This window comes from Albibacillus kandeliae (genome assembly GCF_003116585.1).
GTDB lineage: Bacteria > Pseudomonadota > Alphaproteobacteria > Rhodobacterales > Rhodobacteraceae > Albibacillus > Albibacillus kandeliae.
Window position 1 is genome coordinate 1 of sequence record NZ_QEHM01000017.1, and the last position, 56,117, is coordinate 56,117.

Annotated in this window: 54 protein-coding genes and 2 pseudogenes (1 of these 56 running past the window's edge); 15 read left to right on the forward strand and 41 right to left on the reverse strand. The window is 65.1% G+C overall.

Going from position 1 to position 56,117, the window contains the following annotated elements:
- From DDT93_RS25565 to rpsL, 4 genes are all read right to left on the reverse strand, one after another.
- The coding region (locus DDT93_RS25565) for a GTP-binding protein (protein WP_232825566.1) at positions 1–127 on the reverse strand (127 nt) is incomplete at its 3' end.
- Positions 128–210: 83 nt separating this feature from the next.
- Positions 211–2,334, reverse strand: a complete 2,124-nt coding sequence (gene fusA / locus DDT93_RS25570; protein WP_109468765.1) for an elongation factor G — start codon at positions 2,332–2,334, stop codon at positions 211–213.
- A 24-nt stretch (positions 2,335–2,358) separates the two neighbouring features.
- On the reverse strand, positions 2,359–2,829 hold the full coding sequence (gene rpsG, locus DDT93_RS25575) for a 30S ribosomal protein S7 (protein WP_109468766.1): 471 nt from the start codon (positions 2,827–2,829) through the stop codon (positions 2,359–2,361).
- 12 nt (positions 2,830–2,841) lie between these two features.
- Entirely contained in the window at positions 2,842–3,213 is a 372-nt protein-coding gene (rpsL, locus tag DDT93_RS25580) for a 30S ribosomal protein S12 (protein ID WP_008883423.1), read from the reverse strand.
- A 395-nt stretch (positions 3,214–3,608) separates the two neighbouring features.
- Between rpsL and DDT93_RS25585 the strand changes: the two genes are divergently transcribed.
- On the forward strand, positions 3,609–4,415 hold the full coding sequence (locus DDT93_RS25585) for a glycosyltransferase (RefSeq protein WP_109468767.1): 807 nt from the start codon (positions 3,609–3,611) through the stop codon (positions 4,413–4,415).
- Here DDT93_RS25585 and DDT93_RS25590 read toward each other — a convergent pair.
- The 7 genes from DDT93_RS25590 to rplJ all read right to left on the reverse strand — a co-directional run bounded on the left by DDT93_RS25590 (position 4,388) and on the right by rplJ (position 17,188).
- On the reverse strand, positions 4,388–5,287 hold the full coding sequence (locus DDT93_RS25590) for a DMT family transporter (protein WP_109468768.1): 900 nt from the start codon (positions 5,285–5,287) through the stop codon (positions 4,388–4,390). The two genes, DDT93_RS25585 and DDT93_RS25590, sit on opposite strands and share 28 nt — an antisense overlap.
- Positions 5,288–5,290: 3 nt before the next feature.
- Positions 5,291–6,103, reverse strand: a complete 813-nt coding sequence (locus tag DDT93_RS25595) for a glycosyltransferase (RefSeq protein ID WP_109468769.1) — start codon at positions 6,101–6,103, stop codon at positions 5,291–5,293.
- 114 nt (positions 6,104–6,217) lie between these two features.
- Positions 6,218–7,294: a cysteine synthase A gene (gene cysK / locus DDT93_RS25600; RefSeq protein WP_109468770.1), complete on the reverse strand. Its 1,077-nt coding sequence runs from the start codon at positions 7,292–7,294 to the stop codon at positions 6,218–6,220.
- A 261-nt stretch (positions 7,295–7,555) separates the two neighbouring features.
- Positions 7,556–11,797, reverse strand: a complete 4,242-nt coding sequence (rpoC, locus tag DDT93_RS25605; protein WP_109468771.1) for a DNA-directed RNA polymerase subunit beta' — start codon at positions 11,795–11,797, stop codon at positions 7,556–7,558.
- A 48-nt stretch (positions 11,798–11,845) separates the two neighbouring features.
- Complete coding sequence (gene rpoB, locus DDT93_RS25610) at positions 11,846–15,979, reverse strand: DNA-directed RNA polymerase subunit beta (RefSeq protein WP_109468772.1); 4,134 nt, start codon at positions 15,977–15,979, stop codon at positions 11,846–11,848.
- A 247-nt stretch (positions 15,980–16,226) separates the two neighbouring features.
- Entirely contained in the window at positions 16,227–16,604 is a 378-nt protein-coding gene (rplL, locus tag DDT93_RS25615; RefSeq protein ID WP_109468773.1) for a 50S ribosomal protein L7/L12, read from the reverse strand.
- 68 nt (positions 16,605–16,672) lie between these two features.
- A complete protein-coding gene (gene rplJ, locus DDT93_RS25620; protein WP_109468774.1) occupies positions 16,673–17,188 on the reverse strand; it encodes a 50S ribosomal protein L10 in 516 nt (171 codons plus the stop codon).
- A gap of 483 nt (positions 17,189–17,671) precedes the next feature.
- Between rplJ and DDT93_RS25625 the strand changes: the two genes are divergently transcribed.
- Positions 17,672–18,442, forward strand: coding sequence for a YkgJ family cysteine cluster protein (locus DDT93_RS25625; protein WP_157960302.1), 771 nt, complete (start codon positions 17,672–17,674; stop codon positions 18,440–18,442).
- 69 nt (positions 18,443–18,511) lie between these two features.
- Here the strand turns inward: DDT93_RS25625 and rplA are convergent, their stop codons facing one another.
- From rplA to DDT93_RS25655, 6 genes are all read right to left on the reverse strand, one after another.
- The gene (gene rplA / locus DDT93_RS25630) at positions 18,512–19,210 is read right to left on the reverse strand and encodes a 50S ribosomal protein L1 (protein ID WP_109468776.1); all 699 of its coding nucleotides are present in this window, start codon (positions 19,208–19,210) and stop codon (positions 18,512–18,514) included.
- Between the two features lies 1 nt (position 19,211).
- Positions 19,212–19,637, reverse strand: coding sequence for a 50S ribosomal protein L11 (gene rplK / locus DDT93_RS25635; RefSeq protein WP_109468777.1), 426 nt, complete (start codon positions 19,635–19,637; stop codon positions 19,212–19,214).
- A 278-nt stretch (positions 19,638–19,915) separates the two neighbouring features.
- Positions 19,916–20,449, reverse strand: coding sequence for a transcription termination/antitermination protein NusG (gene nusG, locus DDT93_RS25640; RefSeq protein ID WP_109468778.1), 534 nt, complete (start codon positions 20,447–20,449; stop codon positions 19,916–19,918).
- A gap of 228 nt (positions 20,450–20,677) precedes the next feature.
- Positions 20,678–20,872: a preprotein translocase subunit SecE gene (gene secE / locus DDT93_RS25645; protein WP_109468779.1), complete on the reverse strand. Its 195-nt coding sequence runs from the start codon at positions 20,870–20,872 to the stop codon at positions 20,678–20,680.
- 126 nt (positions 20,873–20,998) lie between these two features.
- Positions 20,999–22,657 (reverse strand): thiamine pyrophosphate-dependent enzyme, encoded by a 1,659-nt coding sequence (locus DDT93_RS25650; protein WP_109468780.1) that lies wholly within the window; start codon positions 22,655–22,657, stop codon positions 20,999–21,001.
- 95 nt (positions 22,658–22,752) lie between these two features.
- Complete coding sequence (locus DDT93_RS25655; protein ID WP_109468781.1) at positions 22,753–23,190, reverse strand: MaoC family dehydratase; 438 nt, start codon at positions 23,188–23,190, stop codon at positions 22,753–22,755.
- Positions 23,191–23,358: 168 nt separating this feature from the next.
- On the opposite strand from DDT93_RS25655, the gene DDT93_RS25660 reads away from it, so the two are divergent.
- Complete coding sequence (locus DDT93_RS25660; RefSeq protein WP_109468782.1) at positions 23,359–24,528, forward strand: alpha-hydroxy acid oxidase; 1,170 nt, start codon at positions 23,359–23,361, stop codon at positions 24,526–24,528.
- Here the strand turns inward: DDT93_RS25660 and DDT93_RS25665 are convergent.
- Complete coding sequence (locus DDT93_RS25665; protein WP_232825579.1) at positions 24,525–25,619, reverse strand: MFS transporter; 1,095 nt, start codon at positions 25,617–25,619, stop codon at positions 24,525–24,527. The two genes, DDT93_RS25660 and DDT93_RS25665, sit on opposite strands and share 4 nt — an antisense overlap.
- A gap of 212 nt (positions 25,620–25,831) precedes the next feature.
- Here DDT93_RS25665 and DDT93_RS25670 point away from each other — a divergent pair, with 212 nt between their 5' ends.
- From DDT93_RS25670 to DDT93_RS25690, 5 genes are all read left to right on the forward strand, one after another.
- Positions 25,832–26,458: a 50S ribosomal protein L25/general stress protein Ctc gene (locus DDT93_RS25670; protein WP_109468784.1), complete on the forward strand. Its 627-nt coding sequence runs from the start codon at positions 25,832–25,834 to the stop codon at positions 26,456–26,458.
- Positions 26,459–26,620: 162 nt separating this feature from the next.
- Complete coding sequence (gene pth, locus DDT93_RS25675) at positions 26,621–27,325, forward strand: aminoacyl-tRNA hydrolase (protein ID WP_109468785.1); 705 nt, start codon at positions 26,621–26,623, stop codon at positions 27,323–27,325.
- On the forward strand, positions 27,322–28,350 hold the full coding sequence (locus DDT93_RS25680) for a DUF2332 domain-containing protein (protein WP_109468786.1): 1,029 nt from the start codon (positions 27,322–27,324) through the stop codon (positions 28,348–28,350). Before pth ends, DDT93_RS25680 begins: the two co-directional genes overlap by 4 nt.
- A 74-nt stretch (positions 28,351–28,424) precedes the next feature.
- Complete coding sequence (locus DDT93_RS25685; protein WP_109468787.1) at positions 28,425–29,582, forward strand: serine hydrolase domain-containing protein; 1,158 nt, start codon at positions 28,425–28,427, stop codon at positions 29,580–29,582.
- A gap of 46 nt (positions 29,583–29,628) precedes the next feature.
- Positions 29,629–30,006, forward strand: coding sequence for a DUF2237 family protein (locus DDT93_RS25690; RefSeq protein ID WP_109468788.1), 378 nt, complete (start codon positions 29,629–29,631; stop codon positions 30,004–30,006).
- A 1-nt stretch (position 30,007) separates the two neighbouring features.
- Here DDT93_RS25690 and DDT93_RS25695 read toward each other — a convergent pair whose 3' ends face one another.
- Positions 30,008–30,898: a hypothetical protein gene (locus DDT93_RS25695; RefSeq protein WP_109468789.1), complete on the reverse strand. Its 891-nt coding sequence runs from the start codon at positions 30,896–30,898 to the stop codon at positions 30,008–30,010.
- Between the two features lie 191 nt (positions 30,899–31,089).
- Here DDT93_RS25695 and DDT93_RS25700 point away from each other — a divergent pair, with 191 nt between their 5' ends.
- Positions 31,090–31,410: an antibiotic biosynthesis monooxygenase family protein gene (locus tag DDT93_RS25700; RefSeq protein WP_109468790.1), complete on the forward strand. Its 321-nt coding sequence runs from the start codon at positions 31,090–31,092 to the stop codon at positions 31,408–31,410.
- Positions 31,411–31,504: 94 nt separating this feature from the next.
- Entirely contained in the window at positions 31,505–32,815 is a 1,311-nt protein-coding gene (locus DDT93_RS25705) for a sulfatase-like hydrolase/transferase (RefSeq protein ID WP_109468791.1), read from the forward strand.
- A gap of 70 nt (positions 32,816–32,885) precedes the next feature.
- Here the strand turns inward: DDT93_RS25705 and trpB are convergent, their stop codons facing one another.
- The 6 genes and pseudogenes from trpB to rpsA form a co-directional block, all read right to left on the reverse strand.
- Complete coding sequence (gene trpB / locus DDT93_RS25710; protein ID WP_109468792.1) at positions 32,886–34,115, reverse strand: tryptophan synthase subunit beta; 1,230 nt, start codon at positions 34,113–34,115, stop codon at positions 32,886–32,888.
- 26 nt (positions 34,116–34,141) lie between these two features.
- Positions 34,142–34,516: an antibiotic biosynthesis monooxygenase family protein gene (locus DDT93_RS25715; RefSeq protein ID WP_109468793.1), complete on the reverse strand. Its 375-nt coding sequence runs from the start codon at positions 34,514–34,516 to the stop codon at positions 34,142–34,144.
- 67 nt (positions 34,517–34,583) lie between these two features.
- Positions 34,584–35,219, reverse strand: a complete 636-nt coding sequence (locus tag DDT93_RS25720; protein WP_109468794.1) for a phosphoribosylanthranilate isomerase — start codon at positions 35,217–35,219, stop codon at positions 34,584–34,586.
- 46 nt (positions 35,220–35,265) lie between these two features.
- Positions 35,266–35,607 carry a lipopolysaccharide assembly protein LapA domain-containing protein gene (locus tag DDT93_RS25725; protein WP_109468795.1) on the reverse strand — a complete coding sequence of 114 codons (342 nt, stop codon included), beginning with the start codon at positions 35,605–35,607 and terminating at the stop codon, positions 35,266–35,268.
- 7 nt (positions 35,608–35,614) lie between these two features.
- Positions 35,615–35,896 carry an integration host factor subunit beta gene (gene ihfB, locus DDT93_RS25730; protein ID WP_109468819.1) on the reverse strand — a complete coding sequence of 94 codons (282 nt, stop codon included), beginning with the start codon at positions 35,894–35,896 and terminating at the stop codon, positions 35,615–35,617.
- Between the two features lie 465 nt (positions 35,897–36,361).
- Positions 36,362–38,056, reverse strand: a pseudogene (rpsA, locus tag DDT93_RS25735) (30S ribosomal protein S1); the annotation flags it as partial.
- 253 nt (positions 38,057–38,309) lie between these two features.
- Here rpsA and DDT93_RS25740 point away from each other — a divergent pair.
- Positions 38,310–39,008 (forward strand): ZIP family metal transporter, encoded by a 699-nt coding sequence (locus tag DDT93_RS25740; RefSeq protein ID WP_109468797.1) that lies wholly within the window; start codon positions 38,310–38,312, stop codon positions 39,006–39,008.
- Between the two features lie 2 nt (positions 39,009–39,010).
- Here DDT93_RS25740 and DDT93_RS25745 read toward each other — a convergent pair whose 3' ends face one another.
- The 4 genes from DDT93_RS25745 to aroA all read right to left on the reverse strand — a co-directional run bounded on the left by DDT93_RS25745 (position 39,011) and on the right by aroA (position 42,304).
- Entirely contained in the window at positions 39,011–39,640 is a 630-nt protein-coding gene (locus DDT93_RS25745; protein ID WP_269800960.1) for a nitroreductase family protein, read from the reverse strand.
- A 200-nt stretch (positions 39,641–39,840) separates the two neighbouring features.
- Positions 39,841–40,455, reverse strand: coding sequence for a (d)CMP kinase (locus DDT93_RS25750; RefSeq protein WP_109468798.1), 615 nt, complete (start codon positions 40,453–40,455; stop codon positions 39,841–39,843).
- Positions 40,452–40,955: a hypothetical protein gene (locus DDT93_RS25755; RefSeq protein ID WP_109468799.1), complete on the reverse strand. Its 504-nt coding sequence runs from the start codon at positions 40,953–40,955 to the stop codon at positions 40,452–40,454. The genes DDT93_RS25750 and DDT93_RS25755 overlap by 4 nt, the downstream gene beginning before the upstream one ends.
- A complete protein-coding gene (gene aroA / locus DDT93_RS25760) occupies positions 40,952–42,304 on the reverse strand; it encodes a 3-phosphoshikimate 1-carboxyvinyltransferase (RefSeq protein ID WP_109468800.1) in 1,353 nt (450 codons plus the stop codon). Before aroA ends, DDT93_RS25755 begins: the two co-directional genes overlap by 4 nt.
- A 244-nt stretch (positions 42,305–42,548) precedes the next feature.
- Here aroA and DDT93_RS25765 point away from each other — a divergent pair, with 244 nt between their 5' ends.
- The gene (locus DDT93_RS25765; protein WP_109468801.1) at positions 42,549–43,394 is read left to right on the forward strand and encodes a hypothetical protein; all 846 of its coding nucleotides are present in this window, start codon (positions 42,549–42,551) and stop codon (positions 43,392–43,394) included.
- Here DDT93_RS25765 and trmB read toward each other — a convergent pair whose 3' ends face one another.
- From trmB to pcaD, 9 genes and pseudogenes are all read right to left on the reverse strand, one after another.
- Complete coding sequence (trmB, locus tag DDT93_RS25770) at positions 43,395–44,096, reverse strand: tRNA (guanine(46)-N(7))-methyltransferase TrmB (protein ID WP_109468802.1); 702 nt, start codon at positions 44,094–44,096, stop codon at positions 43,395–43,397.
- 117 nt (positions 44,097–44,213) lie between these two features.
- Positions 44,214–45,302, reverse strand: a complete 1,089-nt coding sequence (locus DDT93_RS25775) for a zinc-binding dehydrogenase (RefSeq protein WP_109468803.1) — start codon at positions 45,300–45,302, stop codon at positions 44,214–44,216.
- 85 nt (positions 45,303–45,387) lie between these two features.
- A pseudogene (locus DDT93_RS25780) lies at positions 45,388–46,599 on the reverse strand (TCR/Tet family MFS transporter); the annotation flags it as partial.
- Between the two features lie 15 nt (positions 46,600–46,614).
- A complete protein-coding gene (locus tag DDT93_RS25785) occupies positions 46,615–47,958 on the reverse strand; it encodes a lyase family protein (protein WP_109468805.1) in 1,344 nt (447 codons plus the stop codon).
- Complete coding sequence (locus DDT93_RS25790; RefSeq protein WP_109468806.1) at positions 47,958–48,671, reverse strand: alpha/beta fold hydrolase; 714 nt, start codon at positions 48,669–48,671, stop codon at positions 47,958–47,960. Before DDT93_RS25790 ends, DDT93_RS25785 begins: the two co-directional genes overlap by 1 nt.
- Positions 48,672–49,238, reverse strand: a complete 567-nt coding sequence (gene pcaG, locus DDT93_RS25795; RefSeq protein WP_109468807.1) for a protocatechuate 3,4-dioxygenase subunit alpha — start codon at positions 49,236–49,238, stop codon at positions 48,672–48,674.
- A gap of 1 nt (position 49,239) precedes the next feature.
- Positions 49,240–49,950 (reverse strand): protocatechuate 3,4-dioxygenase subunit beta, encoded by a 711-nt coding sequence (pcaH, locus tag DDT93_RS25800; RefSeq protein ID WP_109468808.1) that lies wholly within the window; start codon positions 49,948–49,950, stop codon positions 49,240–49,242.
- Positions 49,947–50,327 carry a 4-carboxymuconolactone decarboxylase gene (gene pcaC / locus DDT93_RS25805; RefSeq protein WP_109468809.1) on the reverse strand — a complete coding sequence of 127 codons (381 nt, stop codon included), beginning with the start codon at positions 50,325–50,327 and terminating at the stop codon, positions 49,947–49,949. The genes pcaH and pcaC overlap by 4 nt, the downstream gene beginning before the upstream one ends.
- A complete protein-coding gene (gene pcaD, locus DDT93_RS25810) occupies positions 50,320–51,108 on the reverse strand; it encodes a 3-oxoadipate enol-lactonase (protein WP_109468810.1) in 789 nt (262 codons plus the stop codon). Before pcaD ends, pcaC begins: the two co-directional genes overlap by 8 nt.
- Before the next feature lie 324 nt (positions 51,109–51,432).
- On the opposite strand from pcaD, the gene DDT93_RS25815 reads away from it, so the two are divergent.
- Entirely contained in the window at positions 51,433–51,666 is a 234-nt protein-coding gene (locus DDT93_RS25815) for a DUF2798 domain-containing protein (protein WP_109468811.1), read from the forward strand.
- A gap of 34 nt (positions 51,667–51,700) precedes the next feature.
- Here the strand turns inward: DDT93_RS25815 and DDT93_RS25820 are convergent, their stop codons facing one another.
- From DDT93_RS25820 to DDT93_RS25830, 3 genes are read right to left on the reverse strand one after another with little or no spacing between them, the layout of a single operon-like run.
- A complete protein-coding gene (locus DDT93_RS25820; protein WP_109468812.1) occupies positions 51,701–52,678 on the reverse strand; it encodes a threonine ammonia-lyase in 978 nt (325 codons plus the stop codon).
- Positions 52,678–53,502 (reverse strand): alpha/beta fold hydrolase, encoded by an 825-nt coding sequence (locus DDT93_RS25825; protein WP_109468813.1) that lies wholly within the window; start codon positions 53,500–53,502, stop codon positions 52,678–52,680. Before DDT93_RS25825 ends, DDT93_RS25820 begins: the two co-directional genes overlap by 1 nt.
- Positions 53,502–54,188 carry a haloacid dehalogenase type II gene (locus DDT93_RS25830; protein WP_109468814.1) on the reverse strand — a complete coding sequence of 229 codons (687 nt, stop codon included), beginning with the start codon at positions 54,186–54,188 and terminating at the stop codon, positions 53,502–53,504. The genes DDT93_RS25825 and DDT93_RS25830 overlap by 1 nt, the downstream gene beginning before the upstream one ends.
- 166 nt (positions 54,189–54,354) lie before the next feature.
- On the opposite strand from DDT93_RS25830, the gene DDT93_RS25835 reads away from it, so the two are divergent.
- Together DDT93_RS25835 and DDT93_RS25840 are read left to right on the forward strand one after the other, a co-directional pair.
- Complete coding sequence (locus DDT93_RS25835; RefSeq protein ID WP_109468815.1) at positions 54,355–54,792, forward strand: FKBP-type peptidyl-prolyl cis-trans isomerase; 438 nt, start codon at positions 54,355–54,357, stop codon at positions 54,790–54,792.
- Positions 54,793–54,893: 101 nt separating this feature from the next.
- Positions 54,894–56,117, forward strand: partial view of a heavy metal translocating P-type ATPase gene (locus DDT93_RS25840; RefSeq protein WP_109468816.1) — the 5' end (the start) only. It continues 1,284 nt past the right edge of the window; the window shows 1,224 of its 2,508 coding nt (coding positions 1–1,224); it begins with the start codon at positions 54,894–54,896; the stop codon falls past the right edge of the window.

Here is a 56,117-nt window from a genome sequence, read left to right on the forward strand (position 1 = left end):
CGTAGGCTTTGAAGTCACCAAAGTACTTGGTGATCGCTGCGGTCAGCGTCGTCTTGCCGTGGTCAACGTGACCGATCGTGCCGATGTTGACGTGCGGTTTCGTCCGTTCAAACTTTGCCTTTGCCATAATGGCCTCCTTTGACTTTGGCGGTGCGTGAGAGCACGCACCCTACGGGGTGGTAGGGTGCGGGGCAGGCCCCGCACCGCTGCTTATGCGTATTTCGCCTGGATCTCGTCGCTGATGTTCTGCGGCACCGGATCGTAGTGATCGAACTGCATGGTGAACTGGGCGCGGCCCGAGCTCATCGAACGCAGGGTGTTGATGTAGCCGAACATGTTGGCGAGCGGGACCATGGCCGCGATGGCGATGGCGTTGCCGCGGGTGTCCTGCCCCTGAACCATCCCGCGACGGGAGGTCAGGTCACCAATGATGCCGCCGGTGTATTCTTCCGGGGTCACCACTTCGACCTTCATGATCGGTTCCAGCAGCTTGGCGCCGGCCTTCTTGAGACCTTCGCGCATGCACATGCGGGAGGCGATTTCGAAGGCGAGGACCGAGGAGTCGACGTCGTGGAACTTACCGTCCAGCAGCGCGACCTTGAAGTCGATCACCGGGAAGCCTGCCAGCGGACCGGAGTCCATGACCGACTTGATGCCCTTTTCGACACCGGGGATGTATTCCTTCGGAACGGCACCACCGACGATCTTGGACTCGAAGGAGTAACCTTCGCCCGCGACGGTCGGAGCGATCTCCAGTTTGACTTCTGCGAACTGACCCGAACCACCCGACTGTTTCTTGTGGGTGTACTGGTGCTCGATCTTGTGACCGATGGTCTCGCGGTAGGCCACCTGCGGCGCGCCGATGTTGGCCTCGACCTTGAATTCGCGCTTCAGACGGTCGACGAGGATGTCGAGGTGAAGTTCGCCCATGCCCTTCATGATGGTCTGACCGGACTCGAGGTCGGTTTCGACGCGGAAGGACGGGTCTTCGGCCGCCAGACGCTGCAGACCCTGAGACATCTTCTCCTGGTCGTTCTTGGTCTTCGGTTCGATGGCGATCTCGATCACCGGATCCGGGAAGGTCATCGTTTCGAGCACGACCGGCGAGTTCTGCGCGCAGAGGGTGTCACCGGTGGTGGTCTCTTTCAGACCGGCCAGCGCGATGATGTCGCCTGCGAAGGCTTCTTCGATCTCTTCACGGTTGTTGGAGTGCATCATCATCATACGACCGATGCGCTCTTTCTTGCCCTTGGTCGAGTTCAGGATCGAGTCGCCCTTCTTGATCGCACCGGAGTAGATGCGGGTGAAGGTGAGCGAGCCGACGAACGGGTCGTTCATGATCTTGAATGCGAGGGCCGAGAACGGCTGTGCGTCGTCTGCGGTACGCTCGATGTTCCGGGTTTCGGTCTCGTCGTCCGGCGAGAAGCCCATGTACGCGGGAACGTCCAGCGGGCTCGGCAGGAAGTCGATCACGGCGTTCAGCAGCGGCTGGACACCCTTGTTCTTGAACGCGGAGCCAGCGGACACCGGCACGAAGGACAGCGACAGGCAGCCCTTGCGGATCAGCTTGCGCAGGGTCGGTTCGTCCGGCTCTTCGCCTTCCAGGTAGGCTTCCATCGCGGCGTCGTCCATTTCGACGGCGTTCTCGATGAGGGTCGCGCGCCACTCGTCGGCGACGTCCTTCAGGTCGTCACGGATCGGCTGACGCACCCAGGAGGCGCCCAGGTCTTCACCCTTCCAGACCCACTCTTCCATCTTGATGAGGTCGATGATGCCTTCCAGCTTGTCCTCTGCGCCGATCGGCAGGGCGATCGGAACGGGGGTCGCACCGGTGCGGTCCTTGATCATCTGCACGCAGTTGAAGAAGTCGGCGCCGATCTTGTCCATCTTGTTGACGAACACGATACGCGGAACCTTGTAGCGGTCAGCCTGACGCCACACGGTTTCGGTCTGCGGTTCGACACCGGCGTTGCCGTCGAGCAGGCAGATCGCGCCGTCGAGAACGGCGAGCGAACGCTCGACCTCGATGGTGAAGTCCACGTGTCCGGGAGTGTCGATGATGTTGAAGCGGTACTTGGTGTCCGAGGTGCCTTCAGCGGTCGGGTCTTCCTGACGCTGCCAGAAGGTGGTCGTGGCCGCGGAAGTAATGGTGATACCCCGCTCCTGTTCCTGCTCCATCCAGTCCATGGTTGCGGCGCCGTCGTGGACTTCGCCGATTTTGTGGGACTTGCCGGTATAGTACAGGATGCGCTCGGTCGTGGTGGTCTTACCGGCGTCGATGTGCGCCATAATCCCGAAGTTGCGGTATCTCTGGAGGGGGTATTCGCGTGCCATGATAGCTTGCCTTCCTGGAATCGGTTACCAGCGGTAGTGGCTGAATGCCTTGTTGGCATCGGCCATCTTGTGGGTGTCTTCGCGCTTCTTCACGGCAGCGCCACGGGACTGGACGGCATCCAGCAGTTCACCTGCCAGGCGTTCTTCCATGGTGTTTTCGTTACGGGCGCGCGAGGCGTTGATCAGCCAGCGGATGGCCAGGGCCTGACGACGCTCGGGGCGCACTTCGACCGGAACCTGGTAGGTTGCACCACCGACGCGGCGCGAGCGGACTTCGACGGAAGGCTGGATGTTGTCCAGAGCTTCGTGGAACACTTCCACGGGGGCGCGCTTGATCTTGCTCTCGACCCGGTCGAGGGCGTTGTAGACGATCGTTTCGGCGACCGACTTCTTACCGTCAACCATCAGGTTGTTCATGAACTTGGTCAGCACGATATCGCCATACTTGGCGTCGGGCAGAACTTCGCGTTTTTCAGCAGCGTGACGACGAGACATCTGAGTATCCTCTTATTTCGGGCGCTTCGCGCCATATTTCGAACGGCGCTGCTTACGATCCTTGACGCCCTGGGTATCCAGCACACCGCGAAGAATGTGGTAACGCACACCCGGAAGGTCTTTCACCCGGCCGCCGCGGATGAGCACAACGGAGTGCTCTTGCAGGTTGTGGCTTTCACCCGGGATGTAGGAAATGACTTCGAAGCCATTGGTCAGACGGACCTTGGCCACTTTCCGCATAGCGGAGTTCGGTTTCTTCGGCGTCGTGGTGTACACGCGGGTGCAGACGCCGCGTTTCTGCGGGCACTGCTCCAGGTGCTGGGACTTCGAGCGTTTTACTTTGGGCTGCCGCGGCTTGCGGATCAGCTGTTGGATCGTTGGCATTCCGGTTATATCCCCGTTTCGCAACACATGTGTCAGTGCACGCATGTGCGTGCGGTTCAAATCTCAGCGACGCCCCGACCTGCGGGACGTCTCCTGCAGACAGACCGGTGCGACGCAAAACACCGCCTCCGTCCCTCGGGGACGACGCGGTGGCTATCCAGAGGATCGGGCCGCTAGGGACCGGATCGTGTCCACTTCAGTACTGAAATCGGCGCATGGGGCGACCCCCGATGCCGAGATAGCGGGCCGTATAGGGGGAGTCGCGAGCGCTGTCAACAGCACAAGGCAGCTTTACGCCAAGGTTCGCAGGCGCAGGTGCTTGCCATGCCGCCCGGCGCTTGTCACTGTGCCCCGGGGTGGTGTTCCGCCGGGGGCGTAAGACAACAGGATCGAATATGCAAGTGATCGGACTGTGCCGTTTTTCCTACCCGGGCGAGGGCGGTTTCCACAAGAGTCATGACTGCCTCAACGACCAGATCGCCTACCTCTACGCGCCCGAACGGCTGGAGGAGCGATTCCGGACCTTCGAGTGCTTCACCCTGCCCTCCCTGCGCGCGCAGACCGACCCGGAGTTCACCTTTCTGATCGTCATCGGCGAAAGCCTTCCGCGCGCGCACAGTGACCGGCTCGAGGCGCTGGTGGCCGACCTGCCGCAAGCCGTCATCCAGGCCCACGCCCCCGGCCCGCACCGCGACGTCATGCGCAAGGCGATCAACTCGGTCCGGCAGACCACCGGCACGCCGTCACTTCAGTTCCGGCTCGATGACGACGACGCCGTGGCGGTGACCTATGTCGAGAAGCTGCGGCACGCCGCCGCCCATGTGGCCGGGCTGTTGCAGGACCACCGCCATTTCGCCATCGACTTCACCCGTGGTCATGCCGCGCGGCCCGGGCCCAAGGGCCTCGCCACCGCGCCGATCGAAGACCCCTACTGGACCGCCGGGCTCGCCATGATGTTCCGCCCCGACGTTCCCCTCACGATCATGAACTTTCACCGCCGGCGGCTGCTGCACAAGATGCCCGCGCTGATCTTTCCCGAGGAGGAAATGATGTTGCGCGGGGTGAACGGGTTCAACGACTCGGACAATGCCGACGACGCGCCAAAGCTACGGCTGAAGAAGCTGGGCACGGGGGGCGAAGACAAGTTCCGCCGGCTCTACAATATCGACGCGGATCACGTCCGCCGGGTCTTCTCCGGCTGACCCGGCATCGGCTGGCCGCGCACCTTGGTGCGATAAAGCGCGAAGATCCCCGAGGCAACGACGATGGCCGCGCCGGTCAGGGTCACCGCGTCGGGCCACTCACCAAAGACCAGCCAGCCCAGCACCAGCGCCCAGAGCAGCCCAGTGTAGCGGAACGGCGCGCTGAACGAGACATCGCCCTGCCGCATCGCCAGAACGCTGAACAGGTAGCCCACGAAGATGAAGCTCGAGGCCAGCAGGATCTTGGCCATCAGCCCCGCGCTCACCGGCACCCACTCGGTGCCCACCGACCATGCCGCGCCCAGCATGCAGACCATGAGCGCCGAGACAAAGGCCACCAGCAGCGAGGGCACCCGGGGAGACATCTTGCGCGTCGTCAGCTCGCGCAGCGTGAGGCAGATGATGGCGCAGAGCGAATAGAGCGCATAGACAGAGAACCCGTCAGGCCCCGGCCGGACGATCAGCAGCATGCCGCAGAACCCGAGCGCGATCGCGGCCATCCGCTGCCACCCGATGGATTCGCCAAAGAACAGCCAGGCACCCAGCGTTACGGTCAGCGGCAGGACCTGCATGGCCGCCGTCACGTCCGCCAGCGGCAGATAGGCGAGCGCGGTCAGGAAGAAGTAGGTCGACGCCGCCTCGAAGCCCCCCCGAAGCAGCACCAGCGTCCAGTCCTCCCGCGTCAGCGAATTGCCCAGCTGCCGCAGGTGCCGCGCCAGCAGGAACAGCAGCACGCTGGTCACCACGCCGCGCATGACGACGATCTGGTAGAGCGGCGCCTGGTCCAACGTCAGTTTCACGACCGCATCGTTGGACGTGTAGGCGGCCATGGACGCCATCATCAGCAAAGCCGCGCGGGTATTCGGTGTCATGTGTCAGAGAGCCTTGAGGTCCGCGATATCCACGTCGAAGTGCCTGCGCAGCTCCTGCGCAATGGCCTTTGGCTCCATCTTGCGGGACAGGCCAAAAACGTGGGGGTCGGACTTGTTGTCGCCGTGGATCGTCCGGATGAACGCAGGCGAGGAGATATCGGAATAGGTATTGTAGTGCTGCGCGAACTTCCGGTGCACGAAGCGGTAGGGGTTTGTGCCATGATCCAGCGGCGCGACCAATGACACCCCGGTCGAGAGCGGCGCGCGCTCGACGGCGTCAAACACCTCGTTCTCCTGATCGGGGTCGCCCCAGCGGACATAGAACCCGCGATTGTAGGCAATGATCGTGGGCGGCGGGGCGGGCTCCATGTGGAACAGCCCGGCCGCGAGCCTCTTCGTGCGTTTCACGAAGTCCTTGTCGACCGCGTCGTCGTCATCGAGCCGGAACATGATCCGGTGGGTGGCGTCCTCGACCGGGACGGCCTCGTAGGCCTTGCGCAGCATCGGGTAATGGTTACCGGTGCCGACCGGCCAGAGCGTGATGTTCTCGTGCGGCTCCAGCAGCGCGACAAGGCGCGTCAGATGGTGCTCCGGCATCGACTCGGCCGTCATCACCAGCGCCTGAAAGCCCTGGTCGGTCTGACGGACCAGAGAGGGAAGGCAGAGCCGCTCGAACAGGCGGAACCGCAGGTCCATGCGCGCGTCCGAAAACAGGTGCGCGGCGGTCTCTTCGAGGGTCTTGAAGCGTTCGGAGTAATAGGTCGGGGTCAGGACCGAAAAGCGCAGCACCCCGATCATCTTGAATTTCGGCGTCATCGCCTTCTGGTCCCTCTCCCTGCGGCTCTTTCCTTTCGCATGAAAGGCGGCGCAGGTCACGAGGGCAAATGGCCGGGCCCGCCACAGGCGGCCCCGGCTTGTGGCAGACGGGGATCAGCCCAGCTGGTAGCCCGCAGTGGACTTGGAGATCGCCACCTCTTCCTCGTCCATGTCCGCCGCGATGGCCTCGAACAGGGGCGTCGACATGTAGCGCTCGCCGGTGTCGGGGATCATGGCGAGGATCACGCTGCCCGGCTCGGCCTTCTCGGCCACCTTCATCGCCACGGCCAGGGTCGACCCGCCCGAGACGCCGGTGAGGATGCCTTCCATGCGGGCCAGCTTGCGCGCCCAATCCATGCCCTCTGCCCCGGCCACCGGGATCAGTTCGTCATAGTTGCCGGCGTCCAGCGCCTCCTGCAGGACCGCGGGAATGAAGTCCGGGGTCCAGCCCTGGATCGGGTGGGGTTCGAAGGCCGGGTGCGTCTCGGCCGGGCTGCCATCGGCACCGCGCTTCTGCGGTGTGCCACTGCCGACCAGCTGGGCGTTCGCGGGCTCCGTCAACACGATGCGGGTCTCGGGCCGCTCGCGCCGCAGCACCCGCGCCACCCCGGTCACCGTCCCGCCGGTGCCATAGCCCGAGACGAAGTAGTCCAGCCGCTTGCCCGCGAAATCCGCCACGATCTCGGGACCTGTGGTGGCCTCGTGGATCGCCGCGTTCGCCGGCGTCTCGAACTGGTGGGCAAGGAACCAGCCGTTCTTCTCGGCCAGCTCCACCGCTTTGTTGTACATGCCGGTACCCTTCTGCTCCTTCGGCGTCAGGATCACCTTGGCCCCCATCATCCGCATCAGGCGGCGGCGTTCGACCGAGAAGCTCTCGGCCATCGTCACCACCAGCGGATAGCCCTTGGCCGCGCAGACCATGGCAAGCCCGATGCCGGTATTGCCCGAGGTCGCCTCGACCACTGTCTGGCCCGGCTTCAGGGTGCCGTTCTTCTCGGCGGTTTCGATGATGCTCATCGCCAGCCGGTCCTTGACCGAAGCTGCCGGGTTGAAGGACTCGAGCTTGACGTAGACCTCGACCCCCTCGGGCGCGAGCCTGTTGATCCGGACGACCGGGGTCCGCCCGACCGTATCCACGATGGAATCGTAAAGCTTACCGCCGGTCGCGGCGCTGGTGGTTTTCTGGTCCATGGGTGTCCTCCGTCGGAATTGGTTGCCGGGATGCTACCATGGCTCGGGAAAAACGTCCGCCTCATTTGCCGCGTCTGCCGAGTGCACCGTGCCAGCGCGAGGGCGGCAGAGAGAACTCCGTGGTGGTCCGGCGAGGACCAAGGCAACGGCGGTCGGGGCCAAAGACCGTGCAGGGAACTTCCGCTCCTGAGTAAGCCCCAAAGGAAAGCCCCCGCGCCTTTCGGTGCGGGGGCTTTCGATCTTGGTTCAGCAGTCAGCCGATCAATCGCGGCTTTCCGGCGTATCGACGAGGTTGTCGTAGTCGTCCGCCCCGATGATGTCGCCTTCCAGCGGTGCCGCCAGGGCAGCAGCCGCTTCGGCTTCCTCGCGGCGCGCCTCGATCACGACGTTGTCGCGCTCGGTCGCGATGCGACGCACCCGCTGGGTGGCCCCACCGGTACCGGCCGGGATCAGGCGACCCACGATGACGTTCTCCTTGAGGCCCACCAGCTTGTCTTTCTTGCCCTGCACCGAAGCCTCGGTGAGAACGCGGGTGGTCTCCTGGAAGGACGCCGCCGAGATGAACGAGCGGGTCTGCAGCGAGGCCTTGGTGATCCCGAGGAGGATCGGCTCGCCCTGCGCCGGGCGCTTGCCCCGTGCAATGGCCTTCTCGTTCGCCTGGTCGAACTCCTGCTTGTCGACGTGTTCGCCCTTGAGCAGCGTGGTGTCGCCAGAATCCTGGATCTCCCACTTCTGCAGCATCTGGCGCACGATGACTTCGATGTGCTTGTCGTTGATCTTCACGCCCTGAAGACGATAGACCTCCTGCACCTCGTTGATCATGTAGTCGGCCAGAGCCTCGACGCCCATGATGGCAAGGATGTCGTGCGGCGCCGGGTTACCGTCCATGATGTAGTCGCCCTTCTGGACGAAGTCACCTTCCTGAACCGGAATGTGCTTGCCCTTGGGCACCATGTACTCGACCGGCTCCATCGTCTCGTCGACGGGTTCGATGCTGATGCGGCGCTTGTTCTTGTAGTCGCGACCGTAGCGCACGTAACCGTCGATCTCGGCGATGATGGCGTGATCCTTGGGACGGCGTGCCTCGAAGAGTTCGGCCACACGCGGCAGACCACCGGTGATGTCCTTCGTCTTCGCGCCTTCACGCGGAATACGCGCAACCACGTCACCTGCGTTGATGTCCTGACCATCCTCGATCGAGAGGATCGCGTCCACGGACATCGGGTAGGTCACCGGATTGCCAGCCTCGTTGCGCACGGGCTCGCCGTCTTCACCCACGAGGATGATTTCCGGCTTCAGCTCGTTGCCCTTCGGAGCGGCACGCCAGTCGATCACGATCTTCTGGGTCATGCCGGTGGCTTCGTCGGTCTCGTCGCGCACGGCGATACCGCTGACCAGGTCCACGAACTTGGCGTTACCAGCCTTCTCGGCAAGGATCGGCAGGGTATAGGGGTCCCATTCGATCAGCTTGTCGCCGCGCTTGACGGTCTGCCCTTCCTTGACGAACAGCTTGGTGCCGTAGCCGATCTTGTGGCTGGCGCGGGCATCGCCCTGATCGTCTTCGATGATCAGCTTCATGTTCCGGCCGATGGCGAGGATCTCGCCGTTGGCGTTCTCGATCAGCTGCGCGTTCTCGAACACGACGGTACCGGGCTGGCTGGCCTCCAGGAACGACTGCTGGCCACCCTGGGCCACGCCGCCGATGTGGAAGGTCCGCATCGTCAGCTGGGTCCCGGGTTCACCGATCGACTGCGCGGCGATGATGCCGACAGCTTCGCCCTGGTTCACCATGGTACCGCGCGCAAGGTCACGGCCATAGCACATGGCGCAGACGCCCTCTTCGGCTTCGCAGGTCAGCGGCGACCGGATCCGGGCGGACTGGACGTTCGCATCCTCGATGGCATCGGCCATCCGTTCGTCGATCAGCTGGCCCTTGGTGGCGAGAACCTCCTCGGTGCCCGGCTTGAGGATATCGTCAGCCGCGACACGGCCGAGGATACGCTCGCCGAGCGTCGCCACGACTTCGCCGTCGTTGACGGCTGCGGTCGCAGTGATCGCGTTCTCGGTGCCGCAGTCCTTCTGACGAACGATGCAGTCCTGAGCCACGTCGACGAGGCGGCGGGTCAGGTAACCCGAGTTCGCCGTCTTCAGAGCGGTATCCGACAGACCCTTACGGGCGCCGTGGGTCGAGTTGAAGTACTCGAGAACGGTCAGACCTTCCTTGAAGTTCGAGATGATCGGCGTCTCGATGATGTCGCCGTTCGGCTTGGCCATCAGGCCGCGCATCCCGCCGAGCTGTTTCATCTGCGTCACCGAACCCCGGGCACCGGAGTGGGCCATCATGTAGACCGAGTTCGGCTCCTTCTCGGCGCCGTTCTCGTCATGCTGGTTGGCCGAGATCGCGTTCATCATGGCTTCGGTCACGCGGTCGTTACACTTCGACCAGGCGTCCACCACCTTGTTGTACTTCTCGCCCTGGGTGATCAGGCCGTCCATGTACTGCTGTTCGAAGTCCTTCACCTGCTCGCGGGTCTCTTCCACGATCGGCCACTTCGTGTCCGGGATCAGCATGTCGTCCTTGCCGAAGGAGATACCTGCGGCAAAGGCTTCCTTGAAGCCCATCGACATGATCTGGTCACAGAAGATGACCGACTCTTTCTGACCGCAGTAGCGGTAGACGGTGTCGATGACCTGCTGGACTTCCTTCTTCCGCAGAAGACGGTTGACCAGTTCGAACGGAGCCTTGGCGTTCAGCGGCAGCAGCGCACCGAGACGCACGCGGCCCGGAGTGGTTTCGAACCGGCGCTGAACCTCGTTGCCCTCGTCGTCGATCTGGGTGATCCGCGCGGTGATCTTGGAGTGCAGGTGCACGGCGCCGGAATCCAGCGCGTGCTGCACTTCTTCGATCGAGCCGAAGACCATGCCTTCGCCCTTCATGCCTTCGCGCTGCAGCGTGACATAGTAGAGGCCAAGGATCATGTCCTGCGACGGAACGATGATCGGCGCGCCGTTTGCGGGCGACAGAACGTTGTTCGTCGACATCATCAGGACGCGGGCTTCGAGCTGCGCTTCGAGCGACAGCGGCACGTGAACGGCCATCTGGTCACCGTCGAAGTCGGCGTTGAAGGCCGAGCAGACGAGCGGGTGCAGCTGGATCGCCTTGCCTTCGATCAGCGTGGGTTCGAACGCCTGGATGCCGAGACGGTGCAGCGTGGGCGCACGGTTCAGCATGACCGGGTGTTCGCGGATCACCTCGTCGAGGATGTCCCAAACCTCGGGGCGCTCTTTTTCCACCAGCTTCTTCGCCTGCTTCACGGTGGAGGACAGACCTTTGGCCTCCAGGCGCGAGTAGATGAAGGGCTTGAACAGTTCGAGCGCCATCTTCTTCGGCAGACCGCACTGGTGCAGCTTGAGTTCCGGACCGGTCACGATGACCGAACGGCCCGAGAAGTCGACGCGCTTACCCAGAAGGTTCTGACGGAAGCGGCCCTGCTTACCCTTGAGCATGTCCGACAGCGATTTCAGCGGACGCTTGTTGGCGCCGGTGATCACGCGGCCGCGACGGCCGTTGTCGAACAGGGCGTCGACCGACTCCTGCAGCATCCGCTTTTCGTTGCGGACGATGATGTCGGGCGCGCGCAGTTCGATCAGGCGCTTCAGACGGTTGTTCCGGTTGATCACGCGGCGGTACAGGTCGTTCAGGTCCGACGTCGCGAAGCGGCCGCCGTCCAGCGGAACCAGCGGACGCAGTTCCGGCGGGATGACCGGGATCACGGTCATGACCATCCACTCGGGGCGGTTGCCCGACTCGAGGAAGGATTCAACGACCTTCAGGCGCTTGATGATCTTCTTGGGCTTCAGTTCGCCGGTGGCTTCGGCGAGGTCCGCGCGCAGCTGTTCGGCCTCCGACTCGAGGTCGATGGCAGCCAGCATCTCGCGGATGGCCTCGGCGCCGATGTTCGCCGTGAAGGCGTCCATGCCGTAGGCGTCCTGCGCGTCCATGTACTCTTCTTCGGTGAGCATCTGGCCGTATTGCAGATCGGTCAGGCCCGGCTCGATCACGACGTAGTTCTCGAAGTAGAGAACCCGCTCGAGATCACGCAGGGTCATGTCCAGCATGAGGCCGATCCGGCTCGGCAGCGACTTCAGGAACCAGATGTGAGCAACGGGCGCGGCCAGCTCGATGTGGCCCATACGCTCGCGGCGCACCTTCTGGAGCGTCACTTCGACGCCGCACTTCTCGCAGACGACGCCGCGATACTTCATGCGCTTGTACTTGCCGCAGAGGCACTCGTAGTCCTTGATCGGCCCGAAGATACGGGCGCAGAACAGGCCGTCGCGCTCGGGCTTGAAGGTCCGGTAGTTGATGGTCTCGGGCTTCTTGATCTCACCGTAGGACCACGAAAGGATCCGTTCCGGCGAGGCCAGCGACACCTTGATCTCGTCGAAGACTTTCGGCGGGGTCAGCGGGTTGAACGGGTTATTTGTGATTTCCTGGTTCATTTTGCGTCCTTACAAATTGGGATGGGATGAGCTGGGGCGCGTACGCCCCTACTCTTCCTCCGCATCCAGGAGTTCCATGTTCAGGCCGAGGCCGCGGACTTCCTTCACGAGAACGTTGAAGCTCTCCGGCACACCTGCCTCGAAGTTGTCCTCGCCCTTGACGATCGACTCGTAGACCTTGGTCCGGCCCGCAACGTCGTCCGACTTCACCGTCAGCATCTCCTGCAGGGTGTAGGCGGCGCCGTAAGCTTCCAGAGCCCAGACCTCCATCTCCCCGAAACGCTGACCACCGAACTGCGCCTTACCACCAAGCGGCTGCTGGGTGACGAGCGAGTAGGGCCCTGTCGAACGCGCGTGGATCTTGTCGTCCACCAGGTGGTGCAGTTTCAGCAGGTACTTCATGCCCACGGTCACGGGGCGTGCGAACTGCTGACCGGTACGACCGTCGAAAAGGATCGACTGACCCGAGGTATCGAACCCGGCGCGCTTGAGCGCGTCGTTCACGTCCGCTTCCTTGGCACCGTCGAAGACCGGTGTCGCGATCGGAACACCACGGGTGACGTTCTCGGCCGCTTCCACGAAGCGCTCCTCGTCCATCTCCGCGAGACCCTCGTCGTAGACGTCCTCGCCATAGGCGAACTTCATGGCGTCACGCACCGGGGTCAGGTCGCCCGAACGACGGTACTCCTGCAGAGCCTCGTCGATCCGGATACCCAGGCCGCGCGATGCCCAGCCCATGTGGGTTTCGAGGATCTGACCGACGTTCATACGCGACGGCACGCCCAGCGGGTTGAGGCAGAAGTCGACCGGGGTACCGTCGGCGAGGAACGGCATGTCCTCCATCGGCACCACTTTCGAGATCACACCCTTGTTCCCGTGACGACCGGCCATCTTGTCGCCCGGCTGCAGCTTGCGCTTCACAGCCACGAAGACCTTGACCATCTTCATCACGCCCGGCGGCAGGTCGTCGCCACGACGGACCTTCTCGACCTTGTCCTCGAAACGGGCGTCGAGCGCGCGCTTCTGCGCCTCGTACTGCTCGTTCAGGGCCTCGACGATCTGAGCGTCATGCTCTTCGCCCAGGGCCAGCTGCCACCACTGGCCGCGGCTCAGGGTTTCCAGCAGTTCCTCGGTGATTTCCGAACCGGACTTGACGCCCTTCGGACCCTTCACCGCGGTCTTGCCGAGGATCAGCGACTTCAGACGCGCATAGATGTTGCGGTCGAGAATGGCGAGCTCGTCGTCCCGGTCACGGGCCAGACGTTCGACTTCCTCGCGCTCGATCTGCAGCGCACGTTCGTCCTTTTCCACACCGTGACGGTTGAACACGCGGACTTCCACGACGGTCCCGAAGTCGCCCGGCTTGACCCGCAGCGAGGTATCGCGAACGTCCGATGCCTTTTCACCGAAGATGGCGCGGAGCAGTTTCTCTTCCGGCGTCATCGGGCTTTCGCCCTTCGGAGTGATCTTGCCGACGAGAATGTCGCCCGGCTCCACATCGGCACCGATGTAGACGATGCCCGCTTCGTCGAGGTTGCGCAGGGCTTCCTCGCCGACGTTCGGGATATCGCGGGTGATTTCCTCGGGCCCGAGCTTGGTGTCACGGGCAGCGACTTCGAATTCCTCGATGTGGATCGAGGTAAAGACGTCGTCACGCGCGATGCGCTCGGAGATCAGGATGGAGTCTTCGTAGTTGTAGCCGTTCCACGGCATGAACGCGACGACCACGTTCTTGCCGAGAGCCAGTTCACCCAGGTCGGTCGAGGGACCGTCCGCGATCACTTCGCCCTTCTGCACCGTGTCGCCGACCTTGATCAGCGGACGCTGGTTGATACAGGTGTTCTGGTTCGAACGCTGGAACTTGCGCATCCGGTAGATGTCCACGCCGGCATCGCCCAGTTCCAGGTCCTCGGTGGCCCGGATCACGATACGCTGCGCATCGACCTGGTCGATGACACCTGCCCGCTTGGCCATGATAGCCGCGCCGGAGTCACGCGCAACGACTTCCTCGATCCCGGTGCCGACCAGCGGCGCCTCGGCCCGCAGAAGCGGAACCGCCTGACGCTGCATGTTCGAACCCATGAGAGCGCGGTTGGCGTCGTCGTTCTCGAGGAACGGGATCAGCGATGCAGCGACCGAGACCAGCTGCTTCGGCGAAACGTCGATCAGGTCAACGCTCTCGCGCGGGGCGAGGGTGTAGTCGCCCGACTGACGGGTCGAGACCAGCTCGTTCAGGAAGTTGCCTTCGCCATCCAGCGTCGCGTTGGCCTGCGCCACGGTGTGACGCATTTCCTCGGTCGCGGACATGTAGTGGACCTCATCGGTCACCTTCGCGTCCTTCACGACACGATAGGGGGTCTCGATGAAGCCGTACTTGTTCACGCGGGCAAAGGTGGCCAGCGAGTTGATCAGGCCGATGTTCGGACCTTCCGGCGTTTCGATCGGGCACATCCGGCCATAGTGGGTCGGGTGAACGTCGCGAACCTCGAAGCCTGCGCGCTCGCGGGTCAGACCGCCCGGCCCGAGGGCCGACAGGCGCCGCTTGTGCGTCACTTCGGACAGCGGGTTGGTCTGGTCCATGAACTGCGACAGCTGCGACGAACCGAAGAATTCGCGGACAGCGGCAGCGGCCGGTTTCGCGTTGATCAGGTCCTGCGGCATGACGGTGTCGATCTCGACCGACGACATGCGTTCCTTGATCGCGCGCTCCATGCGGAGCAGACCGACGCGGTACTGGTTTTCCATGAGTTCGCCGACCGAACGCACCCGGCGGTTGCCGAGGTGGTCGATGTCGTCGATCTCGCCCTTGCCATCACGCAGTTCGACCAGCGCCTTGATGCAGGCCACGATGTCTTCGCGGCGCAGGGTGCGCATGGTGTCCGGCGCGTCGAGTGCGAGGCGCATGTTCATCTTCACGCGGCCCACGGCCGAGAGATCGTAGCGCTCGCTGTCGAAGAACAGGGTGTCGAACAGGGACGAAGCGGCTTCGACGGTGGGCGGCTCGCCCGGGCGCATCACGCGGTAGATGTCCATGAGCGCGGTGTCGCGGTTCATGTTCTTGTCCTGCGCCATGGTGTTGCGCATGTACGGACCGACGTTGATGTTGTCGATGTCGAGCACCGGGATATCGGTGATGCCCGCGTCGATCAGCTCCTTCACGGTGCCGCCGATCAGGTCGCCGTCCTTGTCGTACTCGAGCGTCAGCTCGTCACCGGCTTCGACATAGATCGCGCCGGTGTCCTCGTTGATGATGTCCTGTGCGACGAACTTGCCAACGATGTGGTTGAACGGCAGCAGCAGGTCCTTGACCGAGCCTTCGTCGATCAGCTTCTTCACCGCGCGCGGGGTGATCTTCTTGCCCGCCTCTGCGATCATCTCGCCGGTGGCGGCGTCGATCAGGTCATAGGTCGGGCGGGTGCCGCGCACGCGCTCCGGGAAGAACGGGGCGACCCAGCCCTTGCCCTTCTGGTAGCTGAACGTGATGGTCTTGTAGTAGGCGTCCATGATCGCCTCCTGGTCCAGCCCGAGGGCATAGAGCAGGGTCGTCACCGGCAGTTTGCGGCGACGGTCGATACGGGCGAACACGATGTCCTTGGCGTCGAATTCAAAGTCGAGCCACGAGCCGCGGTAGGGAATGATGCGGCAGGCGAAGAGCAGTTTGCCCGAGGAATGGGTCTTGCCCTTGTCATGGTCGAAGAACACGCCGGGGCTGCGGTGCATCTGGGAAACGATGACGCGCTCGGTGCCGTTGACGATGAAAGTACCGTTCGGGGTCATCAGGGGCATGTCGCCCATGAAGACGTCCTGTTCCTTGATGTCCTTCACGGACTTCGCGCCGGTGTCTTCGTCGATATCGAACACGATCAGGCGCAGGGTGACCTTCAGCGGTGCGCTGTAGGTCATATCGCGCTGCTGACATTCCTCGACGTCGTACTTCGGCTTCTCGAGTTCGTACTTCACGAATTCGAGCACGCTGGTTTCGTTAAAGTCCTTAATCGGGAATACCGACTGGAAAACGCCCATGATGCCCTCGCCATCGGTGGGCTGGAGCTGGTCGCCGGAATTCAGGAAAAGATCGTAGGAAGATTTCTGAACCTCGATGAGGTTCGGCATTTCCAGCACTTCGCGGATTTTGCCGTAGTATTTACGAAGACGTTTCTGGCCAAGGTAGGATTGAGCCATGTCAGGTGTCACCTTTCGCGTTTCTCACCGGGCAAGGGCGCCGTCGGGCCCCGGCACCTTGCCCATACGAGACAGGGGGTTCGGATCAATTCATGGCCGCCGTCCCAATGGCAGCCTCCCGATCCTTCGAACCTCGCCTTAGAAAACGCCCCGAACCGGGGCCCTTGCTAAGACGTGATCGGCTGGACCCGGATTTTCCGGGCCCAGCCTCATTTTTTGCCCGACACGCCGGAGCGTGCCGCAGCCATTAGGCCAGCTCGACCTCGGCGCCAGCTGCTTCCAGCTTGGCTTTGATGTCTTCGGCTTCGGCTTTGTCGACGCCTTCTTTGATCTTGCCGCCGGCTTCGACCAGGTCCTTGGCTTCTTTCAGGCCCAGACCGGTGATGCCGCGAACTTCTTTGATCACGTTGATTTTCGAAGCGCCGGCGTTCTTCAGAACGACGTCGAATTCGGTTTTTTCTTCCTCGGCAGCAGCGCCAGCGCCGTCTGCGGGACCAGCCATCATGACAGCGCCGCCAGCAGCGGGCTCGATGCCGTATTCGTCCTTGAGGATGGTTTTCAGTTCTTGTGCTTCAAGCAGGGTCAGACCAACGATCTCTTCTGCCAGTTTCTTCAGATCAGCCATGTTTAGCTCTTTCCGTTAAGATATGTGTTCCAACGACGCGTGTTAACCACGGGTCGGGCTTACAGTGCTTAGGCCGCGGCCTTGTCCTCGATGGTGGACAGGATGGACGCGATGTTCGAAGCAGGGGCGCCAATGGCACCGGCGATGTTCGCAGCAGGCGCGCCGATGCAGCCGACGATGGAAGCGATGAGCTCCTCGCGCGACGGCATTTTCGACACGGCCGTGACACCGGCACGGTCCAGAGCGTTCTCACCCATTGCACCGCCGAGGATCTGGAACTTTTCGTTCCCCTTGGCGAAGTCCTCGGCAACCTTGGCCGCAGCCACAGGATCCTCGGAGTAGGTCAGGACGGTCATGCCCGTCAGAAGGTCGGCGATGCTTGCGCAGGGCTTTCCTTCAAGGGCGATCTTGGCGAGCCTGTTCTTGGCAACACGCACAGACCCACCCGCTTCGCGTGCTTTGGCGCGCAGGTCCTGCATCTCAGCAACTGTCAGACCGACGTAGTGGGCAACCACGACGACGCCAGAGCTTTCGAAGATCTGGCCGAGTTCCTCGACCACTTTCTCTTTCTGGGCTCTATCCACAGTTTCACTCCAGTAAGGGAGGGCAGACCCCTCCGGCTCAATTCTGCCGGGACGAAAGCCCCGACAATCGGGTCCTTACGGGTCCTGCGCATAGCCCCGAACACGCGATGGGCGGTCCGAAGAAACTTGTCATTTCCCGTCTCAGGCAGGAATTATGTCCGGCAACCACCGTACACCCGCCGTCTCGGACGAATCGCCACGCCGACCGAATCCTCGGGCGACCTGACGAGCGGTGTATCTAGGATGTTTGGACGCCGATGTGAAGAGCTAAAACGAGCGAAACCGCGCACCCGCGGAAACTGGCCGGTGGCCACGGGGACGTGCAGGCTCTGGGCAACCTTGCTATCATGAGCCATCACCTGCGCTCGTGGTTGCTGGACGCCAATCGACGCGTATTTATACCCCCAACCGCCGAACCACGCCAGATCGTTTTTGAGCCGGTCCGTTTTGAGACCGGCCGCGCATGTACCGGAGACCATGAACATGGGCCGCCAGAAAGACCGCCGCAGCCCCGCCGGGGCTGCCAAGGCACCGACCTACAAGGTTCTGAACGCCCTTCTCGCCCGCGCCAATGCGCGCGGGATGCCCGATGCGGTCGAGGGACGGGTCCGCACCGCCCTCGCCGCCCGCATCGCCGCGGCCGAAGCGTCGGGTCAGCCCAGCGCAGAGCTTTGCGACGACCTCGCCTCCGGCGCCGAGGCGCTGTCGCTGGCCGAGGCCACGCGGGAACAGATCGAACGCGAGGAGCCCGAACTCCTCGGCGCCCTCGCCTGCAGCTCCGGCTGCGCCTGGTGCTGCATCTTCCTCGAAGGCGATGGCGGGCTGATTTCCGAGGCCGAAGCCGTCGCCCTCCACACCGCCCTCTCTCCCTTCGCCGGCACCGCCGACGGACGGGACTGGCACCACGAAGCCTGCGCAGCGCTCGACCCCGCAACCCGGCTCTGCCGGGCCTATGACGCCCGCCCGATGATCTGCCGCACCTTCGTCTCGACCGACGCTGCAGCCTGCCGCGAAAACGCCGAGGGCGGCGACGCCGACGGGTCCGGCGCCATCGGCAGCCACGTCGATTACCTGACCGCCCTCGCCCTGTCGCGCGAGGCACTGAAGGGGCGCCGCAAGGTCAGCACCTACAACCTCCAGCGGCTGGCCATCGCCGCTGCCGAAGGCACGGCACTGGCCGAGTCCCTGACCGCCGCCCGCCACGGCAGCGCCGAACTGCCCCGCACCTGCGAGGATTTCGCGGACTCGATCTGACGGCCCCCCAGAAACGAAAAAGGGCGGCCCCGCAGGACCGCCCTTCAGATGCGTTACGCGTGCAGCAGATCAGTTGCCGGTTGCGCTGGTCACGTCGATGGAGACGCCCGGGCCCATGGTGGAGCTCAGCGAGACCTTCTTCATGTAGGTGCCCTTGGCGCCGGTCGGCTTGGCCTTGGCAACCGCGTCCACGAAGGCGCGGATGTTTTCGGCCAGCTTGTCCTCGGCAAAGGAGGCCTTGCCCACGCCTGCGTGAATCACACCGGCTTTTTCGACCTTGAACTGGACTTCACCGCCCTTGGCCGCGGCAACGGCTTCGGCGACGTCCATGGTCACGGTGCCGACCTTGGGGTTCGGCATCAGGTTGCGGGGGCCGAGCACTTTGCCCAGACGGCCGACGATCGGCATCATGTCCGGGGTTGCAATGCAGCGATCGAAGTCGATCTTGCCGCCCTGCACGGTTTCCATCAGGTCCTCTGCACCAACGATGTCGGCGCCGGCCTTCTTGGCTTCCTCTGCCTTGTCGCCACGGGCGAAGACGGCAACGCGCACGTCCTTGCCGGTGCCTGCGGGCAGCGAGACCTTGCCGCGAACCATCTGGTCTGCGTGACGCGGGTCAACACCCAGGTTCAGCGCGATCTCGACGGTTTCGTCGAACTTGGCGTTGGCATTGCCTTTCACCAGTGCGACGGCTTCCTCGACGGAGAGGTTCTCTTTACCGGCGAAGGCTTCGCGGGCGGCTTTGGTACGTTTTCCAAGCTTTGCCATCTTACTTCACCTCGATGCCCATGGAGCGGGCGGAGCCCAGGATGATCTGCATTGCGCCTTCGATGTCGTTGGCGTTCAGATCTTTCATCTTCGCTTCGGCGATCTCGCGCACTTGTGCAGCGGTCACGGTGCCGACGGTCTCACGCGAGGGAGCCTTGGCGCCGGATTTCACCTTGGCAGCCTTCTTCAGGAAGTAGGACGCCGGCGGCGTCTTGATGTCCATGGTGAAGGACTTGTCCTGGTAATAGGAGATCACGGTCGGGCACGGAGCGCCGGGCTCCATGTCTGCGGTCTTGGCGTTGAACGCCTTGCAGAATTCCATGATGTTGATGCCGCGCTGACCGAGAGCGGGGCCAACCGGCGGGGACGGGTTCGCCTGACCGGCTTTGACTTGCAGCTTGAGGCTGCCGATGAGTTTCTTGGCCATTGGCCTGTTCCTTTCTCAACCCCCGCAGGACGCGACCCGCAGGGTTTCGGTTGATGTGGTCCGGTCCGGACAGCGCGCCGCCCTCGCCTCCCACACGAAACGCACGGCGCAGAATCTGCACCGTCCGATAGAGCGTGGCGGGTACACCGGTTGGATCACGATTGCAACAGGGATTCGCCCGATCGCACCCGGCAATCCGCCCTCCCTACAAACAACAAGGGCGCGAAGGGCCATCGGCTCCTCGCGCCACTCGCGATCGTTCCAGTTGCCTGTCGGGCTCAGCCCTGTTTGGACACCTGGGTGAATTCGAGCTCGACCGGGGTCTCGCGGCCAAAGATCGAAACGGTGACCTTGAGGCGTTCGTTTTCCTCGTCGACCTCCTCGACCATGCCGTCGAAGTCTTCGAACGGACCGTCGTTGACCTTGACCTTCTCGCCCACCTCGAAGTGGATCAGCGTCCGCGGCGTCTCTTCGCCTTCCTGGACGCGGTTCAGGATCTGGTTCACCTCGGCGTCACGCATCGGCATCGGACGACCCTGCGGGCCGAGGAAACCGGTGACGCGGTTGATCGAGTTGATCAGGTGATAGCCGCGGTCGGACATTTCCATGTGGACCAGCACGTACCCCGGCATGAACCGGCGTTCGGTCGACACCTTCTTGCCGCGACGCACCTCGATCACTTCCTCGGTGGGAACCAGGACCTCGTCGATCTCACCTTCGAGTCCGTGCTCGGCAACCGACGTGCGGATCTGCTCTGCGATCTTCTTCTCGAAATTAGAAAGAACGCTGACCGAGTACCACCGTTTCGCCATAGCGCTTGCTGTCCTTGTCCTGCCGGGCCCCCGAACGGGCAGCCGCCTTCTGAAATCTGTCTGGGGACAGGAACCCGTCCCTCCCCGTAACACAAAGCGGCGCGCAGCGCGAATCGCCGCACGCCAGGGTCTTGGGTAGGCGCCCAACTACCCGCCCGCAACCGATTGATCAAGAGGGGGCCGGGCTTTTCGGCCCGGGTCGCTCCGCCGGAGGCGGCGCCGCGGGGCTTAACCGAAGAAGCCCAGAATGCCTTGCAGACCAAAGCGGATCGCCAGATCCACGAGGGCAAAGAAGACGGCGGTCAGCGAGGCCATGATGAAAACCATGACCGTCGTCAGAAACACTTCGCGCCGGGTCGGCCAGACGACCTTGGAGACCTCTGCGCGAACCTGGTTGACGAACTGGATCGGATTGGTGGCCATGTCTCGGGCTCTTTCCTGCTGCGGTATCGGGGCCACATAGCCGCCCTCGCCGGTGAATTCAAGGACGCAATGGCCCATCGGGCCTGCCGGGCGGGGGACGCAGCCTGTGCCCCCGCCCGAACCGGGTCAGGACCTGGCCGCCAGCGCCGCCGCGCGCATCTGGCTGAGGGTCTGCCGAGGCGTCAGCGCCTCGGGTGACACGTCGAGGTCCAGCACCGCACCGGTGCCCGACGCCAGAGCCCGCTCGAAAGCCGCCGGGAAATCCTCGGTCTTTTCCACCCGCTCGGCATGGAAGCCGTAGGCACGCGCCAGCGCGGCAAAGTCCGGGTTCACCATCGTGGTACCGGACACGCGCTCGGGATAGTGCCGCTCCTGGTGGGCGCGGATGGTGCCGTAGATGCCGTTGTTCACGATCAGGACGATGGGCTGGGCCCCGTGCTGCGCTGCCGTGGCGAGTTCCTGGCAGTTCATCTGGAAATCGCCGTCACCGGCGAAACAGACCACCACCCGCTCCGGCGCGGCCACCTTGGCCGCCACCGCCGCCGGCAGGCCGTAGCCCATTGCGCCCGACTGCGGCGCCAGCAGGCGTGCCTTGGGGCCGAACTTGTAGAACTTGTTCGGCCAGACGGTAAAGTTCCCCGCCCCGTTGGTCAGGATGGCGTCCTCGGGCAGCACGTCGCGCAGGTGTGCCGTGACCTTGACCATGTCCACCGGCGAAGGCTGCTCCGGCGCGTCGAACCCGGCCTCATAGGCCGCGCGGGCCTGTGCCCGCCAGTCGCCCCAGTCGCCCGACACCGGCGCGAGCGCCTCGGCAAAGGCATTGTGGCTGCCGTGCACGCCCAGCACCGGCTGGTAGACCTTGCCGATCTCGCCATCCGACAGGTGGACATGGATCAGCTTCTGCACCGGCTGCGGCACGTCGAGCAGGGTGTAGCCGTCGGTCGTCATCTCGCCGAAGCGGACGTTCAGGGCGAGGATCACGTCGGCGTCGAGCATCAGCTTGCGGACATGCGGCGGCATCCCCACACCGGCCTCGCCGACATAGACCGGCGAGAAATTGTCGAACTGGTCCTGGAACCGGAACGCCGCGGCGACCGGGATGTCCGAGGCTTCGGCGAAAGCCTGCAGCGCCGCTGCGCCCGTCTCGGTCCAGTTCGCGCCACCCAGCAGGATCAGCGGTCTCTGCGCCCCGGCCAACATGGCCTGCGCCTCGGCAACGGCACCGGCGTCGACACCTGGAGCGACCAGCCGGGCCGGGCCGGTCAGCGCGGGTGCCTCGCAGGGTGCCGAGAGCACGTCCTCGGGCAGCGCGATGACCACCGGGCCGGGCCGTCCGCTGACCGCGACCGACCACGCGCGCGCGACGATCTCGGGGATGCGCTCGGAGCGTTCGATCTCGACCGCCCATTTCGCCACTGTCCCGAACATGGCGCGATAATCGACCTCCTGGAAAGCCTCGCGCCCCTTCATGTCGGTACCCACCTGCCCCACGAACAGCAGCATCGGCACGCTGTCCTGCATCGCCGTATGCACCCCGATCGAGGCATTGGTGGCGCCGGGACCACGGGTCACGAAGCAGATGCCGGGCGTGCGCGTCAGCTTGCCCCAGGCGGCGGCCATGAAGGCCGCGCCACCCTCGTTCCGGCACAGCACGAAATCGAACTGACCGCCGGTGTCGTGCATCGCGTCGAGCGCCGCCAGATAGCTTTCTCCGGGCACCCCGAAGCTCTTTGTCGCGCCCAGCGCGACAAGGCTCTCGATCAGGACCTGGCCACCATGTTTCATCGTCTTCTTCCCTCGAATTGTTGTTCGGCCCCGCCCGGCGTAGGCGGCACTCGCCGCCCTGACCGCCTCTGCGCGATGGCCGCGTTCCGTCTTGATCAGCCGCGTTTCTTCAGCATGTGGGTAGAGAGGTAGGAGGCGACCTTGACCTCGTCCTGATTGTAGATGTCGTACTGCACGTCGACGAACCCCCGGTCGGGTTTGGAGCGGCTTTCCTTGGCGCCGACGACCTCGGCCTTCACCATCAGCGTGTCACCGGCATAGACCGGCTTGATCCAGCGCACGTTCTCCAGTCCCGGCGACCCCATCGAGCTCTCGGACCAGTCGCTCGCCGCCAGCGTCAGGTTGAAGGCGGTCAGGATGGTGTGAAAGCCGCTGGCGATCAGCCCCCCGTAGACCGACTGCTCGGCCGCGGCCCTGTCGATATGGAACGGCTGAGCATCCCACTCCTTGGCAAAGGTCACAATGGCCTCTTCGGTCAGGGTCTTGCTGCCTGTCTCGTAGGTCTTGCCGACGGGCATGTCGTCGAAGAACATGTCTTACTCCTCTGAACTCGCGGCGGACTATGACGTGCAACGCCGGGCAGTGCCAGCCCGCACGTGACGCCATGCGCGGCCATCCGTCCCGCGCTGTCTTGACGCTTGAGAATGACGGGGGGCGTTGGTAATCCATGTTGACCAATACCTCGGGGAGGAGCCGCGACGATGCCCGTCATCACCAATATCCTTGACCTCAAGCGTCTGCACGAGCGCCGCGTTCCGCGCATGTTCTACGACTACGCCGAAAGCGGCAGCTGGACGGAACAGACCTTCCGCGAGAACACCTCGGACTTCGCGCAGATCCGCCTGCGTCAGAAAGTGGCCGTCGACATGTCCGGCCGCTCGACCAAGGGCCAGATGATCGGTCAGGACGTGGCCATGCCGGTCGCGCTCGCCCCCGTCGGCCTGACGGGTATGCAGCACGCCGACGGCGAGATGAAGGCCGCCCGCGCGGCCGAGGACTTCGGCGTGCCCTTCACCCTCTCCACAATGTCGATCAACTCGATCGAGGACGTGGCCGAGGCGACGACCAAGCCCTTCTGGTTCCAGCTCTACACCATGACGGATGAGGATTACGTCCGCCGCCTGATCCAGCGCGCCAAGGATGCCAAGTGCTCGGCCCTCGTCATCACGCTGGACCTGCAGCTGCTCGGCCAGCGCCACAAGGACCTCAAGAACGGCCTTTCCGCCCCGCCGAAGCTGACGCCGAAGACCATTGCCAACCTCGCGACGAAATGGGCCTGGGGCATCGAGATGCTCGGCGCGCGCCGCCGCAACTTCGGCAACATCGTCGGCCACGTGCAGGGCATCTCCGACACCGCCGCGCTTGGCGCGTGGACGGCGGAACAGTTCGACCTGACGCTGGACTGGAACAAGATCGGCAAGCTGATGGAGCAATGGGGCGGCAAGGTGATCCTCAAGGGGATCCTAGACCCGGAAGACGCCAAGATGGCGGTCAAGCTCGGCGCCGATGCCATCGTCGTTTCGAACCACGGCGGCCGCCAACTCGACGGCGCGCTCAGCTCCATCCGGATGCTGCGCCCGATCCTCGACGCGGTGGGCGGCGAAACCGAGGTCTTCCTCGACAGCGGCATCCGCTCGGGCCAGGACGTGCTCAAGGCGCTTGCCATGGGCGCCAACGGCACCATGATCGGCCGCTCCTTCATCTATGGCCTCGGCGCCATGGGCCAGAAGGGGGTGACCACCGCACTGCAGATCATCCAGAAAGAGCTGGACATGACGATGGCGCTCTGCGGCGAAACCAACGTCAACAACCTCGGGCGGCACAACCTGCTGGTCCCCGAAGGTTTCGAGGGCACCTGGCAGCAGGACTAGGCTGTCGCCTGGACCCTGCGCACCAGCAGCGGAACAAGGATCGCCGGCACCACCATCAGGAGTGCCGCGATCACCAGAAAGGCAACGCGGAGCCCGAACACGTCGGAGGTCAGCCCGATGAGGCTCGGACCGACGAGAAAGGCGCCGTACCCGATGATCGAGGCGCGCCCGATGGCCGCCACCCGATGCGCGTGCGGCACCATGCGGCCCACGATCGCCATGGCCAGCGGCACGACGACCGAGACGCCAAGCCCCATCACCGCGAAACCGGCATAGGCGACCAGCAGGGTCGGGGCGAGCGCAGCGATCACCACGCCGACCGCCGCGACGACGCAGGCGAGGCTGATCATCACTGTATCTGCCACCCGCGCGGCGATGATCTGGCCGAACAGCCGCCCGAAACCCATCGTCAGCCCAAGGATCGCGGGGCCCAGCGCACCCTCGGCGGCACCACCGCCAAGCGTGCGTTCGAGATGCAGGGCTGACCAGCCGTCCCCCGCCTGCTCGGAGAGGAACCCGATCAGGAACACCAGCCCGGCCAGCCAGACCAGCAAGTGATCCGCCCGCTGCGGGATCACCGATTCCTCGCCCGCGACCGCTGCGGGCCGCGTCCGCATCAGCGGCGTCGCCAGCAGGATCAGCCCGAGGATCCCGGCAAACACCTGCACCGGCGCCAGCCCGGCCTCGCGCAGCCCGCCCGTCACCAGGGCCATTCCGGCGTAGACAAAGGAATAGGTGCCGTGGTTCAGGTTCATCAGGGGACGGCCACGCGCCTCCTCGGCCTCGGCCACCCTCGCGTTGATGACGATGTCGAGGATACCGCTCGACGCCGAGGCGAAGACCATGCCGAAGGTGAAGAACACGAGATTGGTCGCGACCGAGGGAATCAGGATGCTCGCCCCCACTGCGACCGACGCGACAGCGACGGAGAATCGGCCAAGCCGCCGGTCGACCGCCGGGGCCACCCACATGGCGGCCAGCGCCCCTAGGCTCGAAACCAGGAAACACATGCCGAACTGTGCGTCCGACGCACCGATCTGGGCCTTCAGCACCGGCACCTGCGCAGCAAATGCAGCCCATACGAGCCCCATTGCCGCAAACCCTAGTGCCGGGGCGCGGCTTGCTCTTATATCATTGACGAATCCCATGCTCTGGCCTTGGCACGCCATTCCGATCCTGGCAAGCGGGCTCGCTCCGAGGGGCCGGGAAAAGGCCTTTTCAAAGCGGGGAAAGCCGTCTATACGCGCGGCTTCACGCGGGACTACAGCCTTGGAGGAGTCCCGCCCCATTAGGAGAAATACACATGGCTGGAGAGATTCCTGATCTCGTAGTCCTGGAACGCACGGGGACAGGCAAGGGCGCCGCTCGTCAGGCGCGCCGCGCCGGTATGGTTCCGGGGATCGTTTTTGGTGGCGAGCACGACCCGCTTCCGATTCAAATCCCGTTCAACGCGCTGTTCAAAAAGCTGAAGGCCGGTCGCTTCAAGTCGACCCTTTTCAACCTCAAGGTTGAAGGCCACGAAGACGTCCGCGTGATCTGCCGCGACGTTCAGCGTGACGTGGTCAAGGACCTGCCGACCCACGTCGACTTCATGCGCCTGCGCCGTACCACCAAGATCAACCTCTTCATCGCGGTTGAAGTGATCGGCCAAGACAACTGCCCCGGCCTGCGCAAGGGCGGCGTCCTGACGCTGGTGCGCCCCGAAGTCGAACTGGTCGTGACCGCCGGCGAAATCCCGGATCACATCACCATCGACCTGACCGGCCACAACATCGGTGACACCATCACCATCTCGCAAGCTCAGCTGCCGGAAGGCGTGAAGCCGACGATCGACCGCGACTTCGTGATTGCGAACATCTCGGCCCCGTCGGGCCTGCGCTCCTCCGGCGACGCCGAGGAAGCAACCGAGGAGGATGGCGAAGAGGCCTGATCCTCTCGTCGGACACCATCGAATGCGGAACGGGGCCCCTGCGGCCCCGTTTCTGTTTCCGGGCGACGCTTCCGTCGCGGAGGGGCCTTGCATAGCAACTGGAATCTTTTCGAAATTCAGGGCATGAAAGACCAGTTTGACTGACCTATCGGAGTTTTTTCCATGAAACTGATTGTGGGCCTCGGAAATCCCGGCAGCAAATACGCCCGGAACCGTCACAACATCGGCTTCATGGCAGTGGACCGGATCGCCGGGGATCACGGCTTTGGTCCGTGGAAGGCGAAGTTCCAGGGGGAGATCGCCGAGGGGCGCCTCGGGGGCGACAAGGCGATCCTGCTCAAGCCCGCGACCTTCATGAACCTCTCGGGCCAGTCGGTCGGTGAAGCCATGCGCTTCTACAAGCTCGAACCAGCCGACGTGATCGTGTTCCACGACGAACTCGACCTCGCCCCGGCCAAGGTGCGGGTCAAGCAGGGCGGCGGCCATGCCGGCCACAACGGTCTGCGCTCGATCCACCAGCACATCGGCCCCGACTATGCCCGCGTCCGCCTCGGCGTTGGCCATCCGGGCCGCAAGGAGCTCGTGGCGGGCTACGTGCTGCACGACTTCGCCAAGGCCGACGAAGAGTGGCTCGACGACGTGCTGCGGGGCCTCTCCGATGGCGCCGATCACCTCGCCGCCGGAGACAGCGGCAAGTTCCAGAACGTGGTCGCCCTGCGCACCGCCCCGCCGCGCTCGTCCAAATCTCCCGCACCCGCGCCCGACAAGGCCCGGGCTCCGGCCAGCCCTGCCCCCGCCCCCAAACCGGCGGAAGAGGCGGAAGACAGCCGTTCGCCCATGCAGAAGCTGCTGGACCGCTTCAAATGAGGATGGCCGCCGCCATGCGCGCACAGGCCCGCGCCTGTGCCGGTCTCGGGTCGCCGTTCATGGCGCGCCTGCTGACCCTGCTGGCCGACAACTGGTCCTCCGACAGCGTACTGGGCCGCAGCTGCGACGACTGGGTGGGCGATCTCGGCCCCTCCGGCGCCTCTCTGCCGCTGCGCCTTGCCGGGGCCCTGCATGCCCTCGTCCTGACCGGGCGGGCGCCCGCACTCGCCGCTGTCTACCCTCCGAACGAGACTGCAGACGATGTTCTGATCCGCACCGTGCTTGCCGCGATCGACACACACCAGGCCTTCGTCCTCGACTGGATGAAATCGCCGCCCCAGACCAACGAGGTGCGCCGCTCCTCGGCGCTGATCCCGGCGGCCCACTGGATCGCGGCGCGCCACTCGCTGCCCTTCATGACCTCCGAACTCGGCGCCAGCGCCGGGCTCAACCTCATGTGGGATTCCTTTGCCCTCGATACCCCCGCCGGATCGCTGGGCCCCAGGGACCCCGCCCTTGTTCTGCAACCGGACTGGAGCGGCCCCTTCCCCGCCGACGCCGGTGTCCGGGTGAACGACCGCGCGGGCGTGGACCTGAAACCGCTCGACATGCGCGACCCGGAACAGGTGCTCCGCCTCTTCGCCTATCTCTGGCCCGACCAGCCGCACCGGGCCGAACTGACCCGCGCCGCCATCGCGGTCCAGACCGTCCGACCCGAGGCGGGCGACGCGATCAGCTGGCTGGAACGACGGCTCGCAACCCAGCCCGCAGGCACGCTGCACCTGATCTACCACACCATCGCCTGGCAATACTTCCCGGCCGAGCGTCAGCAGGTCGGCACCGCGCTGATCGAAGAGGCCGGGGCACGGGCCACGACCGACCGGCCCCTCGCCTGGCTCGGGATGGAAGCCGACGGCAATGGCGACGGCGCCGCGCTGACCCTGCGCCTCTGGCCGGACAACCTGACCGTCACGCTGGCCCGGGTCGATTTCCACGGCCGCTGGGTCAAATGGCTGGTCGACTGAACCACGGCTGACTTGCCCGCCGCCCTCGACACCTGCAATGGTGACACCGGCGAACAGTGGGAGGAGCCACCTGAATGTTCTGGCAATGGACCCGGCGCGTCATCCTAATGGCGGTGCTTGCAATTCTCGTGGTCGGGTTTCTGAACCGCGAGCAGCTCTTGCGCCTCTGGTCGGTCAATTCCCTGTTCTCCGAGGACCGGATCGTCGCGAACTTCTCGCACATGGACACCATGTTCCTGACCACCCCCCTGCCCCGCGGCGCCGGGCCCGTCAGCACGCTGCCCAAGGGCAAGGACATGACCCTGCCCGACGACGCCGAGAGCTGGATCCGCGACCGCGCCCTGACCTCGCTTCTGGTCATGAAGGACGGGCAAATCCGCTACGAGAACTACTTCCTCGATACCGGCCCGCAAGACCTGCGCATCTCCTGGTCCCTCGCCAAGAGCTACCTCTCCGCCCTCTTCGGCGTTCTGGTATCCGAGGGCGCCATCGCATCCCTTGACGACCCGGTCACCCGCTACGCGCCCTCGCTGACCGGCAGTGCCTATGACGGGGCCAGCATCCGCAATGTCCTGAACATGGCCAGCGGCGTGACCTTCGACGAGGACTACCTGGACTACAACTCCGACATCAACCGGATGGGCCGTGTCATCGCGCTCGGCGGCAGGCTCGACGATTTCGCCGCCAGCCTGCACGAGCGTTTCACCGAACCCGGGACGGAATGGCAATATGTCTCGATCGACACCCACGTCATCGGCATGGTGATCCGGGGCGCCACTGGCCGCCCGGTACCCGAACTGCTGGTCGAGAAGATCATTGCACCGCTCGGCATGGAGCAACCGGGCTACTACCTGACCGACGGCGCGGGCGTGGCCTTCGTGCTGGGCGGACTGAACCTGACAACCCGCGACTACGCCCGTTTCGGCCAGATGGTCGCGCAAAAGGGTGATTACGGCGGACAGCAGGTGGTGCCCGCCGACTGGCTGGCCGAATCCATCGCGCCATCTGCCCCGACCGAGCCGGGTCATATCGGCTATGGCTACCAGTGGTGGATTCCCGTCGGGGCCCACGAGGGCGAAGTTCTGGGGCGTGGCATTTACGGCCAATACATATACATTGACCAGAGCCGGGACGTGGTAATCGTGGTCACCGCCGCCGATCTCGGTTTTCGCGAACCCGGCGTGAACGACGCCAACATTGAGATGATGCGCAGGATCGCCGGACGCCTCTGACCGCCCCGGCCACTGCCGGACAAGGACAGGAAGGACGAGGGCCACAATGGAGCCGGACGAGAAGATCAACGTACTGGGCGAGGCCCTGACGCCCTGCTCATTCGACCCCGTCACCGGCTTCTTCCGGGACGGCCACTGCAACACCTGCACCGAGGATCAGGGCAGCCACACCGTCTGCGCGGTGATGACGGACGAATTCCTCGCCTATTCCAAGTATGTCGGCAACGACCTGTCGACCCCGCGCCCCGAGTTCCGGTTCAAGGGGCTCAGGGCGGGCGACCAGTGGTGCCTCTGCGCCGGCCGGTTCCTGCAGGCGGCAGACGAGGGCTGCGGCCCGCGCGTCAACCTCGCCGCCACGCACCGCCGCGCGCTCGAGATCGTGCCGCTCGAAGTGCTCGAAGCCCACGCGGTCGAGGCGGACTGATCTAGCGCGCAGGCATCTGCACGCAGTCAACCTGCGATGCGCGGTCAAAGGTCAGCCCGTCCAGCGCCGCGCGCGCCCCGCAGAGCGACGGCTTGCAGGACCAGTCGGCATCGGTCAGGCGCACGCCCTGCGTCGCGGTGATGAGGAACTCCAGCCGGCAGGGGCCGCCGTCCAGCGTCTCTTCATAGACCCAGCCCACCCCGGTCCAGCGCGCCTCGCCGCGCGCCATGCAGAAATGCCCGTTGCCCTGCACGCTCTCCACGTCGAACTGGGCACGCCCGTCCGCCGCGACGTCCAGTTGCAGGGTGTCTCCGCCCGTCATGTAGCAATAGCGCGCGGCCTCGCCGGGATAGGCCGCGCCCTGGCTTTCCTTCTCGGCGGACTGGGCGATCTCGGCCTCCAGCGCGGTCTTGGCCTTGCAGTCGATCTGCGAGACCCGGTAGCCAGGCCCGGTGATGTCGTCGATCTTCCAGTAGCCGTCCTCGGCGATGAAGTCATAGGTGACCCGGTAAAGCGCCCCGAAGTTTCGGAACGATGCGGTCACGCTGCGGGCCTGATTGTCGCCGGTCGAGGTCACGGTGAGGCTCTGGGCAATCTCGTTGGCGTTGAAATCATTGCCCGGCACGTCGAAGGCATAGTCGACGCAGGCCAGCATCTGGAACTCGGAATAGGTGTCGTTGGCGTCGTAGAAGGCGACCATCCGCTGCGACAGGTACTGCGACCGGTTCGCCGGGGCCGACAGGTAGGCAAGCCCCTTGGTCTCGGCCGGACCCAGCGCGGCCAGCGAGGTGTAGATCCAGCTGACGGTATCCTCGGGCCCCTCCGCCCGGACCGGACCGGCAAGAACCGCCGCGATGATGACCGACCAGATCGCCCAGAATGCCCTTGTCATATCCGTTCCTTCCTCCGGCCCCTGCGGGCGACTTTAAGCCCCGTGCAGCACGGATCAAGACGCCAATGCGGCCCCCCGCGCACGGCGTCGCATTGACCGTTCGCAGGCACGGGTGCTACGCCCGGTACCGAAGCCAGCGCCGACACCCCGTGCCGCAGCAGCCAGCCCGAACATCCAGCAAAGGAATGGCCATGAGCTATATCGCTATGAACCGCTTCAAGATTCTGCCCGGCAAGGAAGACCTGTTCGAATCCATCTGGAGATCGCGCGAGTCCCACCTCAAGGAAGTTCCGGGGTTTCAGGAATTCCGCCTTCTCAAGGGGCCCGAGGGCGAGGGGTATCGCCTCTACTCCAGCCACGTGATCTGGGAGAGCGCCGAGGCCTTCGAGAACTGGACCAAGTCCGAGCATTTCCGCGCCGCCCACAAGGACGCCGGCAACAGCGGCACCCGCGAGGCGCTCGCCGGGCCGCCGCAGTTCGAAGGCTTCGAGACCGTCATCCACGAGGCATGACCGGCGATCCCGCCCGGTCACGCGCGGCGGCGCATTGCGTCCGCCGCGCGCCTTGCTAGAGTTTCCCGACCGAGCCCGTGACCGAGAGACGCGAATGCCGAAGCCCCAGAAAAACGTACTCCTGATCAGCTTCGACGACGCCTTCTCGTTCTGGCACTACAAGACGATCTTCGGCGCGGAACTGCAGACCCCGAACCTCGACCGCATCTGCGCCGAATCCACCGCCTTTCACGCGGCCTACTGCCAATCCCCGCTCTGCGGCCCCTCGCGCGCCAGTTTCATGTCGGGGCGCACGCCGCATCAGACCCGCGTTTTCGACAACGACACCTCGGTTTTCGAAGCCGTCCCCCCGCGCGAGATGTGGCCCTACCGGCTCAAGTCCGCCGGTTACTTCTGTTCCTCCGGTGGCAAGGTCCACCACGGCTTCAAGCCGTTGCAGGAAGAGATCCACGAGGTGCTCTACTCCGATCACCGCAAGGGCTTTCGCATCGACACCAAGCTGCGGGAGGAATTCGAGCAGAGCCGCAGCGGCGGCAATGGCGGCGGTATATCCACCACCGACCCCAAGGACGACGGCTATTATCACGACGCCCAGTCGGCGGCCTCCTTCGTCGATTTCATCGGCTCCTACGACGGCAGCGCCCCCTTCTACCGCGAGGTCGGCTTCTACAGCCCGCACAGCCCCTTCATCACGCCTCACCGGTTCAAGGAAATGTACCCGGTCAGCGCCTTCCAGATGCCCGCGTCCTGGTCCGAGGGCTTCCAGAATTGCGCCTTCTCCGACGTCACCGTGCGCAAGAACTTCGGCCTCGACAACGCGCGCAAGTGGAAGAAGAGCGTGCGCAACTACTTCTCGGCGGTCAGCCACGGCGACCACCACCTCGGCACCGTCTGGGATGCGCTCAAGGCCTCGCCCTACGCCGACAACACGATGGTCGTGATCCTGACCGACCACGGCCACCACCTCGGAGAGCGCAGCCGCTTCGGCAAGTCGACCCTCTGGGAACAGTCCGCGCTTGTGCCCTTCATCATCCACGACCCCGAGCGCCCCACACCCAGAGTGGTCAACGACCCGGTCGCGCTGCTCGACGTCGGGCCCACCATCCTCGACACCCTCGGCCTCGGCGCGATGGAGCAGTGTGCAGGCGGCTCCCTGCGCCCGGTCGTCGAAGGCGGAGAGGCTGACCCCGAACGCGCCGTCCCCACCTTCAACCCCATCGGCTCCGCCATCCGGAAGGGACGCTACCGCTTCATCCGCTACCGCGACGGCAGTACCGAGCTCTACGATATCGAGGCGGACTGGTGGCAGCAAAAGCTGCTGGGCCCAGATCATCCGGCATACGCCGGGATGGCCGCCGCCCACCGCGCCTGCTGCGCCGACTACGGCGCGCCCGCCTACGCCTGAGGCCCGCGCAAGAAAAAAGGCGGGCCCGAGAGCCCGCCTTTCCGATAGCCGATCAGGGTGAACGCGCAGTTCAGGCCATGTCAAAGCCGAGGTGCTGCGCCACGGCGAAGATATCCTTGTCGCCCCGGCCGCACATGTTCATCACGATGATATGGTCCTTGGGCAGATCGGGCGCGATCTTCATGACATGGGCCAGCGCATGGCTGGGCTCCAGCGCCGGGATGATCCCTTCCAGCGCGCAGGACAGCTGGAACGCCCCCAGCGCCTCCTTGTCGGTGATCGAGACATACTCGGCGCGACCGATGTCGTGCAGCCATGCATGCTCCGGCCCGATGCCCGGATAGTCGAGGCCCGCCGAGATCGAGAACCCTTCGAGGATTTGCCCGTCGTCGTCCTGCAGCAGATAGGTGCGGTTCCCGTGCAGCACGCCCGGGCGCCCGCCGGTCAGCGAGGCGCAGTGCTCCATCTTCTCGTTCACGCCCTTGCCGCCAGCTTCGACGCCGATGATCTTGACCTCCGGATCGTCGAGGAAGGGGAAGAACAGGCCCATCGCGTTCGACCCGCCGCCGATGGCCGCGACCACGGTATCGGGCAGACGGCCCTCGCCTTCCTGCTCGGCCAGCTGCCAGCGCACTTCCTTGCCGATGATGGCCTGAAAATCGCGAACCATCGCCGGGTACGGGTGCGGCCCCGCCACGGTGCCGATGCAGTAGAAGGTGTCGCGCACGTTGGTCACCCAGTCGCGCAGCGCATCGTTCATCGCGTCCTTCAGCGTCCCACGGCCAGAGGTCACCGGGACCACCTCGGCACCCAGCAGGCGCATGCGGAACACGTTGGGCTTCTGCCGCTCCACGTCATGCGCGCCCATGTAGACGACGCACTTCAGCCCGAACTTGGCACAGACCGTCGCGGTCGCCACACCATGCTGGCCCGCGCCGGTCTCGGCGATGATCCGGGTCTTGCCCATGCGGCGGGCAAGGATGATCTGGCCCAGCACGTTGTTGATCTTGTGCGCGCCGGTGTGGTTCAGCTCGTCGCGCTTCATGTAAATCTTGGCACCGCCAAGGTGCTCGCTCAGACGCTCGGCGTGATACAGAGGCGACGGGCGGCCCACGTAATGGGTCCAGAGATCGTCCATCTCGTCCCAGAAGCTCTGGTCGGTCTTGGCCTTCTCGTATTCCGCTTCCAGCCGCAGGATCAGCGGCATCAGGGTTTCCGAGACGAACCGGCCACCGAAATCGCCGAACCGGCCATTTTCGTCCGGGCCGGTCTTGTAGGAATTGATCAGATCGTCAGGCATCTCTTCCTCCTTGGAACGGGTTAGCTTTACGCGCCCCGCCCGGGAAGATCCATGCCGTTTTCACCCTGCAGCCCGTGCTGCGCCGCGGACCAGCGCGCCCGCGCCTCCGCCGATTCCGGCATGACCTCCGCGGGAAAATGGTGGAACCGGAACACCTCCGCGATGACCGGGGCCCGCCGCTGCAGACGTCCGTGCGCGCCAGTCGTCGCGTAGCTCTTCATCGCCGCAGCCGAGTCCCAGAGCGTCAGCGAGAAGAAGCCCTCCGGACCGGGAAACACCTGCGCTCCAAGGCACCCTTGTGCGCGTCGGGCCTGCCTCAGCGCAAGAAAGGATCGGAACGCGAATTCCGGTGCGGCCCAGGCTGCACGAACCCTGAGACCGCCGATGACGGCAATCGGCATGATGGGAAATCCTCGTTGATGCTGGGGATACGCGCTGGCGTTCCCCGTGGATCAACGATGTCCCGGTTCAGGCGGCCGCAGCCCCAAAGGCCGCGATCAGCCCGGCATCCTTCACACCGCGCTCCCGCTCGATCCCGGTCGAGACATCGACCTGCCGCGCACCCGTCAGCCGGATGGCCTCTGCCACGTTGTCGGGGGTCAGCCCGCCCGCGAGCATCCAGGGCACCGGCCAGCGGCGTCCGGCGATCAGCCGCCAGTCAAACGCCAGCCCGTTCCCGCCCGGCAGTTCCGCGCCCTTCGGCGCCTTGGCATCAAGGAGGATCTGATCGGCAACCTTGAGATAGCGTTCGAGGGTCTCGAGGTCCGCCTCGTCGGCGACGCCCACCGCCTTCATCACCGGAAGGCCATAGCGCTCCTTCACTTCGCGGACGCGCTCGGGGCTTTCCTTGCCATGAAGCTGTAGCATGTCGAGCGCGACGCCATCGGTGATCCGGTCCAGCAGCGCGTTGTCCGCATCCACGGTCAGCGCGACCTTCGCGATCCCCTGCGGCACCAGCAGCGCCAGCGGTGCGGCAGCCTCGACCGTCAGGGCGCGGGGCGAGGGAGGAAAGAAGACAAACCCGACATAGGCCGCATTCGCCGCTGCGGCGGCTTCGATATCCTCGGGGCGGGTCAGCCCGCAATATTTGACGCGCGTCTGCATGACCCTTCCCTTACGCCCAAAGCGCATAAAGGAAAAGCGCCCGCCGTCAGTCCAGCAGCGCCAGGACCTCGTCCTTCTCTTCGCGCGATCCGCGCTTGAGATGCTTGACCTCGCGTTCGAGCTTGTCGAGCTCGCGGGTCTTGGTGCTCACCTCGCGGCGATGCTTGTGCTCGCGCAGCCATTCCCAGATGAACCCGACGATCAGGCCCAGCGCCACGCCGCCGAGAACGACGATGAACAGGGGCAGCGAAATGGCCCATGTCACCCCCAGCAGGCCCGCCAGGGCTTCCGGGACCAGCCGCAGGGTCACGACGTCACGGTTGGCCAGCGAGACCGAGATCAACACGATCGCGATCAGCGCCAGGATGGCATAGCGAATGTAACGCATCACAAGCTTACTTTCCGTTCAGGCGGTCCCGCAGCAGTTTGCCGGTCTTGAAGAAGGGAACATACTTCTCTTCCACATGAACGGTCTCGCCCGTGCGCGGGTTCCGACCCACGCGGGAATCCCGCTTCTTGACCGAAAACGCGCCGAAGCCGCGCAACTCAACGCGGTCTCCCCGCGCCATCGCGCCGGTGACCTCTTCAAAGACGGTATTCACGATCCGCTCGACATCTCGTTGGTAGAGATGCGGATTCTCATCAGCAATTTTCTGTATCAGTTCTGACCGGATCATGGTGTGCCCCTCCCAAGGCATCGTTGTTGTTCCGTCTGATCACTTAGCGAGTATAGTTACACTGTCAGGCCCCCAAAACCAGAACTATCGGATTATTCACGGAATTTTCCGCTGGTGGTGGCTGATAACCGCCGGAACTCTCCCCAGACCAGAGACATTGTCGCGCGCTTTGATGCTATTTCAGCCAACCTGTGGCACTTCCGGCCCGCGTGATTCGTGCCGCTGACTGGTCTTTAGAGCACGCTTCGACAGGCCATCGCATCCGGCAAACCGGCAAGGCTGCGCTTGATTCTCACGCGCCATCCGGGCCTCCAGTTCACCGCTTCATCGGCGGTTCTGCCAAAACGACGGGACGGCCCTCGGCTCGCGCTTTTGGTTCTGCAGAACAAGAAACCCCCACCCCCAAAAGAAAAGCCCCGCGGCCTTGCGACCGCGGGGCTTCCCTAATTCAGAAGGCTGTCAGCCTCAGTTGTCGCCCTTCAGGGCTGCACCGAGGATGTCGCCCAGCGACGCGCCGGAGTCGGAGGAACCGTACTGTTCGACGGCTTCCTTCTCTTCTGCGATCTCGCGTGCCTTGATCGACAGGCCCAGACGGCGGGTCTTGCTGTCGACGTTGGTGACGCGGACATCGACGTGGTCACCAACCGAGAAGCGCTCGGGGCGCTGTTCGGCACGGTCACGCGACAGGTCGGAGCGGCGGATGAAGGACTTCATGCCTTCGTATTCCACTTCGATGCCGCCGTCTTCGATCGCGGTCACGGTCACGGTGATCACCGAACCGCGCTTCACGCCGCCAACGGCTTCGGCGAACTTGTCACCGCCCAGCGCCTTGATGGAGAGCGAAATGCGCTCCTTCTCGACGTCCACTTCGGAAACCACAGCCTGGACGATGTCGCCCTTGCGGTAGTTCTGGATGGCATCCTCGCCACGCTCGTCCCAGGACAGGTCGGACAGGTGAACCATGCCGTCGATGTCGCCGTCGAGGCCGATGAACAGACCGAATTCGGTGATGTTCTTGACTTCGCCTTCGACCTCGGTGCCCTCGGGGTGAGTTTCCGAGAAGACTTCCCACGGGTTGCGCATGGTCTGCTTGAGGCCGAGCGAAACGCGACGCTTCGCGGGATCGATCTCGAGAACCATGACGTCGACTTCCTGCGAGGTCGACACGATCTTGCCCGGGTGGACGTTCTTCTTGGTCCAGGACATTTCCGACACGTGGACCAGACCTTCGACGCCCGGCTCCAGCTCGACGAATGCACCGTAGTCGGTGATGTTCGTCACGCGGCCAGCGTGGACGGAGCCCAGCGGGAACTTGGCGCCAACCAGATCCCACGGATCTTCCTGCAGCTGCTTCATGCCGAGGCTGATACGGTGGGTGTCCTTGTTGATCTTGATGACCTGGACCTTGACGGTCTCGCCGATCGACAGGATCTCGGACGGGTGGTTCACACGGCGCCATGCCATGTCGGTGACGTGCAGCAGGCCGTCCACACCGCCCAGGTCGACGAATGCGCCGTACTCGGTGATGTTCTTGACGACGCCGTCAACAGCCTGGCCTTCGGTCAGGTTGCCGATGACTTCAGCGCGTTGCTCGGCACGCGACTCTTCGAGGATCGCGCGGCGCGAGACAACGATGTTGCCACGGCGACGGTCCATCTTGAGGATCTGGAACGGCTGCTTCAGACCCATCAGCGGGCCGGCGTCGCGCACGGGGCGCACGTCAACCTGCGAACCGGGAAGGAAGGCAACTGCGCCGCCGAGGTCGACAGTGAAGCCGCCCTTGACGCGACCGAAGATGGCGCCTTCGACGCGCTCTTCGCTGGCGTATGCTTTTTCCAGACGATCCCATGCTTCTTCACGGCGTGCCATCTCGCGCGAGATGACGGCTTCGCCACGGGCGTTCTCGACCTGACGGAGGAAGACTTCGACCTCGTCACCGACCGAGATGTCGGGCTGTTCGCCGGGATTTGCGAATTCTTTGAGTTCGACGCGGCCTTCCATCTTGTAGCCTACGTCGATAATGGCCTGGCCCGCTTCGATCGCGATGACCTTGCCTTTGACGACACTGCCCTCTTCCGGGGTGTCGATTTCGAAGCTTTCGTTCAGGAGGGCTTCGAATTCCTCCATCGATGTGTTTTGAGCCATGTGCTCTATGAGTTCCTTTTCTTCGGTTTTTGCTGGCCGTGCGGTTGTCTCCGCCGGTCTTTAGGGGTTTCGTTGGTCAGCGGTACCGCAAAACAAAGAGGGCCGGAGCGTTCCGACCCTGCTCATCTCAATGCCCTGCGGTGTTTCCCACCTTGTCGACAGGGCGCCATATAGGCGATCGCGGCCAGCATAGCAAGGCTTTTGCGCCACCACCGGCCCCGGGCGCAGGCAGGGACGGAACCCGAACCGATCTGCCCCGTTTAGCTGAATGATCGTCGCGCTCGTCATAGCTGTCACCGCGGTCGCGCTGGTCTTCGGCGCGGTCTGGGGCGCATGTCTGAACCTGAACAAGAAGACCGAGGGCTTCATTGTAGCGCTGGCCGGCGGGGCGCTGATCGTCTCCATCATGGATGAACTCATCCGCCCTTCGGTCGGGCCGCTCCGTCTCGGGCTCGTCATCGTGATGGTTTTGCTGGGGGCCGGGCTCTTCGCCCTGCTCGACTACCAAGTCGAGCACCGGCTGCGCTCCAGCGGCGGCGCGGGCCTGATGCTGGCGGTAACGCTCGACGGCATTCCCGAGAACCTGGCTCTCGGCAGCGCGCTGATCGGTGCCGATGCGCTGGCGGTCGCCGCGCTGGCCGGGTCGATCTTCCTGTCCAACCTCCCCGAGGCGGCGGGCGGCGCCAAGCAGATGATCGACGATGGCAAGAGCCGAGCGGCGACCCTGGCCCTCTGGTCGGCCGTCGCCGTCCTGCTGGCGGCGGCGGCCCTTCTTGGCAATCTCGGCCTCAGCGACGCGCCGGAGCCGATCCTCGCCGCCATCAAGTGCGTGGCCGCCGGAGCGGTCCTTGCCTCGCTGGCGACCGAGGTCTTTCCCAAGGCCTACAGGATCGAGGCACAATGGAGCGGACTGGCCATCGCCATCGGCCTCTCTATTGCCCTCGTCCTGTCGGAACTGGGCAGCTAGGCTCAGTTGATCTCGGTCACGAAGCTGTCGAGCGGCTTGCGCACCTTCTTGAGGTTCACCAGCCAGTCGCCGGTCTCGTCCCGATAGCCGAGCGGCAGGATCACGACCGAGCGCAGGCCCTTTTCCTTCAGCCCGAGGATCTCGTCAAAGGCAGCGGCGTCGAAGCCTTCCATCGGGGTGCTGTCCACCTCGAGTTCGGCTGCGGCCGCGATGGCGAACCCGAAGGCAATATAGGCCTGACGCGCGGCGTGGTTGAAGTTCACCTCGGCCGGACGCGGCAGGTACATGCCCTTCAGCCGTGCATAGTAGCCTTCCAGCAGTTCCGAACGGCCACCGCGCTCGGCGGCGGAGAGGTCCACGATCTCCTCGATGCGGTCATCGGTGTAGTTGTCCCATGCCGCGAAAACCAGCAGGTGCGACCCTTCGGTAATCTGCGCCTGATCGTTGGCCGCCGCCTGCAGCTTGGCGCGCAGTTCCTTGTTGCGGATCACCAGCAGCTCGAACGGCTGCAGCCCGCTCGACGTGGGCGCGAGGCTGACGGCCTCGACGATCTTGGCGATCTTGTCCTCCGAAACCGTCTTGGACGGGTCCATTTTCTTGGTGGCGTAGCGCCAGTTCAGGTGGTCGAGCACGAATCTATCCTTCCAGTCACAGGAATGTTTGTGATGCGGAGCTATGGAACTGAACGGTTCGGTTCAAGTGCGCACGGCAAAAAAAACTCGAAGAGTTCACGAATGCCCATGTGTCATGAGCAAGCCTTGGGCAAAAGAGAGGGTTCGGATCATCCATGCACAGGCGAAGAGCCCCGCCCGCACAGGTGATGCAACGGGGGTCAGGCCAGATCGCGCCGGCGTTCCACTTCGGCCAGCGCGGCGTCCACGGCGTCCGCGATCTCCATCTCGCTGGTGTCTATCAGCACGGCATCTTCCGCCACCTTCATCGGCGCATCGGCACGGCCCGCATCGCGCGCGTCGCGGGCCAGCACGTCGGCCAGCACCTCGTCAAAGGTCGTCTCCGACCCCGACGCCTGCAGTTCCAGCAGCCGCCGCTGCGCCCGGACCTCCGGGGTCGCGGTCACGAAGAGCTTCACCTCGGCCTCGGGGCAGATCACCGTGCCGATGTCACGTCCGTCCAGCACCGCGCCGCCCGAACGGCGGGCAAAGCTCTGCTGAAACTCCACCAGCGCGCGCCGCACCTCGGGGATAGCCGCGACCTTGCTCGCCGCTTCGGCGACCTCGGCCGTCCGCAGGTTCCCGGCCTCGAGATCGGCAGGCATCAGCATCTCGGCGGCATCGACCGCGTTCGCGCCGCCCAGTACCTTGGCGCCGACCGCACGATACAGCAGGCCGGTGTCCAGATGGGCAAAGCCGAAATGCGCGGCGACCGCCTTTGAAATCGTTCCTTTCCCGGCGGCAGCGGGACCATCGATTGCAACGGTGAACTTCATGCTCTCTCTTTCCGGCGGGCAACAACCACAAGGACAAGGCACGATACAAGTACCGCAAACTTGGCCAAGGTGAACCAATAGGCAAGGCTCGGCGCGGTGTCCACCGGCAGCGCGGGCTGCCAGCCATCCGGCGCAAAGGGCTTGTCCGTCTGCGTCAGGATCAGCCGATTTTCGGACATGTCGATGGCTGCATAGAGCAGGCCCAGAATCACGCCGAGCCGCGGCCACACGCGCCACAGCATCAGCGCCGTGAACAGGGCAAAGGACAGGATGAACAGGCTGTCCATGAAAACGATGTTCGCGCGGTAGGTCGGGTAGAGCGCGTCCAGCCGCAGCGCCAGTTCCGACAGGCTGGCATCGGTATAGCCAAAGATGTTGGACTGCGGCAGCAGCCCTTCCCCCGACTCCGGAGCGATCTTGACCTGGTTCACCAGGATCATCGCCGCAAGGATCAGTGCCGCGGCCTGCCCGAAGAACCGCCGCAGCACCGGGAGCGTCATGCGTTGTCGCGCCGCAGGCTTGCCCCCAGCGACGCCATCAGCGGCTCGAACACCGGGAAGGAGGTCGCGATGGGCGAGCCGTCGTCCACCGAAACCGGCTTCTGGGCGGCCATGCCCATGACGAGGAAGGACATGGCGATACGGTGATCCAGATGGCTCGCGCAGGTCGCGCCACCGGCAACATTACCCGCGCCGACGCCCTCGACCGACCACCAGTCGTCGCCTTCGTCCACCTCGACCCCGCAGGCGCGCAGGCCGACCGCCATCGCGTCGATCCGGTCGCTTTCCTTGACCCGCAGTTCCTTGACCCCGGTCATCATTGTCGTGCCGGTGGCATTGGCCGCAACGACCGACAGGATCGGGTACTCGTCGATCATGCTCGCCGCGCGCTCGGGCGGCACCTCGATGCCCTTCATGTCGGGCGAATAGCGCGCCCGCAGGTCGGCGACCGGTTCGCCACCCTCTTCGCGCTCGTTCTCATAGGTCAGGTCGGCGCCCATCTCGCGCAGCGTGGTAAAAAGCCCAGAGCGCGTCGGGTTCAGCCCGATGCCCGGCACCAGCACGTCCGACCCCGGCACGATCAGCGCCGCGCAGACCGGGAAGGCCGCGCTCGACGGATCGCGCGGCACGGCGATGGTCTGGGGTTTAAGTTCGGGTCGGCCGGTCAGGGTGATGACCCGACCCTCCTCGGTCTCCTCGACCGTCAGCTCCGCCCCGAAGCCGCGCAGCATCCGCTCAGTATGGTCGCGCGTCGCTTCCTTCTCGATCACCACGGTCTTGCCCGGCGCGTTCAGCCCGGCAAGCAGCACCGCCGACTTCACCTGCGCCGAGGGCACCGGCACCACGTAGCGCACCGGCACCGGATCGGCCGCGCCCACGATGGTCATCGGTAGACGCCCGCCCGACCGGCCGACCGACCGGGTCCCGAACAGGGCCAGCGGATCGGTCACCCGCGCCATCGGCCGCTTGTTGAGGCTCGCATCCCCGGTAAAGGTCGCCGAGATCGGAGAGGTGGCCATCGCGCCCATGATCAACCGCACGCCCGTACCCGAGTTGCCGCAGTCGATCACCTGGTCCGGCTCGGCAAATCCGCCGACGCCGACACCGTACACACTCCACTCGCCGCCACCGTGGTCCGTGACCTCGGCACCAAAGGCGCGCATCGCCTTCGCGGTGTCGATCACATCCTCGCCTTCCAGCAGCCCGCTGATCCGGGTCTCGCCCACCGCCATGGCGCCGAGGATCAGCGACCGGTGCGAAATGGACTTGTCCCCCGGTACCTCGGCGCGGCCCGAAAGCGGCCCCGAAAGCGTGGAAGTCATGGGAATGGGTGTGCCGTGTCCGGACATGCAGAGCCCCCTTGGTGATGCCTCTCGATGACTTAGCCAAATGGCCCCGAAGGATCCAGCGCCGAAAGGCCGCGCCCCACCAGCGCGGTATGCGCTAGTGGCCCGGTTAGACGCGGGCCCGGGCATCCCCAGTGAGCCAGTGCCCTAGCACGCCCCGGAGCGGAAAGAATCGCTCAATCACAGGTTGTGTGATAGGATTATCCTCAATTGAATCAGCAAATTTTCACAAAATCGGACCTGGCACATGAACCAGATTGCATCTGCCCTTGCCTCGGGCACGACCACCTATTTTCAGCCCCCGGACCCGACCCCGGCCCTCGCCATCTCGAACGAGAAGAAGATACAGCGCCGCCTTGCCATCCTCGTCGGCTGCGTCGCCTTCGGACTGCCGATCGTCATGATGATCGGGACCTTCTACGGCAACACCTGCTTCCGCCAGAGCATCAGCCACTATTACTACGCCCAGTTCCTCGGAACGCTCTTCGTGGGCATGCTCGTCTTCATCGGCGGCTTCCTGATCGCCTACACGGGCGAACACTGGCTGGAGGATGTCGGCTCCCTCATCGCCGGGCTCGGCGCGATCTGCATCGCGATCTTCCCCACCACGGGCGTCGGTTGCGGCAACACCGCCGCCTTCCTCTCACGCGTCTTCGTCGAATACACGCCCGGCGATCCGGCCACCGTGGCCATGGTGAAGAACAGGGACTACTTCCAGCTGTTCGAGAAGGTGGAGCACTTCCATTCCTTCGCGGCCGGTGCGCTGTTCATCTACCTCGGGATCTACTGCCTCTTCGTGATGAAGCGCATCATCCCCGAGCGGCACATCCGCGACGGCCAACTGATCGACACCAAGCGGCGCCGGAACGTGGTCTACAGCATCTGCGGGATCGTGATCCTGTTTTGTGTCGCCGTGCTGGGATGGGTGGGGCTGGTGGCCTCGGACGAGGTCGTCGCGGCTTGGAACCGCAACCACATGACCTTCTACTTCGAGACGGCGGCGCTCTGGGCCTTTGGCCTAGCGTGGCTGATCAAGGGGCGCCTGATCCCATGGTTGAACGACACCACGCCGCAAGCGGCAATGGCGCCCTGATCAGAGCCGCCGGAAGGTCAGGTAATGCGGCACCCGGCCCTCGCGTAGGGCCTTCTGCTCGTACCGCGTCGACAGCCAGTCGTCCCAGGGCTCGCGCCAGTCGGCGGGCCGTTCGGCCAGCCATTCGAACCCCGCCTGCGGCACCTCTTCCAGCGTCTGGCGCACGTAGTCGGGAATGTCCGTCGCCACGCGGAAGATGGACCCGGGCTTAAGCACCCGCGCCAGCGGCTCGAGGTGTTCCTGCGTGACAAAGCGCCGACGGTGGTGCCGCGTCTTGGGCCATGGATCGGGATAGAGCAGGAAGGCGCGCGAGATGCTCTGCTCCGGCAGCACGTCGAACAGGTCGCGCACATCCCCGGGATGCACGGCGAGGTTCTCGACCCCCGCGCGCCGGATCTTGCCCAGCAGCATGGCGACGCCGTTGATGTAGGGCTCGGCCCCGATGATCCCGGTATCGCGGTTGTTCACGGCCTGATGGACAAGGTGCTCGCCACCGCCGAAACCGACCTCCAGCCAGACCGGCTTGCCCCCGAACAGCGCATCGAGATCCAGCGGCGTGCGCTCGGGGTTCACGTCCCATTCCACCGCGCCCGGAGAGAGCGCAGCGAGGTCTTCGTCGAGGTAGGCCTTCTGGCTCTGCTTCAGGGTCTTGCCCCTGATGCGGCCATAGAAGTTGCGGTGCGGGCGATCGGTCTCGGTCATGGCGGGACGCTCTAGCCGCCCTCTCAACACGACGCAAGCCGGGAGATCCCCCGCCGCCCGACCAAAACTCTTCGAAGAGTCTTGGGAAGAGTTCTCAAGAACTCTTCCCTTCAGCCCTTACCTGTCGAACACGATCACGTTGCGTTTGGCCGCGCCACCAAGGGTGTCGGCAATCGCCTCGTTGATCTGGTCCAGGCTCCAGCGGCCCGAGATCAGCTCGTCCAGCTTCAGCCGGCCCTGCTGGTAGAGGTCGATGATCCACGGGATGTCCCGCTTGATCACCACGTTGCCCATCTTGGACCCGACAAAGCCCTGACCAACGTCGGCCATGAACAGGGGCGAGAACTTGGACATCTGGTCGCCGTGCGGCATGCCCACCATCACCACGTTGCCGCTGTTGGCCAGGTAACGCGGGGCCTGATCATAGACCTGCGCGACCCCCACCGTCACCATGACCACGTCGGCGCCGCGGCCGAGAATCTTCTTCACCGCGCTCCACGGCTTCGGGTCCTTGGCCGAAACCACGTCGGTCGCGCCGAACTCTTTCGCGACCTCCAGCTTCTCGTCCATTAGGTCGACCGCAACGATCCGGCGCGCGCCCGCGACAAGCGCCCCCTGGATGGCGTTCAGCCCCACGCCGCCCGCACCGATCACCACCACGTCCTGTCCGACACGAATGTTCGAGGCGTTCACCGCCGCGCCAACGCCGGTGATCACGCCGCAGGAGATCAGCGAAGCGACGTCCTTGCCGATCTCGTGGGGGATCACCACGACCTGGCTCTGGTCGATCACCACCTTCTCGGCAAACGCCCCGCAGGCCATCGCCTGCAGGATCTTGCCCCCGTCCTTCGTCTTCAGCGCGAGGTCGGTGTCATCGTAATGCGTTTCGCAGGTGGTCAGGTGACCGGAGTAGCACGAGGTGCAGTGACCGCAGGCCCGCACCAGCGTGACGCAGACACTGTCGCCCACCTTGATCCCCTGCACGTTGTCTCCAACCGCAGTGACCCGCCCTGCCGCCTCGTGCCCGTAGACCGCCGGCAGATGGCCGCCGAACCCGCCCTGCGCAAAGGAAATGTCCGAGTGGCAGATCGCCACGGCATCAACCTCGACCTCGACCTGCCCGGTCGCGGGTGCGGCCAGCAGGACCTCTTCGATCACCAGCGGCTTGTTGAATTCGTGACAGACGGCTGCGCGGATGGTTTGCATGGGCGGAACTCCTCTCTCTATACGGCGGCACGTTAGCGGGATGCGGGGGCGACGCAAGCGTGAAACATCATTTCGCAGAGCGGATTCACACCTCTGAAACTTTGACCCTGACGAACAGCAGCAGAGCGGCTGCCAGCAGGATCGCGGCCAGCACGAAAGGGGCCGAGGGCAGGTAGACGGCCGTTCCCGGCGCGGTGAAGACCGCAAAGACCGAGGTCATCGCCAGCGGCGACAGGATGGTCGCCAGCGCATTGGCGCTCGACAGGACGCCCTGCAACTCGCCCTGGGCATCGTCGCCCACCCGCGCCGACATGATCCCCTGCAGCGCCGGGTGAACCAGCGCGCCCAGCGCGGCGACCGGGATCAGCGCCATCGCCAGCGCGCCCTGCGTGACAATAACCAGCAGCAGGCAGGCGAGAATGTCGAAGGCCAGCCCCCAGATCACCGTGCGCCGCTGTCCGAGGCGCCGCAGCATCACCCGGATCAGCACCACCTGCACCAGCGCCGAACTGAGCCCGTAGACCGCCAGCGAGATGCCGACCACCTGCGGCGACCAGCCAAACCGCGCCTGGGTGAAGTAGGCCCAGATCGCCGGGTAGACGTAGAGCCCGACCGAGTAGAAGAAATACACCAGCACCAGCGCCCGCACGCCCGGCAGGTGGCCCAGTTGGCGCACTGCCCCAAAGGGATTCGCGCGCCGCCACTCAAAGGCCCGGCGCGTCCGATCGGTCACCGTTTCGCGCAGCACGAAGGCCCCGAAGACCAGGTTCACCGCCGTCAGCCCCGCCGCCGCATAGAAGGGCGCGCGGGTGCCGTACTCGCCCAGCATCCCGCCGATCAGGGGCCCCAGCACGAACCCAACACCAAACCCCGCGCCGATCAAACCGAAGTTCGCCGCTTTCTCGCCGGGCCGCGAGATGTCGGCCATGTAGGCCCCCGCCGTCGCATGGGTGGCCGCCGTGATGCCACCGATGATCCGGCCCAGCAGCAACAGCCAGACGGTCCCGGCCACCGCCATCAGCAGGTAGTCCAGCACCATGAAGAAGAGCGAGGTCAGCAGCACGGGGCGGCGGCCATAGCGGTCCGACAGGCTGCCGATCAGCGGACTCATTGCGAACTGCATCACCGCAAAGGAACTGGCGAGGATGCCACCCCAGAAGGCCGCGTCCGACAGGGTTCCGCCGCGCACCTCGCGGATCAGGTCGGGCATGATCGGCATGATCAGCCCGATCCCCATCGCATCCAGCACGACCGTTACGACGATGAACAGGACTGGCAGGCGCACGCTTTGGCTCCGCTGGTGGGGCGCAGGTCAGCCCGGTGTTCTGGCGCGCGCCCGAACCGCCCGGGCAAAGGCCGCCGCTTCGGCCGGAGCCTGCCCCATCTGGCAGGAGGGGTCGAACAGTTTCGCTACGTCGAGGTCCGGGAAATCCCGTGCCGCGAGCGTGCGGAGTTCTGTCCCGCTCGACAGGGCCTCCTTGCACAGGGCCTTGACCGCCGCCTGGGCCTCGGGCCGCGACATCTGCTCGGCCAGCGCGAAACTCAGCGCCTCGGCGTGGATCATGCCCAGCCCGCTGCCCAGCGCCGCCGCCATCGCGGACGGCTGGGGCACGAGCCCCTCGACCAGCTTCGCCGCGGTCCGCACCGAGGCCGCAGCCCCGAGCACCACCTGCGGCAGGCTCAGCCACTCGGTGAACCACGCCGCGCCGTCGCGCTGGTACCGGGGCATGGCCGCCCCGTGCAGCGCGCTCAGCAGCGCCGCGCCCTGCCGGCCCAGTGCCACGAGGACCGAGGGGCCGACCGGGTTCTGTTTCTGCGGCATGGTCGAAGATCCGCCCGCGCCGCCCAGCGCCAGCTCGCCGATCCCGGTTTCCACCAGCTCGGTCGCATCCTCGCCCATCTTGCCCAGCGCGAGGCTGACCCGCACGCACCAGTCCGCCAGCCGCAGGACCGGCGCCCGGTCTGTGTGCCAGCTGCGGCCCGGGTCGCCGAGCCCCAGCGCCTTGGCCAGCGCCGCGCGCAAGGCGGCGGCCTCCGGTCCCAGCGCTTCGGCCGTGCCCGCAGCGCCCGAAAGCGAAACCAGCAGGCAGTCGTCGCGCAGACCCTCCAGTTCGCCCAGCAACCCCAGCAGCGGCGAGCCCCATGCGGCGACCACCGCGCCGAAACTGGTCGGCGTCGCGTGCTGCCCATAGGTCCGCGCCGCCATCGGCAGCGCGCCGTGTTGCTCGGCCAGTCCAGCAAGCCGGTCCAGCACGGCGACCAAGTCCGCCTCGATCAGCGCGAGCGCCTGCCGCAGGCGCAGCATCAGCGCGCTGTCGGCGACATCCTGGCTCGTCGCGCCCCAATGCACGAACTGCGCATGTTCCGGCGCCTGCATCAGCCCGCGAAACGCCGTCACCAGCGCGGGAACGCTTACACCGTTGCTGCCCGTCGCCTCGGCCAGACCACCGGGATCGACCTGCAATTCCATCGTCGCGCGGTGGATGGCCCGGGCGGAGAGTTCCGGGATGATCCCCATCTCGCCCTGCGCCTTGGCCAGCGCGCCCTCGACCAGCAGCATGGCCCGCACCTCGGCGCTGTCGGTGAACAGCCGACCGGCCTCGCCCGCGTTGAAGAGTTTGCCGTACAGGGCGCTGTCAAACAGGCTTGCCGCCATCAGAGTCTCCCCGCGATCTGGTCCAGCAGCGCGGCGAGCCCCTTGGGATCCGCGAAGAAGGGTGAATGCGACGTCGGCATTTCGAACACGTGATCCTCCGGCCAGTCCTTGACCATGACCGCCTGGTACTCCGGCGGAATGGTCTGGTCCGCGGTGCAGCGGATGTAGAATTTCTCGACCCGGTCGAAATGCGAACTCAGCTCCAGCGGAGTCGCCTGCGGCAGGATCGCCTGCGGCCCCAGCCTGGGCACGGCATAGGCCACCGCCTCCTCGGGGCAATCGTTGTAGAAGAGCCCCGGCGCCATCTCCGGGTCGATGCGATAGCTGACCCCGCTGGCATCGCGCCGGACCGCCTCGACGATCGGCTGGCGCGGCGCGCGCTTGCGCATGTCGACCATCGAGAGCCCGTTTCGCGGCACGTAGGCACAGAGGTAGACGAGGGCACGCATCCCGTCCGGGTCGACCTCCGCCGCCGCGCTGATCGGGTAGCCGCCCCACGAGTGGCCGACCACCACGGTCTTCTTGTCCGACGCCGCCCTGACGGCCGCGCCGCAGGCCAGCAGGCTCGCCTCGGCCAGTTCGGTCCCGTCGTGACCATTCCCCGGCAGGTCGATGGCGCGGACCTTGTGGCCCAGCGCCTTCAGTTCGGGGATCAGGTCACGCCAGCACCAGGACCCGTGGCAGGAGCCGTGCACCAGAAGGAACTTGGCCATTCACATATCCAGGAAGATGGTTTCGCCTTCGCCCTGAAGGCGGATGTCGAAACGGTAGGTGCCATCCCCGGTCTTCTTCGCCACCAGCGTCGGGATTCGGTTCTGATGCTCGAGCCGGGTCAGCAGCGGGTCGGACGACAGGTCGTCGCCCTCGAAGTACATCCGCGTCTGCAGGCCGATGTTGATGCCGCGTGCCACGATCCAAAGGGCGATATAGGGCGCATTCGGCCCGACCGCGCCGGGCTTGACCGTCTCCAGCACCCATTCCCCGGTTTCGAGGCTCGAAGGCATCCGGCAGAACCCCTGCGCACCGGGGCCGAACCTGCCGTCCGCGCCGGGCTGCCAGGTCTCGACCAGCACGTCCCGCAGCACCGTTCCGGTCCCGTCGATCACCGAACCGGTCACCGTGATCCGCTCGCCCGGGGCCTCCGCCGGGAAGGGCTTCAGCGCGAGGTCTTCGGCATAGATGCCATGAATGCCGACAAAGTTGGGAGTGCAGCCGATATGGACATAGGGTCCGGCGGTCTGCGACGGCGTCTCGGGCAGGTAATCCAGAGGCTGTACCATCTTACATCCCCTCCATCTGGTTCTCGAACATGGTCTGGCGCCGACCGCGCAGCACGATGTCGAACTTGTAGGCAAGGCAATCCATCGGCATCGCCCGGTTCATGTCCAGCGGCGCGACAAGACGCTCGATGGCCGACGGGTCCGCAATCGTCCGGATGATCGGGCAGCGCGGGATCAGCGGGTCACCCTCAAAGTACATCTGGGTGATCAGCCGCTGGCCAAAGCTCGGACCGAACAGCGAAAAGTGGATGTGCATCGGGCGCCAGTCGTTGGGACCGTTCGGCCAGGGATAGGCGCCGGGCCGCACCGTCAGGAACTCGTAGCTGCCGTCGTCCGCGGTGATGGTGCGTCCGCAGCCGCCAAAGTTCGGATCCAGCGGGGCAAGGTAGCCGTCCTTCTTGTGGCGATAGCGCCCGCCCGCGTTGGCCTGCCAGACCTCGACCAGCGCGCCCGGCACCGGGCGGCCCATCTCGTCCAGCACGCGGCCATGCACGATGATCCGCTCGCCGATGGCGGGTTGACCGGTGAAGTTCACCACGAGGTTGTTGTCGAGCTTGCCCAGCAGCTCGTGACCAAAGGTCGGGCCCGAGAGCTCGGTCGGGCTTGCCGGGCCCGAGATCAGCGCCCGCGACGGGCTGCGCGCCACGCTCGACTTGTATCCCGGGGTATGGGCCGGCGGATGACCGTCCCGCTTTCTTGGCAGCAGAGTCATGCGTCGCTCTCCATTTCCGCATAGGTTGCCTTGGCCAGCTTGATCGCGTGGTTGGCCTTGGGCACCCCGCAATAGATGGCTACGTGCTGGAAAACCTCCATCACGTCTTCCTTGGTTGCCCCCGTGCGCGCCGTGGCACGGATATGCATCGGAATTTCCTCGAAGTTGCCCATCGCCGCCAGCAGGGCGAGCGTCAGCATCGACCGTTCCCGGCGCGAGATCGCATCGCCGGCCCAGACGGTGCCCCATGCCCCCTCGGTGATCAGGTTCTGAAACGGCAGGTCGAAGGGCGTCTTGTTCGCCTCGGCCCGGTCGACATGCGCGTCGCCCAGCACCTCGCGGCGCACCTTCATGCCCCGGTCATGGGCCTCAGACATGGCCGATCTCCCGGAAGAACTTGCTCAGCACCTCGGCGTATTCCGCCGGTTTCTCGACGCAGGGCAGATGGCCCGCCCCGCGGATCAGGTGGAACTGCGACCCGGGGATCAGGTCGATGGTTTCCTTCACGAGGTCCGGCGGGGTCGAGCCGTCGCGGTCGCCCGCGATCCCCAGCGCCGGCAGGCGCAGGCCGCTGGTGGGCGTGAAGAAATCGGTGCCCGAAATGGCCGCGGAACAGCCCGCGTAGCCCTCGGCGGGCTGGCGCGCCAGCATGTTGCGCCACAGTTCCAGCTCCGGCGTGTGGCGGAACTCGGGGGCGAACCAGCGCTCCATGACACCATCCGCCATGCTCGGGATACCGTCGCGCAGCACCGCGTTCACGCGCTCCTGCCACATCTCCGGCGTGCCGATCTTGGCCGCGGTATTGGACAGCACCACCGCCCGCACGAGGTCCAGCCGCTTGACCGCAAGGCCCTGCGCGATCATCCCGCCGATCGACAGGCCGACGAAAACGCTGTCCTTAACCCCGAGGTGATCCATCAAAAGCTCGACGTCGCGCACCAGCGAGCCCATCGAATAGGGTGCCTTCGGCATCGACGACAGCCCGTGGCCGCGCTTGTCGTAGCGGATGAACTTCAGCCCCTTGGGCAGAAGCGGCAGAACCGGGTCCCACAGCCGCAGGTCGGTCCCGAGCGAGTTCGCGAACACCACCGGGGCGCCGTCCGGATCGCCGTCGATCCTGTAGTGAAGCCGAACCTCTCCCAAATCAGCGATCTGCATCGTCCCCTCCCGTTCTGGTACTGCCGTTTCTTCTAATCATTTGGCCGCCCCGAGGTAAAGCAACGGGTTGACCGCGCAACTCGCCGCCGCCTCGAAACCGGGCACCGGGCCCTCCGACGAGGAGATCCCGGTTCCCCCGCGTTGACAAGCCCACCCATGCTACATATCCGGAAGCGGCCGAAAAATGTAAGGCCGGTTGGTTATCCCGGCCCTTGCGACCGCAAGTATTAGTCTGACCCCAGAACCCACGGCACCTCACCCCATCGCGGGGCGACGGTGCCTGATTCGTCAGCCCGGCTCCCGCGCACACCGTCAGGAGCACACATGCAGAGCAAGAAACTCGTAATCCTCGCCCAGGTCTTCATCTCGGGCATGATGGCCTGTCTGATGACCGGCTTTTTCGCCCTTATCGAATTCGGACCCACCTGGCATTGGCTGCTGGAATGGGGCCATCGCTTCGTGATCGCATGGCCGGTGGCCTTTCTGTTCTCGCTGCTCGTCGGGCCTTTCGCCTTCCGCATCGCCAGCACCCTGCTGGGGGGACGCCGCGCACCGTGACCGGCACCAGCGCGGCGGCCCCCGCCGCGTCGGGTCAGACCGCGTAGGTTTCCAGCGCCTTGGCAAAGATCTCCGCGTCGACGTTCCCGCCCGAGGCGAGGGCGATCACCGTGTCGCCTTCGACCTCGTCGCCACGGAACAACGCGGCGGCAAGGGCCACGGCACCGCCCGGCTCCAGCACGATCTTCAGACGCATCCATGCCAGCACCATCGCGCGCAGCGCTTCTTCCTCGGTCACGGCAAGCCCCGGACCGCAGAGGCGCTGCATGATTGGAAAGGTGATGTCGCCGGGCTGCGGCGTGATGATCGCGTCGCACAGGCTGCCCGACAGCCTGTCATTGCGCTGGATCGCGCCCGACGACAGCGAGCGCTTCACGTCATCGAACCCTTCCGGCTCGACCGGACGGGCGCGGAGCCCCGGCGCATGTCCTTCCAACGCCAGCGCGACGCCCGAGGTCAGCCCGCCACCACCGCAGCAGACCAGCACATCGGCCTGCGTAATACCTTCCTCGGCGGCCTGTTCGGCAATCTCCAGCCCGGCAGTGCCCTGCCCCGCAATCACCTGCGGTTCATCGAAGGGCTTGATCAGCGTCAGCCCCCGCTCCTCGGACAGCTGCTTGCCGATTGCATCCCGATCGCCCGTCGCCCGATCGTACAGCACCACCTCGGCACCCAGGGCGCGGGTGTTGGCGATCTTCAGCTTCGGTGCGTCCTCCGGCATGATGATGACCGCTGCAACGCCATGACCCCGCGCCGCCGCCGCCACGCCCTGCGCATGGTTGCCGCTGGAAAAGGCGATCACGCCCCGCGCCCGCACCTCCGGCTCCAGCGCCGAGAGCGCCGACCAGCCACCGCGAAACTTGAAGCTGCCGGTGTGCTGGAGGCACTCCGGCTTGACGAAGACGCGGCGCCCCGCGATCTCGTCGAGAAACGGGGAAGACAGCAGCGGCGTGCGCCGGACATGGCCTTTGAGCCGCTCGGCGGCGGCCTCGATCATTTGAAGGTTGCTCATCAGGACTCCAGGACGGCGCGGATCACGGTCAGCGCTTCGGGTTCATCAAGGAAAGGGGCGTGCCCACGGTCGGGCACCACGCCCAGCACCAGACCTTCGCGCCGCCGCGCCATTTCCGCAAGTGTCTCGGCGGTCAGCACATCGGAATTTGCGCCCCGGACCACTCCCGTCGGAACATCCTTCAGCGCCTCGAACAACGGCCACAGATCGGGGATCGGTCCGGCCGCCGCCTGATCCAGCAGGGCCTGCCGCAGCGCAGGGTCATAGCGCAAGGCCAGCCCCCCGCCCGTTTCCTCATAGAAATTCCCGACCATCCGGCGCCAGCGCTCCAGCGTCACGCCGGGAAACTCCGCGCGCATCGAGGCCTCCAGCTGCACCGCCGCAGCGTCGAGATCGGGGGCCGCAGGCGGCTTGCCCACGTACTCCATGATCCGGGCGATCCCGCCCGGGTCCACCACCGGCCCCACGTCGTTCAGCACCACCCCGGCCAGACGGTGCGGAACCGTTGCGGCCAGCACCATCGCGATCAGCCCCCCGCGCGAGGTTCCGATGACGTGGCAACGCTCCACCCCGAGGTGGTCGAGCAGTTCGACGGCATCCAATGCCTCGCGCGGCACCGCGTAATTCGCATGGTTCGGGTCATGGTCGGACTGCCCCCGCCCGCGGTAGTCCATCGCGATCATCCGATACCCCGACAGGAAAGGCGCGAGGAAATCGAAGTCGCGCATGTTCCGCGTCAGTCCGGACAAGCAGAGCACGGGGGTTCCCGTCCCGGTGTCCTCGTAAGCCAGGCGCAGCCCGTCGCTGGTGGTGAAGTGGGGCATCAGAGCCCGGCCTGCGCAGGAATGCCCGTCAGGTCCGAGAGGATCGCCTGCGGAACCCACGGCAACCGGTCCACCGGTTCGCCCGCGCGGTTCACCCAGGCCGTCGCAAAGCCGTAGCCCGCCGCCGCCGCCGCATCCCAGCCGTTGGACGAGACGAACAGAACCTCGCGCGCGTCGCAGCCGAACCGCTGCCCCACGAGGTCATAGACCCGCTTGTCGGGCTTGAAGATCCCAACACTCTCCACCGACAGCACGTCATCCAGCACGTCGCCCAGCCCGGCGGACTTCACCGCGCCATCCAGCATGGCAGGCGAGCCGTTCGAGAGGATGGCGGTCTGCATCCCGCCCGCCTTGAGCGCCTTCAGCATCGCCGGCACCTCCGGGTAGGCCTGCAGTTCCCAGTAGAGGTCCAGCAGCCGCTGGCGCAGCGCTTCATCCCCCTGCAGTCCCGTCGCCTCCAGCGCCCAGTCGAGCCCGTTCTGGGTGACTTCCCAGAAATCCGTATGCGCGTGCGAAATCGCCCTCAGCCACGAATACTGCAACTGCTTGAGCCGCCAGTGCGAGGCCAGCTCGGCCCAACGTTCCCTGAGCGCCGGATTGTCCGATGCCTCTGCCGCCTGGCGCGCAGCTGCCGCCACGTCGAACAGCGTACCATAGGCATCGAAGACGCAGGTGGTGATCTTCATCGCGGTGTCCTCCCCGTTTTGCGCCACACTTGCACAGGCAAACCGCCGGAAAAAGGCCCGGCCACACGGTTTACATAGCTGTGAGAAGCTTTAGGCTTGGGGCCATCAGAGCACCCGCGAGAGCGACGCGGCCTTTGCAACTCACTCCGAACAGATTGGATCTCTCATGACGCAGGTGAAGAACGGCGACACCGTACATATTCATTATACCGGCACTTTGGACGACGGCACGACCTTCGACAGCTCCGAAGGACGCGAACCCCTGGCGTTCGAGGTCGGATCAGGCCAGATCATCGCCGGGCTCGACATCGCTATCCCCGGCATGGAAGTCGGCGACAAGAAGACCGTGAACGTCCCCTGTGACCAGGCGTATGGCCCGATCAACCCGGCGATGCGGCAGGCCGTCCCGCGCGAGGGCATCCCCGACAATATCCCGCTCGACCTCGGCACCCGCCTCCAGATGCAGACCCCCGAGGGGCAGGTCATGCCGGTGACGGTTGTCGATGTCAGCGAAACCGAGGTGACGCTGGACGCCAACCATCCGCTCGCCGGTCAGGACCTGACCTTCGCCATCGAGCTGGTCGCCATCGCTGAAGCGGCCTGAGGTCCTCGGGGCGTTGGCATAAACTTTTCCTGCCGCGCCCCTTGACCTTCCAGTTACTGGAAGACCTATCTGCACGGTGCAACCAGATTCAGGAGGCACCGATGCAGGGGCAACAACGGTTCAAACTCTCGGTCGAAGGCATGTCCTGCGCGTCCTGCGCCGGGCGTGTCGAGAAGGCGCTTGCCGGTGTCGAAGGCATCGAGGATGTCGCCGTCAACCTCGCCAGCGAAGAGGCCGGTTTCGAGATCGACAGCCCCGAGCGGCTCGCTGACGCGGCGCAGGCGCTTGATACCGCAGGCTATCCGGCGCGGCGCGCGAGTGTCCTGCTGAACGTGCAGTCCATGTCCTGCGCCTCCTGCGTCGGCCGCGTGGACAAGGCGCTTACGGCGGTGCCCGGCGTGCTGGACGTCAACGTCAACCTCGCCGCCGAAACCGCCAGTGTCACCTACCTGACCGGCGCCACCGATCCCGAGCGCATCGCCGCAGCCGCGACCGGGGCAGGCTACCCCGCCTCGATCGCCACCCGCACCGGCGACAGCGATCGTGTCGCGCGCAAGGAAGAAGAGGCCCTGCACCTGCGGCGCCAACTGATCGTCGCCGCCGCGCTCACTCTACCGGTGTTCCTGCTCGAAATGGGCGGTCACCTGATCCCCGCACTGCATCACCTGATCGGTAACACCATCGGTCACCAGGCCAGCTGGTACCTCCAGTTCGTCCTGACCACCCTTGTCCTCGTCGGACCGGGCCGGATGTTCTACGTGCGCGGCATACCCGCGCTGCTCAAGGGCGCGCCTGACATGAACAGCCTCGTGGCGGTCGGTACCGGCGCAGCCTATCTCTATTCCGTGGTCGCGACCTTCCTGCCCGCGCTCCTCCCCGATGCCGTGCGCGCCGTCTACTTCGAGGCCGCCGCCGTCATCGTCGTTCTCATCCTTGTCGGCCGTTTCCTCGAGGCCCGCGCCAAGGGGCGCACCGGCGCCGCGATTCAGAAACTGCTCAAGCTGCGCCCGCAGACGGCACAGGTCCGCCGCGGCGGCAGCTTTGTCGAACTCGGCCTCGAAGAGGTCGTGACCGGAGACATCCTGCTGGTCCGCCCCGGCGAACGCATCGCCGTGGATGGCACTGTCACCGAGGGCGAGAGCCACGTGGACGAGAGCATGATCACCGGCGAGCCGCTGCCCGTCACCAAGCAGGCCGGGGCCGAGGTCACCGGCGGCACCGTGAACGGATCGGGCAGCCTCCAGTTCCGCGCCACCCGCGTCGGGGCGGACACCGTGCTCGCCCAGATCATTCGCATGGTCGAAGACGCGCAGGGCGCCAAGCTG

Bases quoted from the DNA above. Each gene is read 5' to 3' on its own strand.
- aroA (WP_109468800.1), bottom strand. From the start codon at position 42,304: ATGTCCGGACACGGCACACCCATTCCCATGACTTCCACGCTTTCGGGG.
- DDT93_RS25700 (WP_109468790.1), top strand. From the start codon at position 31,090: ATGAGCTATATCGCTATGAACCGCTTCAAGATTCTGCCCGGCAAGGAA.
- fusA (WP_109468765.1), bottom strand. From the start codon at position 2,334: ATGGCACGCGAATACCCCCTCCAGAGATACCGCAACTTCGGGATTATG.
- DDT93_RS25695 (WP_109468789.1), bottom strand. From the start codon at position 30,898: ATGACAAGGGCATTCTGGGCGATCTGGTCGGTCATCATCGCGGCGGTT.
- rpsG (WP_109468766.1), bottom strand. From the start codon at position 2,829: ATGTCTCGTCGTCACGCTGCTGAAAAACGCGAAGTTCTGCCCGACGCC.
- pcaH (WP_109468808.1), bottom strand. From the start codon at position 49,950: ATGACTCTGCTGCCAAGAAAGCGGGACGGTCATCCGCCGGCCCATACC.
- trpB (WP_109468792.1), bottom strand. From the start codon at position 34,115: ATGCCTGACGATCTGATCAATTCCTACAAGACCGGCCCGGACGAAAAT.
- DDT93_RS25765 (WP_109468801.1), top strand. From the start codon at position 42,549: ATGAACCAGATTGCATCTGCCCTTGCCTCGGGCACGACCACCTATTTT.
- DDT93_RS25725 (WP_109468795.1), bottom strand. From the start codon at position 35,607: ATGCGTTACATTCGCTATGCCATCCTGGCGCTGATCGCGATCGTGTTG.
- DDT93_RS25785 (WP_109468805.1), bottom strand. From the start codon at position 47,958: ATGGCGGCAAGCCTGTTTGACAGCGCCCTGTACGGCAAACTCTTCAAC.
- DDT93_RS25715 (WP_109468793.1), bottom strand. From the start codon at position 34,516: ATGCCGATTGCCGTCATCGGCGGTCTCAGGGTTCGTGCAGCCTGGGCC.
- rplK (WP_109468777.1), bottom strand. From the start codon at position 19,637: ATGGCCAAGAAACTCATCGGCAGCCTCAAGCTGCAAGTCAAAGCCGGT.
- DDT93_RS25590 (WP_109468768.1), bottom strand. From the start codon at position 5,287: ATGACACCGAATACCCGCGCGGCTTTGCTGATGATGGCGTCCATGGCC.
- DDT93_RS25815 (WP_109468811.1), top strand. From the start codon at position 51,433: ATGCAGAGCAAGAAACTCGTAATCCTCGCCCAGGTCTTCATCTCGGGC.
- DDT93_RS25685 (WP_109468787.1), top strand. From the start codon at position 28,425: ATGTTCTGGCAATGGACCCGGCGCGTCATCCTAATGGCGGTGCTTGCA.
- DDT93_RS25655 (WP_109468781.1), bottom strand. From the start codon at position 23,190: ATGTTCTTCGACGACATGCCCGTCGGCAAGACCTACGAGACAGGCAGC.
- DDT93_RS25740 (WP_109468797.1), top strand. From the start codon at position 38,310: ATGATCGTCGCGCTCGTCATAGCTGTCACCGCGGTCGCGCTGGTCTTC.
- pth (WP_109468785.1), top strand. From the start codon at position 26,621: ATGAAACTGATTGTGGGCCTCGGAAATCCCGGCAGCAAATACGCCCGG.
- DDT93_RS25835 (WP_109468815.1), top strand. From the start codon at position 54,355: ATGACGCAGGTGAAGAACGGCGACACCGTACATATTCATTATACCGGC.
- DDT93_RS25585 (WP_109468767.1), top strand. From the start codon at position 3,609: ATGCAAGTGATCGGACTGTGCCGTTTTTCCTACCCGGGCGAGGGCGGT.
- DDT93_RS25755 (WP_109468799.1), bottom strand. From the start codon at position 40,955: ATGACGCTCCCGGTGCTGCGGCGGTTCTTCGGGCAGGCCGCGGCACTG.
- DDT93_RS25650 (WP_109468780.1), bottom strand. From the start codon at position 22,657: ATGAAACATGGTGGCCAGGTCCTGATCGAGAGCCTTGTCGCGCTGGGC.
- DDT93_RS25775 (WP_109468803.1), bottom strand. From the start codon at position 45,302: ATGCAAACCATCCGCGCAGCCGTCTGTCACGAATTCAACAAGCCGCTG.
- secE (WP_109468779.1), bottom strand. From the start codon at position 20,872: ATGGCCACCAATCCGATCCAGTTCGTCAACCAGGTTCGCGCAGAGGTC.
- cysK (WP_109468770.1), bottom strand. From the start codon at position 7,294: ATGGACCAGAAAACCACCAGCGCCGCGACCGGCGGTAAGCTTTACGAT.
- DDT93_RS25820 (WP_109468812.1), bottom strand. From the start codon at position 52,678: ATGAGCAACCTTCAAATGATCGAGGCCGCCGCCGAGCGGCTCAAAGGC.
- DDT93_RS25720 (WP_109468794.1), bottom strand. From the start codon at position 35,219: ATGCAGACGCGCGTCAAATATTGCGGGCTGACCCGCCCCGAGGATATC.
- DDT93_RS25665 (WP_232825579.1), bottom strand. From the start codon at position 25,619: ATGGGGCTCGTATGGGCTGCATTTGCTGCGCAGGTGCCGGTGCTGAAG.
- DDT93_RS25705 (WP_109468791.1), top strand. From the start codon at position 31,505: ATGCCGAAGCCCCAGAAAAACGTACTCCTGATCAGCTTCGACGACGCC.
- pcaD (WP_109468810.1), bottom strand. From the start codon at position 51,108: ATGCAGATCGCTGATTTGGGAGAGGTTCGGCTTCACTACAGGATCGAC.
- DDT93_RS25690 (WP_109468788.1), top strand. From the start codon at position 29,629: ATGGAGCCGGACGAGAAGATCAACGTACTGGGCGAGGCCCTGACGCCC.
- rpoB (WP_109468772.1), bottom strand. From the start codon at position 15,979: ATGGCTCAATCCTACCTTGGCCAGAAACGTCTTCGTAAATACTACGGC.
- DDT93_RS25790 (WP_109468806.1), bottom strand. From the start codon at position 48,671: ATGGCCAAGTTCCTTCTGGTGCACGGCTCCTGCCACGGGTCCTGGTGC.
- pcaG (WP_109468807.1), bottom strand. From the start codon at position 49,238: ATGGTACAGCCTCTGGATTACCTGCCCGAGACGCCGTCGCAGACCGCC.
- rplA (WP_109468776.1), bottom strand. From the start codon at position 19,210: ATGGCAAAGCTTGGAAAACGTACCAAAGCCGCCCGCGAAGCCTTCGCC.
- DDT93_RS25595 (WP_109468769.1), bottom strand. From the start codon at position 6,103: ATGACGCCGAAATTCAAGATGATCGGGGTGCTGCGCTTTTCGGTCCTG.
- rplL (WP_109468773.1), bottom strand. From the start codon at position 16,604: ATGGCTGATCTGAAGAAACTGGCAGAAGAGATCGTTGGTCTGACCCTG.
- rpsL (WP_008883423.1), bottom strand. From the start codon at position 3,213: ATGCCAACGATCCAACAGCTGATCCGCAAGCCGCGGCAGCCCAAAGTA.
- trmB (WP_109468802.1), bottom strand. From the start codon at position 44,096: ATGACCGAGACCGATCGCCCGCACCGCAACTTCTATGGCCGCATCAGG.
- DDT93_RS25680 (WP_109468786.1), top strand. From the start codon at position 27,322: ATGAGGATGGCCGCCGCCATGCGCGCACAGGCCCGCGCCTGTGCCGGT.
- pcaC (WP_109468809.1), bottom strand. From the start codon at position 50,327: ATGTCTGAGGCCCATGACCGGGGCATGAAGGTGCGCCGCGAGGTGCTG.
- nusG (WP_109468778.1), bottom strand. From the start codon at position 20,449: ATGGCGAAACGGTGGTACTCGGTCAGCGTTCTTTCTAATTTCGAGAAG.
- rpoC (WP_109468771.1), bottom strand. From the start codon at position 11,797: ATGAACCAGGAAATCACAAATAACCCGTTCAACCCGCTGACCCCGCCG.
- DDT93_RS25670 (WP_109468784.1), top strand. From the start codon at position 25,832: ATGGCTGGAGAGATTCCTGATCTCGTAGTCCTGGAACGCACGGGGACA.
- ihfB (WP_109468819.1), bottom strand. From the start codon at position 35,896: ATGATCCGGTCAGAACTGATACAGAAAATTGCTGATGAGAATCCGCAT.
- DDT93_RS25825 (WP_109468813.1), bottom strand. From the start codon at position 53,502: ATGCCCCACTTCACCACCAGCGACGGGCTGCGCCTGGCTTACGAGGAC.
- DDT93_RS25750 (WP_109468798.1), bottom strand. From the start codon at position 40,455: ATGAAGTTCACCGTTGCAATCGATGGTCCCGCTGCCGCCGGGAAAGGA.
- DDT93_RS25625 (WP_157960302.1), top strand. From the start codon at position 17,672: ATGGGCCGCCAGAAAGACCGCCGCAGCCCCGCCGGGGCTGCCAAGGCA.
- DDT93_RS25830 (WP_109468814.1), bottom strand. From the start codon at position 54,188: ATGAAGATCACCACCTGCGTCTTCGATGCCTATGGTACGCTGTTCGAC.
- DDT93_RS25660 (WP_109468782.1), top strand. From the start codon at position 23,359: ATGCCCGTCATCACCAATATCCTTGACCTCAAGCGTCTGCACGAGCGC.